The sequence below is a fragment of the Ornithinimicrobium sp. CNJ-824 genome (genome assembly GCF_001942405.1).
In the GTDB taxonomy this organism is placed as follows: domain Bacteria; phylum Actinomycetota; class Actinomycetes; order Actinomycetales; family Dermatophilaceae; genus Ornithinicoccus; species Ornithinicoccus kibberensis.
On record NZ_MKKA01000011.1, the window covers coordinates 284522 to 340911 of the forward strand.

At 74.1% G+C, this 56390-nt stretch carries 50 protein-coding genes, 1 tRNA gene and 10 pseudogenes (2 of these 61 running past the window's edge); 35 read left to right on the forward strand and 26 right to left on the reverse strand.

Going from position 1 to position 56390, the window contains the following annotated elements; genetic code table 11:
* Window positions 1-578: pseudogene (gene metG, locus BJF81_RS05715) on the reverse strand (methionine--tRNA ligase) (it extends 1238 nt beyond the left edge of the window).
* Between the two features lie 54 nt (window positions 579-632).
* Here metG and BJF81_RS05720 point away from each other — a divergent pair.
* The 3 genes from BJF81_RS05720 (at window position 633) to BJF81_RS05730 (ending at window position 2257) form a co-directional block, all read left to right on the forward strand.
* Window positions 633-1094 (forward strand): helix-turn-helix domain-containing protein, encoded by a 462-nt coding sequence (locus BJF81_RS05720; protein ID WP_075957486.1) that lies wholly within the window; start codon window positions 633-635, stop codon window positions 1092-1094.
* 10 nt (window positions 1095-1104) lie between these two features.
* The gene (locus BJF81_RS05725; RefSeq protein WP_075957487.1) at window positions 1105-1548 is read left to right on the forward strand and encodes a VOC family protein; all 444 of its coding nucleotides are present in this window, start codon (window positions 1105-1107) and stop codon (window positions 1546-1548) included.
* Window positions 1549-1648: 100 nt separating this feature from the next.
* Window positions 1649-2257, forward strand: a complete 609-nt coding sequence (locus BJF81_RS05730) for a DUF4126 domain-containing protein (RefSeq protein WP_075957488.1) — start codon at window positions 1649-1651, stop codon at window positions 2255-2257.
* On the opposite strand, the gene BJF81_RS05735 is transcribed toward BJF81_RS05730, so the two are convergent.
* Window positions 2251-2739 (reverse strand): GyrI-like domain-containing protein, encoded by a 489-nt coding sequence (locus BJF81_RS05735; protein ID WP_075957489.1) that lies wholly within the window; start codon window positions 2737-2739, stop codon window positions 2251-2253. The two genes, BJF81_RS05730 and BJF81_RS05735, sit on opposite strands and share 7 nt — an antisense overlap.
* 117 nt (window positions 2740-2856) lie before the next feature.
* Between BJF81_RS05735 and BJF81_RS05740 the strand changes: the two are divergent.
* Window positions 2857-3359, forward strand: a pseudogene (locus tag BJF81_RS05740) (DUF427 domain-containing protein).
* 24 nt (window positions 3360-3383) lie between these two features.
* Here the strand turns inward: BJF81_RS05740 and rsmI are convergent.
* The 4 genes and pseudogenes from rsmI to BJF81_RS05760 all read right to left on the reverse strand — a co-directional run bounded on the left by rsmI (window position 3384) and on the right by BJF81_RS05760 (window position 7679).
* Window positions 3384-4220: a 16S rRNA (cytidine(1402)-2'-O)-methyltransferase gene (gene rsmI / locus BJF81_RS05745; protein WP_075957490.1), complete on the reverse strand. Its 837-nt coding sequence runs from the start codon at window positions 4218-4220 to the stop codon at window positions 3384-3386.
* A gap of 39 nt (window positions 4221-4259) precedes the next feature.
* Entirely contained in the window at window positions 4260-5000 is a 741-nt protein-coding gene (locus BJF81_RS05750; RefSeq protein ID WP_075957491.1) for a succinate dehydrogenase/fumarate reductase iron-sulfur subunit, read from the reverse strand.
* Window positions 4997-6966, reverse strand: a pseudogene (locus tag BJF81_RS05755) (fumarate reductase/succinate dehydrogenase flavoprotein subunit). The gene BJF81_RS05750 and the pseudogene BJF81_RS05755 overlap by 4 nt, the downstream one beginning before the upstream one ends.
* Entirely contained in the window at window positions 6963-7679 is a 717-nt protein-coding gene (locus BJF81_RS05760) for a succinate dehydrogenase cytochrome b subunit (RefSeq protein ID WP_237770040.1), read from the reverse strand. The pseudogene BJF81_RS05755 and the gene BJF81_RS05760 overlap by 4 nt, the downstream one beginning before the upstream one ends.
* Window positions 7680-7745: 66 nt before the next feature.
* On the opposite strand from BJF81_RS05760, the gene BJF81_RS19200 reads away from it, so the two are divergent.
* Genes BJF81_RS19200 through BJF81_RS19210 form a run of 3 tightly spaced genes read left to right on the forward strand, consistent with a single transcriptional unit; the run spans window position 7746 to window position 9348 of the window.
* Window positions 7746-8063 (forward strand): hypothetical protein, encoded by a 318-nt coding sequence (locus BJF81_RS19200; protein ID WP_237770041.1) that lies wholly within the window; start codon window positions 7746-7748, stop codon window positions 8061-8063.
* The gene (locus BJF81_RS19205; RefSeq protein WP_237770042.1) at window positions 8033-8800 is read left to right on the forward strand and encodes a phospholipid carrier-dependent glycosyltransferase; all 768 of its coding nucleotides are present in this window, start codon (window positions 8033-8035) and stop codon (window positions 8798-8800) included. Before BJF81_RS19200 ends, BJF81_RS19205 begins: the two co-directional genes overlap by 31 nt.
* On the forward strand, window positions 8797-9348 hold the full coding sequence (locus BJF81_RS19210) for a hypothetical protein (protein ID WP_237770043.1): 552 nt from the start codon (window positions 8797-8799) through the stop codon (window positions 9346-9348). The genes BJF81_RS19205 and BJF81_RS19210 overlap by 4 nt, the downstream gene beginning before the upstream one ends.
* Window positions 9349-9360: 12 nt before the next feature.
* On the opposite strand, the gene BJF81_RS17310 is transcribed toward BJF81_RS19210, so the two are convergent.
* The 9 genes from BJF81_RS17310 to BJF81_RS05810 all read right to left on the reverse strand — a co-directional run bounded on the left by BJF81_RS17310 (window position 9361) and on the right by BJF81_RS05810 (window position 16481).
* Window positions 9361-9738, reverse strand: a complete 378-nt coding sequence (locus BJF81_RS17310; protein ID WP_237770044.1) for a tetratricopeptide repeat protein — start codon at window positions 9736-9738, stop codon at window positions 9361-9363.
* A gap of 8 nt (window positions 9739-9746) precedes the next feature.
* Window positions 9747-11315: a PH domain-containing protein gene (locus BJF81_RS05775; RefSeq protein WP_083664019.1), complete on the reverse strand. Its 1569-nt coding sequence runs from the start codon at window positions 11313-11315 to the stop codon at window positions 9747-9749.
* Entirely contained in the window at window positions 11312-11857 is a 546-nt protein-coding gene (locus BJF81_RS05780; RefSeq protein ID WP_143780685.1) for a PH domain-containing protein, read from the reverse strand. The genes BJF81_RS05775 and BJF81_RS05780 overlap by 4 nt, the downstream gene beginning before the upstream one ends.
* Window positions 11854-12858, reverse strand: coding sequence for an ornithine carbamoyltransferase (gene argF / locus BJF81_RS05785; protein WP_075957493.1), 1005 nt, complete (start codon window positions 12856-12858; stop codon window positions 11854-11856). The genes BJF81_RS05780 and argF overlap by 4 nt, the downstream gene beginning before the upstream one ends.
* 146 nt (window positions 12859-13004) lie before the next feature.
* A tRNA-Ala gene (locus tag BJF81_RS05790) sits at window positions 13005-13077 on the reverse strand.
* 62 nt (window positions 13078-13139) lie between these two features.
* Window positions 13140-14102 carry a hypothetical protein gene (locus BJF81_RS05795; RefSeq protein ID WP_075957494.1) on the reverse strand — a complete coding sequence of 321 codons (963 nt, stop codon included), beginning with the start codon at window positions 14100-14102 and terminating at the stop codon, window positions 13140-13142.
* 45 nt (window positions 14103-14147) lie between these two features.
* Window positions 14148-14693 carry a GNAT family N-acetyltransferase gene (locus tag BJF81_RS05800; RefSeq protein ID WP_075957495.1) on the reverse strand — a complete coding sequence of 182 codons (546 nt, stop codon included), beginning with the start codon at window positions 14691-14693 and terminating at the stop codon, window positions 14148-14150.
* Window positions 14694-14811: 118 nt separating this feature from the next.
* Window positions 14812-15291, reverse strand: coding sequence for a cyclic pyranopterin monophosphate synthase MoaC (gene moaC / locus BJF81_RS05805; protein WP_075957496.1), 480 nt, complete (start codon window positions 15289-15291; stop codon window positions 14812-14814).
* Window positions 15288-16481: a molybdopterin molybdotransferase MoeA gene (locus tag BJF81_RS05810; RefSeq protein ID WP_202817435.1), complete on the reverse strand. Its 1194-nt coding sequence runs from the start codon at window positions 16479-16481 to the stop codon at window positions 15288-15290. Before BJF81_RS05810 ends, moaC begins: the two co-directional genes overlap by 4 nt.
* Before the next feature lie 155 nt (window positions 16482-16636).
* Here BJF81_RS05810 and BJF81_RS05815 point away from each other — a divergent pair, with 155 nt between their 5' ends.
* Complete coding sequence (locus BJF81_RS05815; RefSeq protein ID WP_143780686.1) at window positions 16637-17302, forward strand: 5-formyltetrahydrofolate cyclo-ligase; 666 nt, start codon at window positions 16637-16639, stop codon at window positions 17300-17302.
* Window positions 17303-17319: 17 nt separating this feature from the next.
* Here the strand turns inward: BJF81_RS05815 and BJF81_RS21375 are convergent.
* Window positions 17320-20018 (reverse strand): annotated as a pseudogene (locus BJF81_RS21375) (penicillin acylase family protein).
* 60 nt (window positions 20019-20078) lie between these two features.
* On the opposite strand from BJF81_RS21375, the gene BJF81_RS05825 reads away from it, so the two are divergent.
* The 3 genes from BJF81_RS05825 to mscL all read left to right on the forward strand — a co-directional run bounded on the left by BJF81_RS05825 (window position 20079) and on the right by mscL (window position 21693).
* Entirely contained in the window at window positions 20079-20441 is a 363-nt protein-coding gene (locus BJF81_RS05825) for an FmdB family zinc ribbon protein (RefSeq protein WP_075957498.1), read from the forward strand.
* A gap of 222 nt (window positions 20442-20663) precedes the next feature.
* Window positions 20664-21137, forward strand: coding sequence for an SAF domain-containing protein (locus BJF81_RS05830; RefSeq protein ID WP_075957499.1), 474 nt, complete (start codon window positions 20664-20666; stop codon window positions 21135-21137).
* Between the two features lie 151 nt (window positions 21138-21288).
* The gene (mscL, locus tag BJF81_RS05835) at window positions 21289-21693 is read left to right on the forward strand and encodes a large conductance mechanosensitive channel protein MscL (protein WP_075957500.1); all 405 of its coding nucleotides are present in this window, start codon (window positions 21289-21291) and stop codon (window positions 21691-21693) included.
* An 86-nt stretch (window positions 21694-21779) separates the two neighbouring features.
* On the opposite strand, the gene BJF81_RS17315 is transcribed toward mscL, so the two are convergent.
* The 5 genes and pseudogenes from BJF81_RS17315 to BJF81_RS05855 form a co-directional block, all read right to left on the reverse strand.
* Complete coding sequence (locus BJF81_RS17315; protein ID WP_075957501.1) at window positions 21780-21977, reverse strand: hypothetical protein; 198 nt, start codon at window positions 21975-21977, stop codon at window positions 21780-21782.
* Window positions 21974-23995 (reverse strand): hypothetical protein, encoded by a 2022-nt coding sequence (locus BJF81_RS20845; protein WP_342447088.1) that lies wholly within the window; start codon window positions 23993-23995, stop codon window positions 21974-21976. The genes BJF81_RS17315 and BJF81_RS20845 overlap by 4 nt, the downstream gene beginning before the upstream one ends.
* The gene (locus BJF81_RS19235) at window positions 23962-25638 is read right to left on the reverse strand and encodes a hypothetical protein (protein WP_237770046.1); all 1677 of its coding nucleotides are present in this window, start codon (window positions 25636-25638) and stop codon (window positions 23962-23964) included. Before BJF81_RS19235 ends, BJF81_RS20845 begins: the two co-directional genes overlap by 34 nt.
* A complete protein-coding gene (locus BJF81_RS05850; protein WP_237770047.1) occupies window positions 25635-26924 on the reverse strand; it encodes an MFS transporter in 1290 nt (429 codons plus the stop codon). The genes BJF81_RS19235 and BJF81_RS05850 overlap by 4 nt, the downstream gene beginning before the upstream one ends.
* Window positions 26925-26961: 37 nt before the next feature.
* Window positions 26962-28525, reverse strand: a pseudogene (locus BJF81_RS05855) (SulP family inorganic anion transporter).
* A 140-nt stretch (window positions 28526-28665) separates the two neighbouring features.
* Between BJF81_RS05855 and BJF81_RS05860 the strand changes: the two are divergent.
* From BJF81_RS05860 to BJF81_RS19240, 4 genes are read left to right on the forward strand one after another with little or no spacing between them, the layout of a single operon-like run.
* The gene (locus tag BJF81_RS05860; RefSeq protein ID WP_075957503.1) at window positions 28666-30264 is read left to right on the forward strand and encodes a peptide chain release factor 3; all 1599 of its coding nucleotides are present in this window, start codon (window positions 28666-28668) and stop codon (window positions 30262-30264) included.
* Window positions 30261-30677, forward strand: coding sequence for a helix-turn-helix domain-containing protein (locus BJF81_RS05865; protein WP_075957504.1), 417 nt, complete (start codon window positions 30261-30263; stop codon window positions 30675-30677). The genes BJF81_RS05860 and BJF81_RS05865 overlap by 4 nt, the downstream gene beginning before the upstream one ends.
* A gap of 23 nt (window positions 30678-30700) precedes the next feature.
* On the forward strand, window positions 30701-32347 hold the full coding sequence (locus tag BJF81_RS05870; protein ID WP_075957505.1) for an alkaline phosphatase D family protein: 1647 nt from the start codon (window positions 30701-30703) through the stop codon (window positions 32345-32347).
* A complete protein-coding gene (locus tag BJF81_RS19240; RefSeq protein ID WP_237770048.1) occupies window positions 32314-32514 on the forward strand; it encodes a hypothetical protein in 201 nt (66 codons plus the stop codon). The genes BJF81_RS05870 and BJF81_RS19240 overlap by 34 nt, the downstream gene beginning before the upstream one ends.
* 9 nt (window positions 32515-32523) lie before the next feature.
* On the opposite strand, the gene BJF81_RS05880 is transcribed toward BJF81_RS19240, so the two are convergent.
* On the reverse strand, window positions 32524-35949 hold the full coding sequence (locus BJF81_RS05880; RefSeq protein WP_237770049.1) for an FAD-linked oxidase C-terminal domain-containing protein: 3426 nt from the start codon (window positions 35947-35949) through the stop codon (window positions 32524-32526).
* A gap of 90 nt (window positions 35950-36039) precedes the next feature.
* Here BJF81_RS05880 and BJF81_RS05890 point away from each other — a divergent pair, with 90 nt between their 5' ends.
* On the forward strand, window positions 36040-36582 hold the full coding sequence (locus BJF81_RS05890) for a YceI family protein (RefSeq protein ID WP_075957508.1): 543 nt from the start codon (window positions 36040-36042) through the stop codon (window positions 36580-36582).
* A 109-nt stretch (window positions 36583-36691) separates the two neighbouring features.
* On the opposite strand, the pseudogene BJF81_RS05895 reads toward BJF81_RS05890, so the two are convergent.
* A pseudogene (locus BJF81_RS05895) lies at window positions 36692-37533 on the reverse strand (aldo/keto reductase).
* A gap of 28 nt (window positions 37534-37561) precedes the next feature.
* Between BJF81_RS05895 and BJF81_RS05900 the strand changes: the two are divergent.
* From BJF81_RS05900 to BJF81_RS05950, 11 genes and pseudogenes are all read left to right on the forward strand, one after another.
* Complete coding sequence (locus tag BJF81_RS05900; protein WP_075957509.1) at window positions 37562-37966, forward strand: hypothetical protein; 405 nt, start codon at window positions 37562-37564, stop codon at window positions 37964-37966.
* Window positions 37967-38257: 291 nt separating this feature from the next.
* Window positions 38258-38965: pseudogene (locus BJF81_RS21380) on the forward strand (DUF222 domain-containing protein); the annotation flags it as partial.
* A 913-nt stretch (window positions 38966-39878) separates the two neighbouring features.
* Window positions 39879-41872, forward strand: a pseudogene (locus BJF81_RS21385) (VWA domain-containing protein).
* The gene (locus BJF81_RS05925) at window positions 41865-43019 is read left to right on the forward strand and encodes an XdhC family protein (RefSeq protein ID WP_075957511.1); all 1155 of its coding nucleotides are present in this window, start codon (window positions 41865-41867) and stop codon (window positions 43017-43019) included. Before BJF81_RS21385 ends, BJF81_RS05925 begins: the two are co-directional and overlap by 8 nt.
* Window positions 43020-43106: 87 nt before the next feature.
* A complete protein-coding gene (locus BJF81_RS05930) occupies window positions 43107-43601 on the forward strand; it encodes a (2Fe-2S)-binding protein (protein ID WP_075957512.1) in 495 nt (164 codons plus the stop codon).
* Between the two features lie 146 nt (window positions 43602-43747).
* Window positions 43748-43978 (forward strand): annotated as a pseudogene (locus BJF81_RS20860) (hypothetical protein); the annotation flags it as partial.
* Between the two features lie 251 nt (window positions 43979-44229).
* Window positions 44230-44768, forward strand: a pseudogene (locus tag BJF81_RS20865) (molybdopterin cofactor-binding domain-containing protein); the annotation flags it as partial.
* A gap of 3 nt (window positions 44769-44771) precedes the next feature.
* Window positions 44772-46121 (forward strand): xanthine dehydrogenase family protein molybdopterin-binding subunit, encoded by a 1350-nt coding sequence (locus BJF81_RS20870; RefSeq protein ID WP_342447090.1) that lies wholly within the window; start codon window positions 44772-44774, stop codon window positions 46119-46121.
* Window positions 46118-46972 (forward strand): FAD binding domain-containing protein, encoded by an 855-nt coding sequence (locus BJF81_RS05940; protein WP_075957513.1) that lies wholly within the window; start codon window positions 46118-46120, stop codon window positions 46970-46972. The genes BJF81_RS20870 and BJF81_RS05940 overlap by 4 nt, the downstream gene beginning before the upstream one ends.
* A gap of 9 nt (window positions 46973-46981) precedes the next feature.
* Window positions 46982-47434 (forward strand): SRPBCC family protein, encoded by a 453-nt coding sequence (locus tag BJF81_RS05945; RefSeq protein ID WP_075957514.1) that lies wholly within the window; start codon window positions 46982-46984, stop codon window positions 47432-47434.
* Between the two features lie 9 nt (window positions 47435-47443).
* Window positions 47444-48787: a M20/M25/M40 family metallo-hydrolase gene (locus tag BJF81_RS05950; protein ID WP_075957515.1), complete on the forward strand. Its 1344-nt coding sequence runs from the start codon at window positions 47444-47446 to the stop codon at window positions 48785-48787.
* Between the two features lie 22 nt (window positions 48788-48809).
* Here the strand turns inward: BJF81_RS05950 and BJF81_RS05955 are convergent, their stop codons facing one another.
* The gene (locus BJF81_RS05955; protein WP_237770051.1) at window positions 48810-49010 is read right to left on the reverse strand and encodes a DUF5703 family protein; all 201 of its coding nucleotides are present in this window, start codon (window positions 49008-49010) and stop codon (window positions 48810-48812) included.
* 66 nt (window positions 49011-49076) lie between these two features.
* On the opposite strand from BJF81_RS05955, the gene BJF81_RS17920 reads away from it, so the two are divergent.
* From BJF81_RS17920 to BJF81_RS05990, 7 genes are read left to right on the forward strand one after another with little or no spacing between them, the layout of a single operon-like run.
* The gene (locus BJF81_RS17920) at window positions 49077-49442 is read left to right on the forward strand and encodes a hypothetical protein (RefSeq protein ID WP_075957516.1); all 366 of its coding nucleotides are present in this window, start codon (window positions 49077-49079) and stop codon (window positions 49440-49442) included.
* Between the two features lie 3 nt (window positions 49443-49445).
* Window positions 49446-50498, forward strand: coding sequence for an LLM class F420-dependent oxidoreductase (locus BJF81_RS05965; RefSeq protein ID WP_075957517.1), 1053 nt, complete (start codon window positions 49446-49448; stop codon window positions 50496-50498).
* Between the two features lies 1 nt (window position 50499).
* Window positions 50500-51228: an MSMEG_4193 family putative phosphomutase gene (locus tag BJF81_RS05970; RefSeq protein WP_075957518.1), complete on the forward strand. Its 729-nt coding sequence runs from the start codon at window positions 50500-50502 to the stop codon at window positions 51226-51228.
* A 10-nt stretch (window positions 51229-51238) separates the two neighbouring features.
* Window positions 51239-51790, forward strand: coding sequence for a DUF3090 family protein (locus BJF81_RS05975; RefSeq protein ID WP_075957652.1), 552 nt, complete (start codon window positions 51239-51241; stop codon window positions 51788-51790).
* Between the two features lie 16 nt (window positions 51791-51806).
* Window positions 51807-52679 (forward strand): SCO1664 family protein, encoded by an 873-nt coding sequence (locus BJF81_RS05980; protein ID WP_083664021.1) that lies wholly within the window; start codon window positions 51807-51809, stop codon window positions 52677-52679.
* Between the two features lie 51 nt (window positions 52680-52730).
* Window positions 52731-54029: a cysteine--1-D-myo-inosityl 2-amino-2-deoxy-alpha-D-glucopyranoside ligase gene (mshC, locus tag BJF81_RS05985; protein ID WP_075957519.1), complete on the forward strand. Its 1299-nt coding sequence runs from the start codon at window positions 52731-52733 to the stop codon at window positions 54027-54029.
* Window positions 54026-54448 carry an ectoine synthase gene (locus tag BJF81_RS05990; RefSeq protein WP_075957520.1) on the forward strand — a complete coding sequence of 141 codons (423 nt, stop codon included), beginning with the start codon at window positions 54026-54028 and terminating at the stop codon, window positions 54446-54448. The genes mshC and BJF81_RS05990 overlap by 4 nt, the downstream gene beginning before the upstream one ends.
* 6 nt (window positions 54449-54454) lie before the next feature.
* Here the strand turns inward: BJF81_RS05990 and BJF81_RS05995 are convergent, their stop codons facing one another.
* Window positions 54455-55192: an HAD family hydrolase gene (locus BJF81_RS05995; protein ID WP_237770052.1), complete on the reverse strand. Its 738-nt coding sequence runs from the start codon at window positions 55190-55192 to the stop codon at window positions 54455-54457.
* A gap of 151 nt (window positions 55193-55343) precedes the next feature.
* Here BJF81_RS05995 and BJF81_RS06000 point away from each other — a divergent pair, with 151 nt between their 5' ends.
* Window positions 55344-56108 carry a PAC2 family protein gene (locus tag BJF81_RS06000; protein WP_187345497.1) on the forward strand — a complete coding sequence of 255 codons (765 nt, stop codon included), beginning with the start codon at window positions 55344-55346 and terminating at the stop codon, window positions 56106-56108.
* Here the strand turns inward: BJF81_RS06000 and BJF81_RS06005 are convergent.
* Window positions 56037-56390, reverse strand: the end of a protein-coding gene (locus tag BJF81_RS06005; RefSeq protein WP_075957521.1) for a RecB family exonuclease. The gene runs 522 nt beyond the window's last position; the window shows 354 of its 876 coding nt (coding positions 523-876); its start codon lies beyond the right edge, outside the window — the gene reads right to left on this strand; it ends in the stop codon at window positions 56037-56039. The genes BJF81_RS06000 and BJF81_RS06005 overlap by 72 nt on opposite strands.

A 56390-nucleotide genomic window follows, 5' to 3' on the forward strand; every position in this document is an offset into this window, starting at 1 on the left:
GGCAGGTCGAGGAAGAAGTGCTGGGTCTCGGTGAACTCCGGCGTCTCGCCGTTGATCTTGCTCCGGGGGTCCAGCAGGTCGGCCGGGTCGAGCTGGTTGCCGCAGCTGTCGCACTGGTCGCCCCGGGCCTCGGTGTACCCGCAGATGGGGCAGGTGCCCTCGATGTAGCGGTCCGGCAGGGTGCGGCCGGTCGAGGGGCTGATGGCGACCTGCTGGGTCCGCTCGACCATGTAGCCGTTGGCGTGGCAGGCCAGGAACATCTGCTGCACGACGGAGTGGTGGTTGACCGTGGTCGTGCGCGTGTAGAGGTCGTAGGAGACCCCCAGCGCGACGAGGTCCTCGGCGATGGCCCGGTGGTTGACGTCGATGAACTCCTGCGGGCTCATCCCGGCCTTGTCCGCCTGCACGAGGATCGGCGTCCCGTGCTCGTCGGAGCCGCTCACCATGAGCACGTCGTGACCGGCCATCCGCATGTAGCGGCTGAAGACGTCGGAGGGCACACCGAAGCCCGCGACGTGGCCGATGTGGCGCGGGCCGTTGGCGTAGGGCCAGGCGACGGAGGTCAGGACGTGGGTCATGGTGTCCCAGTCTAGGTGGGCCGGCCGGGCGGACCGGTGGGAGACTGCGGCATCATGACCCAGGACCGGACGGCGCGCGTCCCCGAGGACGTCCTCGTCCACCTGCGCCGGGCGCGCGACCACGTCGACCGGCACTTCCGCGAGCCGCTCGACCTGGAGACGCTGGCCGCCGTCGCCGGGCTGAGCAAGTTCCACTTCCTGCGGCTCTTCCGCCGCGCCTACGGCCGCACCCCCGGGGTCTACCTCTCCGAGCGCCGGGTCGAGCGGGCCCAGGACCTGCTGCGCGGCGCCAACCTCACGGTCACGGAGGTGTGCCACGCGGTCGGCTTCAGCAGCCTCGGCTCGTTCAGCACCCGGTTCCGGGAGATCACCGGGGAGAGCCCGAGCCAGTTCCAGCGCAGGTATGCCGCGGACGGCGCACCACGCATCCCCGGCTGCTACGTGTTCATGCGGGGCCTGACCGAGCGGCGGGACGCCGCAACCGAGGAGAAGCCGGGACCACCTGACCCCGGCTAGCGTCGGGGCCATGATCACCAACGTCTCCCTCGTCAGCGTCTGGGTCACCGACCTGGACGAGTCCCTCGCCTTCTACACCGACGTCCTGGGCTTCGAGAAGGGCGACGACGTCCAGCTCGGCCCCGACTTCCGCTGGCTGACCGTCGTGCACCCGGCGCAGCCCGAGCTGCACCTGCACCTGACCACCCCCGGCGAGCCGCTCTCCCCCGAGCTCGTCGAGGCGATGCGCCGGGCCCAGGCCCAGGGCGGCCTGCCGGGCGTGGGGCTGACCGTCGACGACTGCCGCCGGACCCACGCCGAGCTGGTCGCCAAGGGCGTGGAGTTCCTCCAGGAGCCCACCGAGCGGCCCTACGGGGTCGAGGCCCTCATGCGGGACAACTCGGGCAACTGGATGGTCCTCGTGGAACGCCGGGACTTCGACCCCTCCACGATGACCGAGGCCGACCTGGCCTGAGGGCCCGCGCCCGCGGACAGGAGGAACGACGGCATACCCCGTGGTTGTATGGGGCGAGCGCGGCCCCGCCCGGGGCGCGCCCGAGCAAGGAGGCCACCACGTGCTCGCCGCCCTCACCGGCGCCGGCCTGTCCGCAGCGGCCGGGCTGAACGCCTACATCCCGTTCCTCGTCGTCGCGCTCGTCGCGCGGTTCACCGGCGTCATCGACCTGCCCCACCAGTACGCCTGGATCGAGTCCTGGTGGGCGATCGGCATCGCGGGCGCCCTCCTGCTCTCCGAGGTGGTTCTCGACAAGATCGCCGTCGTCGACCACGTCAACGACGCGGTGGGCACGTTTGTGCGACCGGCGACCGGCGGGCTGATCTTCGCCGCGACGACCGCGGCCGAGGACTTCGAGCAGGGCTCGACCTTCATGGCCGACAACCCCTGGGTGGGGGTGCTGCTGGGCATCGTCACCGCCGGGATCGTGCACACGGGCAAGGCCGTCACCCGTCCTGCCGTCAACGTCGGGACGGGCGGGCTGGGCACCCCCGTGGTGTCCGCGGCCGAGGACGGGGCGGCCGTCACCCTGTCCCTGGTGGCGGTCTTCCTGCCCGTGCTCGTGATCTTCCTGCTGCTCCTGCTGCTGTGGGGGCTGTGGGTCCTGTGGCGCCGGGCGTCGGGGCGGCGACGGCGCACCGACGAGCTGATGGCCGACGCGGGCTACTGAGCCTGCTCGGCCAGCGGCCAGCAGATCTGCGTCCTCAGGCCGGCGGGGTCCACGTCCGGCCCGGGCTCGGTGAGGTAGACCTCCCACATCGAGGACGACGGGGTGCGGCCCTGCTCCCCGATCCAGCCCGCCAGCCGTCGGTAGGAGTCCCCCAGGCCGTCGTAGGGGCCGACGTGGGTGGCGGTGACGACCTCCCCGCCGGGCAGCTCCGAGGGGCGCACGTCCCCGTCCCCGGTGATCGCGGCACCCACGGGGATCCCGACCTCGACGTCGACGGTCTCGGTGGGCTCGCCCCGGTAGCGGGCGTACGGGGCACCGGCGGGCTCCGTCCGCTGCTCCCCCAGCGTGGCGAAGAGCAGGCTGAAGGAGTTGTCGAAGAAGGTCCGCAGCGCCTCCATCCGCACGGTCGCACGGACGGCGGCCGTGGTCACCGGGTCGAGCGTGACGATCCGGGGGTCCTCGAGGGTGTGCTCGGTGCTCATGGTCGCTCCTCGTCGTGGTCCGTCTCCGGGGTCCGACGCTACTCCTCGGCCGGTCGTGGGGGAACGGCCTGCGACGGTCGACCGTTGGGGAGGTGAGGTCGGACGGCAGGAGACGGTATGCAGCGCAGGCACCCGCGCCCCGGGAGGCCCGGTCCGGGCCAGGAGTCGGTGTGGGACTACCCCCGGCCACCACGTGTGGAGCCCAGCGAGGCGCTCGTGGTGGTCGAGCTCGGCGGGACGACGTCGCGCGGACCACCCGGTCGCTGCGGGTCCTGGAGACCAGCCACCCCCCGACCTACTACCTTCCGCGGGCCGCGTTCGTCCCCGGCGTCCTCCGCCCGACCGGGGGGAGCTCGTTCTGCGAGTGGAAGGGGGCGGCGTCCTACCTGGACCTGGTGGCGGGGGGCCGCACCGCGGTCCGCGCGGCCTGGACCTACCCGGACCCCTCGCCCGGGTTCGAGGCGCTGCGCGACCACGTGGCCCTCTACCCGGGCCTGGTGGACCGGTGCCTCGTGGACGGGGAGGTGGTGGCGCCCCAGCCCGGCGGCTTCTACGGCGGCTGGATCACCTCGGCCGTCGTCGGCCCGTTCAAGGGGGAGCCGGGGACGTGGGGCTGGTGAGGGCCGGGGAGGACCGGTCGCCCGCTACCGGGACCCGAGCGCGGTGTCGTAGAGCACCTTGGCAGACAGCCCGGTCCGCGCCGCCACCTCCCGGCACACGGTCTTGAGCCGCTCCCCGCCCTCGACCCTGGCCAGCACCTGGGCGACGGCCTCGTCCACCCCCACGGCCGTCGCCGCCGGGTCCGCGCCCGACACGACCACGGTGATCTCGCCGCGGACGCCCTCGGCCGCCCATCCCGCGAGCTCGGACAGCCCGCCCCGCCGCACCTCCTCGTACGTCTTCGTCAGCTCCCGGCACACGGCCGCGGGGCGCTCGGGCCCGAGCACCTCGGCCATCGTGGTCAACGTCGCCGCGAGCCGGTGCGGCGCCTCGAAGAAGACCATCGTGCGCGGCTCCTCGGCGAGGGCCTGCAGCGCCCGGGCCCGCTCCCCCGCCTTCCGCGGCAGGAACCCCTCGAAGCAGAACCGGTCGACGGGCAGCCCGGAGACGGCCAGCGACATGAGGACCGCCGAGGGGCCCGGCACGCAGGTGACCGGCAGGTCGGCCTCGACGCAGGCGGACACGAGCCGGTAGCCCGGGTCGGAGACCGAGGGCATGCCCGCGTCGGTCACCAGCACGACGCGGGACCCGCCGGCGACCCGGGCCACGAGCTCGGGGGTCTTGGTCGCCTCGTTGTGCTCGTGGTAGCTGACCACCTGACCGCCGACCTCGATCCCGAGCCGCTCGGCCAGCCGGCGCAGGCGCCGGGTGTCCTCCGCCGCGACGACGTCGGCCCCCGCGAGCTCCTCCAGCAGGCGGGGGCTGGCGTCCCGGGCGTCGCCGATGGGGGTGGCGGCCAGGACCAGGGCGGCGGAGCTCATACCTGGAGGGTATGCCGTGCCGCCGCCGGTCCGTGCGCGTCAGCGGCCGTAGCCGGCGTGCCGCAGGTCGGCGTTCATCTGCGAGATCACGTTGAGCGGGATGCCCTTGGGGCAGGCCCGCGTGCACTCGCCGAGGTTGGTGCAGCCGCCCAAGCCCTCGGCGTCGTGCTGCGCGGTCATCGAGACCACCCGGGCGTCCCGCTCCGGCTGGCCCTGGGGCAGCTCGCCGAGGTGGGTGATCTTGGCGCCCATGAACAACGAGGCCGAGCCGTTGGGGCAGGCGGCGACGCAGGCGCCGCAGCCGATGCACTCGGCGGCCATGAACGCCCGGTCGGCGTGCTCCTTGGGCACCGGGGTCGCGTGCGCGTCCGGGGCCGACCCGGTGTTGGCCGAGATGAAGCCGCCCGCCTGGATGATCCGGTCGAAGGCCGACCGGTCGACGACGAGGTCCTTGAGCACCGGGAAGGGGTCGGCCCGCCAGGGCTCGACGACGATCTCGTCGCCGTCCTTGAAGGAGCGCATGTGCAGCTGGCAGGTCGTGGTCCGCTCAGGTCCGTGCGCCTCGCCGTTGATGACGACGCCGCACTGGCCGCAGATGCCCTCGCGGCAGTCGGAGTCGAAGGCCACCGGCTCCTCGCCCTTGGCGATGAGCTGCTCGTTGAGCAGGTCGAGCATCTCCAGGAACGAGCTGTCCTCCGAGACCCCGTCGATGTCGTAGCGGACCATCTGGCCCTTGGCCTGCGGGCGGTCCTGCCGCCAGATCTTCAGGGCGAGCCTCACTTGTAGCTCCTCTGCTTGAGCTCGATGAATTCGTAGACGAGGTCCTCCTTGTGGAGCACGGGGGGCTGGTCGTCCCCGCCCCACTCCCAGGCCGCGACGTAGGCGTACTCGTCGTCGTGGCGCAGCGCCTCGCCGTCCTCGGTCTGCGACTCGGCCCGGAAGTGGCCGCCGCAGGACTCCCGCCGGTGGAGGGCATCGATGCACATCAGCTCGCCCAGCTCGAGGAAGTCGGCCACCCGGCCGGCCTTCTCCAGGGACTGGTTGAGCGTGTCCGCGGCGCCCAGGACCCGCACGTCGCGCCAGAACTCGGCGCGCAGCTCGCGGATCTCGTCGATGGCCTCGCGCAGACCCTCCTCGGTGCGTTCCATGCCGCACTTCTCCCACATGATCTTGCCCAGGGCCTTGTGGAAGGAGTCCACCGTGCGGCTGCCGTTGATCGACAGCAGCCGCTCCACCCGGTCGGCGACCTGCTGGTGGGCCTCGACGACGGCGGGGTGGTCCTCGCCGATCGCCTCGAACGGCCCTTGGCCAGGTAGTCGCGGATGGTGTTCGGCAGCACGAAGTAGCCGTCGGCCAGGCCCTGCATGAGGGCCGAGGCCCCCAGCCGGTTGGCCCCGTGGTCGGAGAAGTTGGCCTCGCCGGTGACGAACAGCCCGGGGATGGTCGACTGCAGGTCGTAGTCGACCCACAGGCCGCCCATCGTGTAGTGCACGGCCGGGTAGATGCGCATCGGCACCTCGTAGGGGTTCTCCCCGGTGATGCGTTCGTACATGTCGAAGAGGTTGCCGTACTTGGACCGGACCGCCTCCTCGCCGAGGCGGCCGATGGCGTCGGCGAAGTCGAGGTAGACGCCGCGGCGGACGCCGTCGACCTCGGGGCCGACGCCACGGCCCTCGTCGCACATGTTCTTGGCCTGCCGGGAGGCGATGTCGCGCGGGACCAGGTTGCCGAAGCCGGGGTAGATCCGCTCCAGGTAGTAGTCGCGGTCCTCCTCGGGGATCTCCCGGGGGTCCTTGTCGCAGTCCTCGGCCCGCTTGGGCACCCAGATCCGGCCGTCGTTGCGCAGCGACTCGCTCATCAGCGTCAGCTTGGACTGGTGCTCGCCGCTCTGCGGGATGCAGGTCGGGTGGATCTGCGTGTAGGCGGGGTTGCCGAAGTAGGCGCCCTTGCGGTGGGCCCGCCAGTTGGCGGTGACGTTGGACCCCATGGCGTTGGTGGAGAGGAAGAAGACGTTGCCGTAGCCGCCGGAGGCGAGCACGACGGCGTCGGCCAGGTGGGTCTCGATCTCCCCGGTGACCAGATCGCGGGCGATGATGCCGCGGGCCACCCCGTCGACGACGACGAGCTCGAGCATCTCGTGCCGGGCGTACATCTGCACGGTGCCGGCCGCGATCTGCCGCTCGAGGGCCTGGTAGGCGCCGATGAGCAGCTGCTGACCGGTTTGGCCGCGGGCGTAGAACGTGCGGGAGACCTGCACCCCGCCGAAGGAACGGTTGTCGAGCAGCCCGCCGTACTCGCGGGCGAACGGCACGCCCTGGGCCACGCACTGGTCGATGATGTTCGCGCTGACCTCCGCCAGGCGGTAGACGTTGGTCTCGCGGGAGCGGTAGTCGCCGCCCTTGACCGTGTCGTAGAAGAGCCGGTGGACCGAGTCGCCGTCGCCCTTGTAGTTCTTCGCGGCGTTGATCCCGCCCTGCGCGGCGATCGAGTGGGCCCGGCGCGGGCTGTCCTGGTAGCAGAAGGACTTGACGTTGTAGCCCGCCTCGCCCATGGTCGCCCCGGCCGCGGCACCGGCCAGGCCGGTGCCCACGATGATCACCGACAGCTTGCGCCGGTTGGCGGGGTTGACCAGGGCCGCCTCGAACTGGCGGGTGGTCCACTTCTGGGAGATGTCACCGGCCGGGGCCTTGGTGTCGGCGATCGGCTCACCCTCGCGGTAGAGGCCCTCGATCAGCATGTCAGTCATAGGTCAGCAGTCCTCAGTCGAGAAGCCCGAACAGGATGGCGAACGGCGGGATCATGAAGCCCACCACGATGATGGTGGTCACCAGGATGGAGGCGAACCGGATCTGCTCTGCGCGCTTGAGCGAGGAGTTCAGCCCCATCGTCATGGCCGCCCCCCCAGAAGCCGTGCAGCAGGTGCAGGCCCAGGAAGATCATCGCCGCCAGGTAGATCAGCACGCCCCACCAGTGGCTGAAGGTGTCCAGCACGCGCGCGGCCGGGGAGGCGTGCGCCTCGCCGATGGTGACGGTCTGGGTGGTGAAGTGCAGCACGTGGAAGATGATGAAGGTCAGGATGGCCAGCCCGCCCCACCTCATCGCCTTGGCGTAGAAGTTGCCGTAGCCGCGGCGGGTCATGACGTAGCGCTGGCTGCGGGCCGCGTTGGCCCGGCGCCACATCGTCGCCGCGGCCCACACGTGCAGCACGAGCGAGGCCAGCAGGGCGACCCGGATGATCCACAGCAGGCCCTTCTCGGGGAGCATCGGCTCGCCGAAGGTCCGGATGTGGTGGGCGTACTCGTCGAACGCCTCCGGCCCCACGAGGATCATGAGGTTGCCGTACATGTGGATCAGCAGGTAGGCGATGCCCACGAGGCCGGTCACGGCCATGACGGTCTTCAGCAGGATGCTGGGAGGCCCGGTCCGGGCCTCGCGCGCGGGAGCAGTTGTTGTGGCCACGGGGGCAGGCTACTACCCCCGTCCGTGGGGCCGGTCGCGGACCCGCCCTGCACCTACGATGCCGGTATGGAGTCGTTGCGGGCCAGGTTGCTCGGGCCCGCCCCTCCCCGACGGGGGAGGCAGGACCGGTGGGCCTGGGTGGGGATCCTCCTGGCGACCCTGGTCGGCGGCGTCCTGCGCTTCGTCCGGCTCGACCAGCCCGCACGCCTGGTCTTCGACGAGACCTACTACGTCAAGCAGGCGTGGTCGCTGGTCCGGTACGGCCACGAGCGCGAGGTCAGGGAGGGCCTGGAGGAGCCGGACGTGCTCTGGAACGCCGGCGACCCGGACGCTTCGGGGCGCTGCCCGACCTCGTGGTCCACCCTCCGGCCGGCAAGTGGATGATCGCCCTGGGCCAGCTGCTGACCGGCCCGGAGGACCCGGCCGGCTGGCGGCTGGCCTCGGCCGTGGTCGGCACGCTGTCCATCCTGGTCCTGGGGCGGGTGGCCTGGCACCTGTGGCACAACGCCCTGCTGTCGGTGGCCGCGGCCGCGCTGCTCGCGGTGGACGGGCACCACTTCGTCCAGTCCCGGATCGGGCTGCTCGACGTCTTCCTCATGTGGTGGGTCCTGCTCGCCTTCCTCCTGCTGCTCCTGGACCGGGAGCAGGCGCGGTCCCGGCTCGCGCGCCGATGGCCGCGGTGGGAGGCCCGGACCCGGGCCGAGCCGGTGCCCCGGTCGCCGTGGCGGCGCTGGGCCCGGTGGTGGGGACCCTCCCTCGGCATGCGCTGGTGGCGGGTCGCGGCCGGGGTCAGCCTGGGGCTGGCCGTCGGCACGAAGTGGTCCGGCCTGTTCTTCCTCGCCGTGTTCGGGCTGATGACCGTGTGGTGGGACCTCGGTGCCCGGCGCGCCGCCGGCGCACCCGGGTGGGCGACCGGGACCGTGGTGCGCGACGGCATACCGGCCTTCCTGTCGATGGTGCCGGTCGCCCTGGTCACCTACGTGGCCACCTGGGCCGGCTGGTTCGCCACCGAGGGTGGCTGGAAGCGGGGGTGGGCGGCGCAGAACCCGGTCGCCGACGGGAGCCCGGCCGCCCTCGTCCCGGACGCCTGCGGTCCCTGTGGGCCTACCACGTGGAGATGATGACCTTCCACGTCGGCCTGCAGAACGAGCACAAGTGGAGCTCCAACCCGTGGGGGTGGACGGTCCAGTGGCGCCCGACGCTCTTCTACGCCGAGTGGCCCACCCGGGGGGAGATGGGCTGCGAGGCGGCCGACTGCGTCAGCTACGTCGCGTCCCTGGGCAACGTCCTGGTCTGGTGGGGGGCGAGCGCCGGTCTGCTCGTGGTGGCCTTCCTGTGGCTGCTGGGACGGGACTGGCGGGCCGGGGCGGCCCTGTCCGGGGTCGTGGCCGGCTGGCTGCCCTGGTTCCTCTACCAGACGCGCACGATCTACAGCTTCTACGCGGTGGCGTTCGTGCCGTGGCTGGTGCTCGTGGTCGTCGCCTGCCTGGCGCTCGTCCTGGGCCCCGCGGACGCGCCGGCCCGGCGGCGCCGGTGGGGGGCGGCGGTCGTCGTCGGCTACGTCGTCCTCGCCGCGGCCTGGTTCGCCTGGTACTACCCGGTGCACGCGGCGGTCGTGCTGCCGCGCGAGCAGTGGGACTGGCGGATGTTCTTCGACTTCTGGAACTAGGCGACGGCCGCCTCAGGCCTCCAGCCCCATCGCCTCGGCCATCTTCAGGTGGGGGGCGCCCTCCTGCGCCCGGCCCGCCCGCTGCAGGGTGCGCGCGAGCAGGAGGTGGGCGTAGGCGTCGGTCGGCCACCGCTCGAGCAGGCCGCGCAGGACCTCCTCGGCGCGGCCCAGGGCGGCGGAGTGGTAGTGCGCCCGGGCCAGCAGCAGGCGGATCTCGGCGTTGCCGGGGTTGTCCTCGACCAGCGGCGTCAGCAGCTCCACGGCCCGCGAGTAGGCCTTGGCCTCGAACAGGAAGGTGGCCCGGTCGTAGCGCGCGTGGTCGTCCAGGTCCTCGTCGGCGGGCAGCTCGACGGCGTCCACGCCGCGCAGCATCCGCTCCATGTCGTCCATGGCAGGAACTACGCCAGGACGTCCTCCAGCATTCCCGGGGTGGCCCTCCGCGCGAGCCGGACGGCGACCTCCAGGGGCACGTCGGGGACGACCACCTGCTCGGAGCCGGCGGCCGTGGTCGCGGTCAGGTGGCACAGACCCCGGCGTCGCTGGAAGAAGCTCTGGTGGACGACCCACCCGATGACCCCGGCCCGTTCGAGCACCTCGCGCGTGCGCACGACCGCGCCCGTCTGGACGACGAGGTGCCGCGGGGTCAACGCGTGGCCGAGGTTGCGCCACGAGGCCTCGGCGAGCAGCGCGCTGGCGGCGCCCACGCCCAGGAGCACCGCGACCGGCAGCCAGTCCGGCCACCCGGCGAACCACCAGCGGTCGACGCCCCAGGTCGGCACCGCGGTCAGGGTGGTCAACGCCAGGGTCGCCCACTGGCCGCGCACGTGGATCCGGCGGCGCGCCCGGGGGCCGTGGCCCACGAGGGCGGTCGTCAGCGGCCCGTTCTCCTCCAGCAGGTCGTGCCCGACCCGGGTGACCACGGTCCGGGGCGCGGGGGGCAGCACCCGGGTGGTGCCGCCGCTGCCGATGCCGGTCGCGATGGCGGTCAGCTCGGCGCCGCGGACGAAGCGCAGGAGGAAGGGCTCGCCCATCCGCACCCCGCGCACCTTCTCCCGCTCGACCGTCTGGCTGTGCGTGGTGAGCAGGCCGCGCGTCACCCGCAGGTTGCCGCCCGGCTCCCGGACCACGCGCAGGTTCCACCAGGTCATCACGTAGCTCGCCGTCGAGAGCACCACCCAGCCGAGGACGACCCCCACGACGGCCGCGACGACGAGGACGGCGACCGCCTGGGCCAGCACCCACGCCCAGGCCTGCTGGGCCACGGCGACCTCGTCGACCGGGACGTCGTCGCCGAACTGGGCCAGGACGCCGGCCACGCCCGCGACCACGACGAGGCTGGAGAGGCTGAACGGGGCGTAGCGCAGCCAGCCCCAGTCGATCCGGGCGAGCTCGGCACCGTCGGCGACCGGTGCACCCTGGTCGCCGTCCGCCCACTGCTGGGACGGGTATGCCGTGCCGGCCGCCGGGCGCGCGGCCACGCCCGAGCGGGAGAGCAGGAAGGTGCGCATGGCCGCGGCCTGGTCTCGGGCCAGCCCGTCGAGCTCGATCCGGCTGCTGTCGACGCCCGTGCCGACCTTGACCGTGGCCAGGCCGAGCACGCGGTGCACCGGGGTGGACTCGATGTCCACGCTGCGCACCCGGTCGAGCGGTGCCGTGAGCACGCGGCGGCTGAGCAGCCCGGTGCGCAGCTGCAGCTGGGCCTCGGTCACCCGGTAGCGGGTGATGAACCAGGAGACCGTGCCGGCGACCAGGGCGAGGGCGCCACCCACGACGGCGAGCCAGATCCACCAGGACCCGTCCTCGCCCCGGCCGATGAAGAAGGCGATGAGCAGCGGGACGAGCATCGACCCCAGGCCGCGCACCGGGTGCACCAGCAGCATCCGGGGGCTGAGCCGCTGCCACTCCGCGCCCGCGACCGCCGGCACCACCGGGTCGCCGGTCGGCGGCGGCAGGTCCGACAGGCTCACGTCGCGTCGCCCCGCGTCTGCCCGGTGATCCGGGCCAGGTCGGCGGTCACCCGGTCGGCGACGTCGCTGTCGAGGCAGGGCAGGGTGATGGGGCCGGCCGCGGAGGCCGTCGTCACCGTGACGTTGGCCAGCCCGTACAGCCGCATGATCGCGCCCCGGTGGGTGTCGACGGTCTGCACCCGGGACAGGGGCGCGATCCGCTGGTCGCGGGAGAGCCACCCGGTCTGGGCGAAGACCTTGTCCCCGGTGACCTCCCACCTGGTCCGGCGGTAGCGGACGATCGGCTCCAGGGTCACGTCGGCCAGGTTGGCGACCATGACGAGCACGAACAGCGGACCCAGCCAGCGGCCCCAGGAGTCGGGCAGGAAGGAGTAGATCGTGAAGAGGACCACCCAGGTGAGGACCCCGCCGACGAGCCCGTTGACCACCCAGTAGCGCACCGCCCGCGGACTGACCCGGTGCGCCGGCTCGCGCAGGGCGGTCGGCCCGCCGGACCGCTCCCCCGTGCCCATGTGCTCCCTCTCCTGGCCCGCCCCGGTCACGTCAGGGTGGCGACCATGAGCGCCTTGATCGTGTGCAGCCGGTTCTCCGCCTGGTCGAACACGATGCTCGCGGAGGACTCGAAGACCTCGTCGGTGACCTCCAGGCCGCCGGCGAGCTCGGGATGACGCCCCATCAGCTCGCGGCCCACGTCGGTGTCCGTGTCGTGGAAGGCCGGCAGGCAGTGCATGAACCGGGCCCGGGGGTTGTCCGTGGCCGCCATGAGGTCGGCGTTGACCTGGTAGGGCAGCAGGCGCTCGATCCGCTCCCCCCAGGCCTCGACCGGCTCGCCCATCGACACCCACACGTCGGTGTGCACGAAGTCGACGCCACGGACCGCCTCGACCGGGTCGTCGGTGATCGTGACGCGGGCGCCGGTCTCCTCGGCGATCCCCCGGCACAGCTCCACGACGGGACCGGCCGGCTGGAGACCGTCGGGCGCACCGATGCGCACGTCCATGCCCAGCTTGGCCCCGAGGAGCAGCAGGCTGTGGCCCATGTTGTTGCGGGCGTCGCCCAGGTAGGCGAAGGCGGTCTCGTGCCGGTGCTTGTGGGTGTGCTCGGTCATCGTCAGCGCGTCGGCGAGCATCTGGGTCGGGTGCCACTCGTCGGTCAGCCCGTTGTAGACCGGGACCCCGGCGTGGTCGGCCAGCTCCTGCACCTTGGCCTGGCTGGAGCCGCGGTACTGGATGGCGTCGAACATCCGGCCCAGCACCCGGGCGGTGTCCTTGATCGACTCCTTGTGGCCGATCTGGGTGCTGCGCGGGTCCAGGTAGGTCGTGGACGCCCCCTGGTCGGCGGCCGCGACCTCGAACGCGCACCGCGTGCGGGTGGAGGTCTTCTCGAAGACCAGGGCCACCGAGCGTCCCCCGAGCAGCGGACGCTCCTGGCCCGAGGTCTTGGCCCGCTTGAGGTCGTGCGCCAGGTCGACGAGGTGCTTGATCTCGGCCGGGCTCTCCTCCACCAGCGACAGGAGGCTGCGTCCCCGCAGGTTGACCGCCATGTGCATCTCCTCGCTCGGGCCGGGTGGGGTGGCCGGCGGGCCGGGTCCGCCGGAGAGCCGAGCCTACCCCGCGCCGCCGGCGCCGGGTCGACCCCCGCACGACGAAGGGCCCGGCCCCTCGGGCGGAGGGACCGGACCCTGTCCGGTGGAGCTGAGGGGATTCGAACCCCTGGCCTTCTCATTGCGAACGAGACGCGCTACCAACTGCGCCACAGCCCCGTGTGCGGGTCCATACTCTAGCACCGCCGGAAGCGGGCACCCAACCCGCGGCCAGGGGCGGCTCAGCCCACGCGGTCGACGTGCGGCAGCTCCTCGAACTCCTCCTCCAGGGCCATGACGGTGCCGTCGGCGGGCAGCGCCGACTCCCCCGCCGTCCCCGTCCGCGAGGACTTCGCCTTGAGCGCGTAGGTGGGCGGCGGGACAGGCACGGGGTCCCAGGTGCCGGCGTCGGCACCGTCCCGCGGGGTGGCCCCGCGTCCGGTGGCGGCAGGCGCGTCGCCACGGGCCGGCGCCGGGCCGGCGTCGGCCTCGACGGCCGCCACGTCGTAGAGCTGCGGAGCCGGGCGGCGGTCGGCCGCGACGACGCTGCGCCGGGCCCCCGAACGGCGCGCCGCCGGCCGGGTCGTGACCGCCAGCGACTGCGCCGCCAGGACGTGCCCGGGGGCGCCGCGCCCGGGGGCACCGTGGTCGGGACGGCCCGGACGGTCCGGGCTCGTCGCCGGCCGCGCCGACTCCCGGGCCGGGCGACGACGGGCCGCGCGCTCCTGGGCGGCGGACCAGCGCACGACGCCGACGGTCAGGCCGAGGAAGGCGACCGCCGCCAGGGCGGACCACCGGGGCAGCGTGCCGACCATGGCCAGCCCGCTCGCGGCGACGAGGACGACGGAGGAGACCAGGAGGGCCGTCCCCCGGAGACGGTTGGCGAAGCGAGCGCGCCGCAGGCCCGGCGGCGGCGCCACGGCACGGGCGCCGTGGACCGCGGGCGCGACCCGTCCAGGGGCGTCGGTGCGCTTGACCACGACCTCGGGGCGCGCGGGGCGCAGCGGGGAGGTGTCGTAGGCGCGGGGGGCCACCTCGACGGTCTCGGGACGCGGCAGGGCCCGCCTGCGCTCCAGCACCCGCATCGCCTCGGAGAACCGGTCGACCGACCGCGCGGTGGCCAGATGGTCGCGGCGACGGACCCAGTGCTGGACCAGGTAGACAGCCCACACCGCCAGGATGACGACGAAGATCAGACTGCTCACGCTGGGCACGTGCGCCACGCTAGGGGGCCGTCCCCGGACCGCGGGTCAGGCGGGCGGAGTGTCGCGCAAGTTTCTCGTGGTGCTCGCGGGACCGTGCTCCCGGCGCAGCATGCCGACCAGGCCGCCGTCGGCGTACCCGCCCGGCCCCAGGTCCTCGGCCACGACCGCGAAGCCCCGGTGGTCGGCCCATCGACCGTCGACGTGCATGAAGCCGCGGCGCAACCCCTCCTCGGGCAGCCGCAGACGGGCCGCGACCGCCAGGCTGGCCTCGTTCTCCGGCCGGATGGCCACCTCGACGCGGTGCAGGCCCACCGGGCCCAGGGCGTGGTCGAGCAGCAGGGCGACGGCCCAGGTGGCGTACCCGTGCCCGGTCGCGCGCTCGTCGAGCCAGTAGCCCGCCAGCCCGCTGGAGCGGGCACCCCCGAGGACGTCGAAGAGCTGCACCTGGCCGACGAGGCGGCCGTCCACGTCGACGACGAAGGGCAGCAGCAGGCCGTCCCGGGCGGAGCGATCCAGCTGCGCCGCAGGCGGGAGAAGGTGGCGGGGGGGCCGGGGCGGCCCGGGACCGTCGACTCCCAGGGGGCCAGCCACCGGGCGTTGCGCGCCCGGACCTCCTCCCAGGCCCCCCGGTCGGACCTGGCGAGCGGGCGCAGGACCAGCGCCGCACCGCCGGGCAGGGCGGTGCGGAGGGAGACCGGCCACGACCAGGTCACCGTGGCCGGACCCAGTCCCCCGACCGGCCGCCGGACTTGGCGGTCACCCGGACGTCGGTGACGACGGCCGCCCGGTCCACGGCCTTGATCATGTCGACGAGCGCCAGGGCGGCCACGCTGACGCAGGTCAGCGCCTCCATCTCCACGCCCGTCCGGTCCGCGGTGCGGACCGTCGCGGTGATCTCCACGCCGTCGTCGTCCACGGCGAGGTCGACCTCCACCCCATGGACGGCCACGGGGTGGCACAGCGGCACGAGGTCGGGGGTGCGCTTGGCCGCCTGGATCCCGGCGATCCGCGCCACCCCGAGGGCGTCCCCCTTGGGCACCGTGCCCGAGCGCAGGGCCTGGACGGCGGCCGGCGCCAGACGCACCCGCCCGGCGGCGCTCGCGGTGCGTGCGGTGACCGCCTTGCCGGTGACGTCGACCATGTGCGCCGTCCCGTCGGCGCGCAGGTGGGTCAGGCCGTCGGCGGTCACGCCTCGCCCCCGTCGCCGGTGGTGCCGGCGTCGGACTCCTCCGCCGAGAGCCGGCCGTCGATCTCCCGGCGCGGCCGCAGCAGGACCAGCTCGACCTGGGAGCCGGCGGTCACCTCCTCCTCGTCCGCCCCGCTGACCGCCAGGGCGTCGGCCATCGCCAGCCCGGCCACCAGGTGCGACCCCGCCCCTCCGACCGGCTCCACCGCATACTCCCCCGTGACGTCGCGCGAGATCCGAACCCGGGTGTAGGTCCTGCGGTCCGAGGCGCTGCGCCAGCCCGTGGTGACCAGCCCCGTGGTGTTGCTGTCGCTGACCCGCCGGCCGGCCCTGCGCTCCAGCGCGGGACGGACGAAGACCTCGAAGCTGACCAGGGCGCTCACCGGGTTGCCCGGCAGCGTGAAGACGGGGACCTTGCGCTTGCCGAGGACGCCGAACCCCTGCGGCTTGCCGGGCTGCATGGCCACCTCGACGAACTCGGTCGTGCCCTCCCCGCTGAGCACCTTCTTGACGATGTCGTAGGCCCCCTTGCTCACCCCGCCGGTCGTGATGATGGCGTCCGCGTGGTCGAGGTGGTGCTTGATCTCCTTCTTCGTCGCGGACTCGTCGTCGGGCAGGGAACCCACGTGCACGGGGAAGAACCCGGCCTCGCGGACCAGCGCCTCCAGCATGGGCCCGTTGGAGTCCACGATCTGGCCCGGGCCGACGGGTTCGCCGACCGGCACCAGCTCGTCGCCGGTGGACAGGACCACGACCCGGACGGGGCCGACAACCTCCACCTGCTCCACCCCGGCCGAGACCAGGGCGGCCAGCTGCGGGGCCCCGACCCGGGTGCCGGCGGGCAGCACGACCTCGCCCGCCCGCACGTCCTCCCCCGCCCGGCGGATGTTCGCGCCCTCCTCCGGCTGGACCCGGAACTGGGCCTCCCGGACGTGCCCGTCGGTGTCCTCGACGCGGACGACCGCGTCCGCCCCGACCGGGATGGGGGCCCCCGTCATGATCCGCCAGGCCTGGCCGGGCACGTGCTCGCGCGGGAGCGGGTCGCCGGCCGCGACGTCGCCCGACACGGGCAGGAGGACCGGGTTCTCCGGCGAGGCGCCGCGCAGGTCCTCGCGACGCACGGCATACCCGTCCATGGAGGAGTTGTCGAAACGGGGCAGGTCGACCTGGCTGCGGGCGTCGGCCGTGGTCACCAGCCCGTGGGCCCGGGGGACCGGCACGTCCGGGTCTCGACGGGGTGGACCTGCTCCAGGATGTTCTCGAGGTGCTCCTCGACGCTGATCATGGGTGCGCGCCTTTCTGCTCGGGGTCTGGCGCCCAGCGTAGTCAGCCGGTCCACAATGGCCTGGTGAACATCCGGCCGGAGGTCCCGTCCCTGCCCGAGCACCGCCCCGGGGCGGACGTGGCGGAGGAGAAGGCGCGGTGGCGCTCGGCGGTGCGGGCGGCCCGGCGCGAGCTGGTCGAGGGGTGGGGCGGACCGGGACGGGACCTGGCCGCCGGACGTCTCGCCGCGGCGGGTCTGGCGGTGGTGACCGAGCACGTCGGGCGGACGGGCGGGGCCGGCGCCTGCGGGGCCGGCGCCTGCGCCGCCCGGGCCACGGTGACCGCCTTCGAGCCGATGCGCACCGAGCCGCCCGTGGACCTGCTGGTCGCGCGGCTGCGGGCTGCCGGCGTGCGCGTGCTCGTGCCGGTCACGCTGGCCCGGCCCCGGCTGGAGTGGGCCACCCTGGCCGACCCGGCGCGCACACCGTTGGGGCAGGAGGTCCTCGCCGGCGTGGACGTGGCCCTGGTGCCCGCCCTGGCGGTGGACCGCGACGGGGTGCGCCTGGGCCAGGGGGGCGGCTACTACGACACGACGCTGCCCCGGCTGCGGGAGCTGGCTCCCGGTGCCCCCGTCGTCGCGGTGCTGCACGACCACGAGCTCGTGCCCCGGATGCCGGCCGCGGCGCACGACGCCAGGGTGGACGGCGTGCTGCGGCCGGGGACCGGGGTGACCTGGCTCGACTGCCGGTGATGCGGTGACCCCGCCGGTCAGCCGGGCGGGGCCGCCGTGAGGGTCAGCGTGTGGTGGGCCCGCTCCAGCACCGCGTCGCGGCCAGAGACCATCGGGTAGGTCCCGCCCTCCAGCCAGGTCCTGCTCTGGTCGGTGTGGTTGGGGTGGAACGGGTGACCCGAGTTGCCGGTCTGGTTGACCCACCGGGAGGCGTCCAGGTCCCCGAGGTCGACGACCATCCGCATCGAGGGGGCCGAGGTGACCTCGAAGCTGCCGGTCGAGGCGTCCCAGTTCATCGCGTTGACGACGGCGCTGGACCCGGCCGCCGGGCGGGCCGGCTGGCCGAAGACCCCCCGGACCAGCGCCGGCACGTCGTCCCCGGAGAGCACCTCGTGCTCGAGCCGCACCTGGTGCAGCTGACCCCAGGTCCAGTCCTCGACGTCCTTGGAGATGTCCCGGGTCAGGTCCAGGCGGGCCTGCTCCATCGCGGTGCGGATCACCTCGTCACGCGACTCCACGACGCCGGGGGTGCGCCGGTCGTCCCACCAGCGGCTGTCCGGACGGGCGAGCAGGTCCTCCAGCAGCAGCATCGCCCGGGAGTTGCCGGTGGCCGCCAGGTCCGGCGGCAGCTCGTCGTCGAAGACAGTCTCGAGCAGGTTGGCGTAGACGGCGTAGAAGTAGGCGGCCGCGGCCGACTGCGCACCCTCCGCCGGCGCCGTCAGGTCCCAGTCCCGGAGCAGGTCCTGGGCCTCGGCGTAGAAGTCGTTGTCCAGGTCCAGCCGGAGCAGGTGGGGCACGAGCACCTCGGCGAAGGCGTTGTTGTCGTCCAGCTGGACCTGGCCCATGGCCTGGACGTCCAGGGGTTCCCCGGCCTCGATGCGGTCCGTGAGCAGCTCCAGGATCCGGGTGGAGCGGTAGCCCTTGTCCCACTCGCTGGTGAGGAAGGGGGTGGCGCCCCGGGCGACCGCCTGGTTGGCCGCGACGATCACCCCGTCCTCCGGGTTGAGCGCGTGCGGCATCTCCTCGAAGTCCACCCAGCCGGTCCAGGCGTAGGCCTCGTCCCAGCCCGGCGCGGGGTAGAACCCGGGGGGCGTCCCGTGCGTGGCCGACCTGCGGACCGGCACCAGCCCGGGCGCTGGTAGCCGATGTTGCCCTCGGTGTCCGCGTAGATCAGGTTCTGGGACGGGACCGCGAAGAGGCGGGCGGCGTCGCGGAACTCCTCCCACCCCGCGGCCCGGTTGATCGCGAAGACCGCCTCGACGGTGCGGCCCGGCTCCAGCGCGGTCCACGCCAGGGCGACCTCGTAGTCGTCGGACGTCTCCACCCCGCCCAGCGGGGCGTCGGTCCCGACGGCGGCGACCGGGTCGAGGACGTCGGAGACGATCGGTCCGTGCGAGGACTCGCGCACGGTCAGCTCGACGTCCTCGCCCCCGGCGACCTCGATCGTCTCGGTCCGCACGTCCAGCGGCACGTAGGCGTCCCCCCGGAGCACCCGGTCGCCGTCGACGTCCTCGAGGTAGAAGTCGGTGACGTCGGGGTCGAGGTTGGTGATGCCCCAGGCGATGTCCTGGTTGTGCCCGATGACCACGCCCGGCAGCCCGGCGAAGGTGAACCCGGTGACGTCGAAGGGGCACGCCTCGGAGACCTCGCGGCAGTGCAGCCCGGCCTGCAGCCAGATGCCCGGCTGGCTGGTCTCCAGGTGCGGGTCGTTGGCCAGGAGCGGCGCCCCGGAGGCGGTGTGCTCGCCGGAGACCACCCAGGAGTTGGAGCCGATGCCCTCGCCGGCCCCCAGCAGCCGGGGCACGGCGTCCAGGGTCGCCCCGGCCGCGACCAGGGCCTCCGCCGCCTCCCCGTCGGCGAGCCAGTCGTGGGTCAGCCCCCCGGTGGGCCCGGGCGGGGCGACGGCCTCGCCGAGGCGGGCCCGCTCCGCCGGGTCGACGGTCTCCCCCGGCGCCGGTGCGCGCACGGCCCCCGCGGTCCCTCCTCGGGAGTCGGCGTCGTCCGGACCCGTGCGCCGGGCCGGGGGCGACCACTCGCCGGGGCTGAGGATCGGGGGGTGGTCGGCGACGGGGTAGTCCGGGTAGAGCTCGCCCAGCTGGGGCAGCGGTACCTGGCCGACAAGCCGCCCGCGCGTCAGCTCGTCCTCGTAGTTCCCGCGGAGGTCCCAGGCCATGGCCTTGAGCCAGGCCAGGGAGTCGACCGGGTCCCACCGCCGCACCTGGTAGTCCGGCGCCGACCGGGCGAGCACGACGTACTCCAGCCCCATCCGCGACGGGGAGCCCTGCTGGTCGATGTAGGCGTTCACCCCGTTGGCGTAGGCCTGCAGGTAGCCCCGTACGTCCGGGTCCAGCAGGGCGAGCTCCTGCTCGGCCACCCGGCGCCAGCCGAGGGTGCGGATGACCTTGTCCGTCTCCAGCCCCGCCTCCCCGACGAGCTCGGAGAGCCGGCCGCTGACCACGTGCCGGCGAAGGTCCATCTGGAAGAACCGGTCCTGGGCCGCGGTGAACCCCTGGGCGGTGAACAGGTCGGCCGCGGTGTCGGCGTAGAGATGGGTGACCCCCAGCTCGTCGCGGACGACCTCGACCGGCGCCGACAGCCCGGCCACCTCCAGCTCGCCCGTCGTCTGGGGGAACGCCCTGCGGGTCAGACCGACGCCCAGCACGGCCGTGGCCACGACGACGACCACGAGGATCGCCACCAGGGGCACGGCCACGCGCTGCCACACGGGTCGGGACACGGGCTCCAGACTAGGTCACGCGTACCGGAGCAGGCGGGAGGACCCGTAGAATGGGCGCTCGTGCCGACCTATTCGTACGCGTGCAAGGACTGCGGTCACGCCTTCGACATCCAGCAGGCGTTCAGCGACGACGCCCTGACCGAGTGCCCCAGCTGCGGCGGCTCGCTGCGCAAGGTCTTCAGCGCGGTCGGGGTCGTCTTCAAGGGGTCGGGCTTCTACCGCACCGACTCCCGCTCCGGCGGAGGAAAGGGCTCGGGCAGCTCCTCGTCCGGGTCCGGCCCGGCCAAGGACACGGCCGCCGGCACGGGGACCGGGTCCGCGCCCGCCGGGTCGACCGCCTCCGCGGGGAAGCCCTCCGCCGGCAGCACCGGGTCGTCCACATCGTCCACCGGGTCGGGGTCCTCCTCCACCGGCGCGGCCTGAACCGCCCGGGACCGTTCCCTCCCGCGCCTAGTCTCGGCGCGTGCTCGATGCTTTCCCCGGTCCCGGCCGACAGCCCCCGCCCGCGCGACGCAGCGACCGTCCCCGTCGGCCGTCCGGGTCCCGGGCGCGGCGCTTCGTCTCGGCCGCCCTGGCGGCCCTGGGCGTGGGGATCGTGGCCCAGCTGGCGGCGTCCCGTCCGGTCCCCGACGCGTCCGGGTCGTCGTGGCGGTCCGGGAGGTGGCGGTCGGGACGGAGCTGACGGACGGCCTGCTCACGGTCCGTGAGGTCCCGCGGACCGCCGTGCCCGAGGCGGCCCTGGGCGGTCTGGACGAGGCCGTGGGCCGACCGGCGTCCTCCGTCCTGGCTGCGGGCGAGGTGCTGACCCGTCACGACGTGCGGGCCGCCGACCTCGTGTCCGGGCTCGAGCCCGGGACCGTCGCCGTGTGGGTCCCGGTCGCCGAGCCGGCCGTCACGGCCGCGCTCGCCGGTGGTGACCGCGTCGACCTGCGGTCGCCCGGGGACGGGTCGTTCCTGGCCCGGGACGTCCTCGTGCTCGCGGCGGGGCCGGGGGGCCCGGAGCGGGACGGCACGGGCGGCGCGTGGGTGGCCGTCGACGCCGAGCAGGCGCGCTCCCTGGCGACCCAGCGGGCGGATCCCCTGGGAGGTGCGGCGCACGTGGCCCTGCACCGTCCGTGATCCTCTCGGCACACCCCTACGGGTGGGGGGTACCTCCCCTGCGCTGCTAGGCTGCCCCACGGACCGAGGCGCGAGGGCTGCGCCCGCCCACCCCCCCAATCACCCTGGACGCCATGGCCGCTGCCCTGCGTCCGCACGGAAGGAGAAAGCCTTGCTGAAGGGCTTCAAGGAATTCATCATGCGCGGCAACGTCATCGACCTCGCCGTCGCCGTCGTCATCGGCGCCGCGTTCGCGGCCGTCGTCGATCAGGTCGTCTCGAGCCTGGTCACCCCGCTGCTCAACGCCATGGGCGGCGCCGAGGCCCAGGGGCTGGGCTTCGAGATCATCGACGGGAACCCGGCCACCTACATGGACTTCGCGGCGATCATCAACGCCATCATCGTCTTCCTGCTCACCGCGCTCGTCGTCTACTTCGTCCTCGTCGTGCCGATGAACAAGTTCAACGAGCTGCGCATGCGTGGCAAGGAGGAGCCGGAGGAGGTCTCCGAGGAGATCGCCACCCTGCGCGAGATCCGCGACCTGCTCGCCGCCCGCCGCAGCGACGGGACGCTCTGACCCAGAGCCACCCGCAGGGGATGTCCCCCACGCCCCCGGACGCCTCCGGCCCTCGGCCGGGGGCGTCCGTGCGTCCGGCGGGCCGGTCAGTCCCAGTGCGGAGGACGCTGGTCCACGATCCAGGCGTCCCGTCCGCCGTCCTGCGGGGCGGTGGCGCCGTCCGCCGTGCCCGCCGACGACGGCAGGTCGTCCGCCGGATCCGTCCCCGCGGCGGTCGCCGGCGCATCGACCCGGCGGTGCCGGCGGGGGCGCGGACGGTCGGCGGGCGGACGGGGGCCGGTCACGAGCCGTCCGGTCCCTCGCCGGCCGCGGCCCCGTCGCGGGGCGTCCGCCGACCGGCCGCGCGGAGGGCCTCCAGGACCCGGGCGACCTCGCGGGCGGGGTCGGTGAAGACGTCGGTCCCCCGCACCCGGAGCGGGACCCACCCCATCCGCGTGAGCTGCTCGTGCCGCAGCCGCACGTCGTCCCGGCCCGGCTCCGTGCGGGCCGCCTGCGGCGAGACGTCACCGTCGACGGCCACGACCATGCGTGCCGCTGCGCCGTCCCGGTCGTCCTCGGCCACGGCCAGGTCGAGGGCGTGCGGCCCGTGGCCCATGCCCTCGACCACGGTGAGGCCCTCGTCGCGCAGCCGCCGGGTCAGCTCCGCCAGGACCGCCGACCGGTACCCCCGGTGCGGCTGGTCGGTGGCGCCGACCGCCTGACGCACGACGTCGGTCCCCGGTCCGGCGGGCCACCGGTCCACCGGGACCGGCGTGACGACCGCGACCCCGTGCCGCGCCGCGGCCAGCACCGCACCCGCCCGCCGGGCGTCGTGGGCGGCCTGCGGGCCGGTCACCCACAGCACGTGGTCCCGCACCTCGCCGGCCACCCGGTGGACGGGCCGGACCAGGCACGGTTCCGGCCGGTCGTCGAGGTCGCCCAGGACCCCGGCCAGCACCGGGTCGGGCGGCGCACCGGCCTCCGAGGCCGACCGGGCCAGCGCGGCGCGCAGCGCGATGCCCACGTCCTCGGCGGTGGCGTCGTCCTCGGTGACCACGAGCAGGCTGCCGTCGGGGTCCCGCCGGGCCTGCCCCACGGCCAGGTCGACGGCCTGGGCGACCTGGGCGCCGACGTTGCCCTCGGCGACCACGGACCGGGCGGCGGGAGCACGCCATACCCCCGGGAAGCTGTGCACGGGCACCGGCATGAGCGGGGCCAGCGGGGCGACCAGACCCTGGTGGAGGGCGCGGTACTGGGTCTGCAGGTGCCGGACGGGAAGCACCGCCGAGGCCTCCTCGAGCAGCGAACGGGCCGGCTCCTCCCGTCCGGCCTCCCCCTCGGCACGGGGGTCGGCGACCACGGAGAAGGGGACGGGCCCGGGCCCTCCGCCGTCCCCGACGACGAGCACCTGCCGGCCCCGGGACAGCGCGGGCACCGACCGGGCGGTCGTCGTGCGCCCGGCCCGCTCGACGACGACGAGGTCGAAGGTGGTGTCGGGAGGCAGCACGGCCGGCACGGCGAGCGGCGAGGCGAGCACCACCGGCTGGGCCGCGCGGACCACGTCGGGGGCCCGGCTGATGAGGTCGCGCAGGTCGATGGCTCCCACCGCGGCCTCGTCGACGGCCCGTTCCCAGGCGGCCAGCTGGGAGGCGTGGGCCTCGCGGGCCCTGCCCAGGCGGCGCAGGACGGCCACCCGTGCCCGTGCGGCGTTGCGCCGCAGGTGGGCCCGGTCGGCCCGGCGGAAGGCCCGCTCGGCGTCCCGGACGGCCGCGGCCGGCAGCTGCTGGGGGACGGCGTCGGAGCGCAGGTGCAGCAGGACCGAGGAGCGGTGGACGTAGCGCACCTCGGCGGACACCCGCTCCGGCGGCACTCCCCGGCGGGCCAGGTCGTCGACCAGCTCGCCGAGACCCTGCTCCCGGACCGGCTGCAGGAGCGGGTGGGCCACCGCCGCCACCGGGGCCCGGTCGGCCCGGGCGTCCAGCCCGACGAGCCGTTCGAGCACCGTGTCGAGGTGGACCGTGGTCAGGTCCTGACCCACGGAGGTGGACGCGAATACCTGCGCCAGCCAGGCCAGGTCCTCCCCGACCGGGGCGTGGGCGGCCAGGGCCTCCTCCCAGCCCTCAGGGGCCGCGGGGCGGGCGGCACGGCCGGCCACCTCCTCCCACTCGGCCCGCTCGTCGCGGGCCCGCCGGACCCGCTGCGGCAGGTCGCTCGGGGGCGTACCGGGGCGCAGCAGGGAGCGCACCTGGCGGCGCAGGCGGGCGCGGGTCACGGCACCGGGCCGCCCGGTCACCTCGTCGCGGGCCGCGGTGGCGGCCACCATGTCGTCGAGGGGGGCGTCGTAGATCTGCGGCGAGAAGACGTCGAGCGTCTCGCTCGCGCGGGCCACGAGCGTGAGCCGGTGGGCCCACTGCTCGAGGGTGACCGGCACCGGCATCCCGGCCGACCGGCAGACCCGCTCGGCCTGCTCGCGGGCGGTCCCGAAGCGCCCGACACCATGCGGGCCACGATCTCCTGGGCCCGGGCGGCCTCGTCGGCCGTGGACAGCCGGGCGCCGTACCAGGGGTCGTCGCCACGTCCTCGCGTCCAGGCGCCCGCCGCGGCGGCCTCCACGAGCGCGTCGGACACCGCGGACAGCTCGTCCTCGCCCAGGGCCTGCAGCTCCCCGGCGGAGAGCCGGACCCGGGAGCCGGGCGGGGTCTCCAGGGCGGCCAGCGCCGCCAGGTCGTCCTCGACGCCGGCCAGGGACAGTCCCCACGGCTCATGGCGGTGGTGCAGCACGTCGTGCTCGCGTCGCAGCACCACCAGCGCGTCGGCCCGGGCCGGCAGCGGGTCGGGGCCGGGCTCGGCAGGGACCTCCCGGGGCAGGTGCTCCAGGGCGTGGCGCACCGAGGCCAGCCCGGCGCGCATCGACGCGGGGTCCTCGGCCAGGTGCAGGCACAGGTCCCCGAGGCCGACGTGCGCCAGTCGACGCTGCAACGACTCCAGGGCGGCGCGCTCCTCGGAGCAGACGAGCACGCTGCGCCCCTCGGAGAGGGCCGCGACGACGATGTTGGCCACGGTCTGCGTGGCGCCGGTGCCGGCCGGGGTGTCGAGCACCAGGTCGGCGCCCCGGGAGGCCTCGTCGACGACGAGCCGCTGGGCCCGGTCCGCGTCTAGCGCGGACAGCTCCTGCGCCGGGTCGTCGGCCCGCGACGGGTCCGGCCCGTCACCGGGGAAGGAGACGTCGACCCCCGCCAGGGCCGCGGCCACGTCGTGGCCCGCCAGGGAGTGCGGGTCCCCGGTGAAGCTGGTGACCAGCGGCAGCTTGGCCCACGGGAAGGTGCCGAGCACCATCTGCGGCCCGATCGCGAAGCCGGTCAGCTCCACGCAGAGCTGCTCGAGGGCCTGGTAGGTCATCCGGGGGTCGAACCCGTGGTGCTGGGCCGACAGCCCGGCCAGGCCCACCGGGTCCAGGTCGAGGTGCATCTCGCTGCGCAGGTAGTGCTCCAGCACCGGGTTGAAGACGACGTCCTCGTGCAGCTCCAGGACGTGGTCGGAGTGGGCCGCGTCCACCGGCCGGATGCGGCAGCTGCGCAGCAGCACCGGGGCCCGGGGAGGCACGGGCACGCGCTGCAGGCTCCACGTCGCCAGCCCGATCGCCAGGAACCCGGTCTCCATCCCGTGCTCGCGGCGCAGCTCGGACGTCTTGTCCCGGATGGCCCCGATCCGACGAGAGGCGTCGAGGAAGGCGACGTGCTCGCGGACCAGCTCGGACAGCAGCGTCGGTCGGCCGGAGAGCAGCTTGGCCACCCCGCCCGGGTGGGCCAGGTTGAGGTCGAACGTGCCGGTCAGCGACGTGCGGTGCCACAGCAGGGTGTTCGGCCCGCCGAGCTCGGCAACCTCCCGCCGCCACCGTCCGCGGGCGCGCTGGACGGCCTCCACCCGGGCAGGGTCGAGGGCGGATGATGGATGGGCCGGGGTCACGCTCCCAGGCTAACGACTCGACGACGCGCCACCGTGAAGGCGCCCAGGGCGAGTGCGGCCGCCCCGGCCGCGGCGTTGAGCACCCCGTACCCCCACAGGTCCATGACCACGCCGGCCAGGGCACCGCCGAACGCGGCGGACAGTCCCATGACGAGGTCGGCCGCCCCCTGCACCGCGGCCCGCTCGGCCACGGGGACGGCCCCGGCGATCGTGCCCGACCCCGCGACCATCGTGCACGACCAGCCCAGCCCGAGCAGGACGAGCCCGGCGGTGAGCCCGGCGGACCAGCCGACGGCGGACAGGCCGGCCAGCACCGTGGAGGTCAGCAGGATCGCCACCCCCAGCAGGACCACCCGGTCCGCGCCGAACCGGTCGGTGAGCTGCCCGGCGACCGGCGCGAGGCCGTACATGCCGAGGATGTGCAGCGAGATGACCAGGCCGATGATCTCGATCTGGGCGTCCCCGTGCCGCATGTGCAGGGGGGTCATCACCATGACGGCGACCATGACGACGTGGCCGACGGTGAGCGCGACGGTCCCCCAGAGCGCCGCCGGGGTCGCGGCGATCAGGCGCAGCCCGGTGCCCACCTTCCCCCGCCGTGCCGAGACCGGCATGGCCTGCTCCTGGGCGGGGGCGGCACGCGCGGCGAGCTCGCGGGAGAGCCGGAGCGGGTCGGGCCGCAGGAGCAGCTGGAGCAGCAGCGCGGCGAGGGCGAACCCGGCCATCGACAGCACCCAGGCACCGGCCAGCGGCGGCAGGCCCAGCTGGCCGGCGATCCACCGGCCGGGACCGATGAGGTTGGGCCCCAGCACCGACCCGATCGTCGTGGCCCACACGACCCAGCTGAGCTGGCGCCCGCGGCGCTCCGGCGTGGCCAGGTCCGTGGCGGCATACCGGGCCTGGTTGTTGGCGGTGGTCGACGCCCCGAAGAGGGTGGTGCCGAGCAGGAGCAGCCAGAAGGCGCCGGTGGCGGTGGCCGTGATGGCCAGGAAGGCCCCCAGCGTGCCGAGCAGGTAGGCCATGACCAGGCCGGGGCGGCGCCCGTGCCGGGCCATGACGGCGGCCACCGGGATCGTGAAGAGCGCCCCGCCCAGGACCTGGGTCGTCGTCGCCAGGCCGGAGAGCGCGTCGCTGCCGCTGACCTCCGCGGCCACGATCGCGGCGACCGCGATGCCGCTGGCGACCCCGATGCCGCCGAGGGTCTGGCTGCCCATGAGGGTCAGCACGGTGCGCGACTGGACGTGCTGGCTCTGCGGGTCGGCCAGGGGGGTGGTCGTGGGCGTCACCGGGGCAGTCTCGCAGAGCGGGGCGAGCGTTCCCGCACTAGTGGCCCTCCCCCAGCTGGCCCGTCAGCTGTCCGTGCCGGGCGGCGGAGGACCAGTTGAGACCGACGATCTCGACCTCCTTGCCGAGGCGTTCGTACTTGGTCTGGACCGCGTCGAGGGCGGCGACGGTGGAGGCGTCCCAGATGTGGCTCTCGGACAGGTCGATGACCACCCTCTGCGGGTCGCGGCGTAGTCGAACTGATAGACGAGGTCGTTGCTGGTCGCGAAGAAGAGCTCGCCGGAGACCTTGTAGGTGCGCACGTCGGGCTCGCCGTCGCCGTCGACGTCGGTCTCGACGACCTGGTCGACGGAGGCGAAGTGGGCCACCCGGCGGGCGAAGAGGATGATCGCGGCGTTGACGCCGACGATGACGCCGTACGCGAGGTTGTGCGTCACGACGGTGACGACGACCGTCAGGAGCATGACGAGGTTCTCGCTGACCGGCATCCGTCGCAGCGTGCCCGGGTGGACGCTGTGCCAGTCGAAGGTGGCGACCGAGACCATGATCATGACGGCCACGAGCGCGGCCATGGGGATCATGCCGACGGCCGGCCCGGCACCGACCACGAGGGCGAGCAGGAAGACACCGGCGAGGAAGGTCGAGATCCGGGTGCGGGCACCGGAGACCTTGACGTTGATCATCGTCTGGCCGATCATCGCGCAGCCGCCCATGCCGCCGAAGAACCCGGAGGCGAGGTTGGCGACGCCGAGGCCCCAGCTCTCGCGGGTCTGTCGGAGTGGGTGTCGGTGACGCCGTCGACGAGCTTGGCGGTCATCAGCGACTCGAGCAGGCCGACGAGCGCCATCGCGAGGGCGTAGGGGCCGATGATCTGCAGGGTCTCCAGGGTCAGCGGCACGTCGGGGACGAACAGCTCGGGCAGGGAGGTGGGCAGCTCGCCCTGGTCGGAGACGTCCGGCAGCTGCCACCCGGCCGCCCACGCGAGGGTCGTGATGACCACGATCGCCACGAGCGGTGCGGGGACGGCGGTGGTCAGGCGCGGCAGGCCGACCATGATGAGGAGGCCCAGCGCGACCATCGGGTAGACGAGCCACGGGACGTCGACGAGGTAGGGGACCTGCGCCATGAAGATGAGGATGGCCAGGGCGTTGACGAAGCCGACCATGACCATGCGCGGGATGAAGCGCATGAGCCTGGCGACCCCGAGGACCGCGAGCACGATCTGCAGCACACCCGCGAGCAGCACGGTCGCGATGAAGTAGTCCAGGCCGTACTCGCGGGCGACCGGGGCGATGACCAGGGCGACCGCCCCGGTCGCGGCCGTGATCATGGCCGGGCGGCCACCGACGAACGCGATGGTGACGGCCATGACGAAGCTGGAGAACAGCCCGACCCGCGGGTCGACGCCCGCGATGATCGAGAACGAGATCGCCTCGGGGATGAGGGCGAGCGCGACGACGAGGCCGGCGAGCACCTCGGTGCGCAACCGCCGGGGGTTGCGCAGGGCGGCGCGGGTGGACGTCTCGCGCTCCCCGGCCTCGGGGACCACGTGCGGATGCGGTTCCCCCGGGAGGGTGGTCGTGCTGGAGGTGGGCTCGGCCATGGGGCTCCTCGGGGACCGCGTGGACACAGGAAAGCGACGGCGGCCCGCCGTCGCTGCATCGGACAACTCTACCGCAACGTTAGAGTGGTGCGGATGCCCACCACCGACCTGGCCGCCGCCGTGCGGCCGCAGGAGGACGCATGACCCTCGACGCAGACGTCGCCGCACAGACGGCGCGGCGGCGCACGTTCGCGGTGATCTCCCACCCGGACGCCGGCAAGTCGACCCTCACCGAGGCCCTCGCCCTGCACGCGCACGCCATCGCCGAGGCCGGGGCGGTGCACGGCAAGGGCTCCCGCCGCGGGGTCGTCTCCGACTGGCTGGACATGGAGCAGGCACGCGGCATCTCGATCACCTCGGCCGCGCTGCAGTTCACCGTGGACGACGTCGTCCTCAACCTCCTGGACACCCCCGGGCACGCCGACTTCTCCGAGGACACCTACCGGGTGCTGGCCGCGGTCGACTGCGCCGTGATGCTGCTGGACGCCGCCAAGGGTCTGGAGCCGCAGACCCTCAAGCTGTTCGAGGCCTGCCGCGTGCGCGGCACCCCGGTGATCACGGTGATCAACAAGTGGGACCGCCCGGGGCAGGAGCCGCTGGCCCTCCTCGACGAGATCGAGGAGCGGCTGGGCATCGTCCCGACCCCGGTCAACTGGCCGGTGGGCATCGCCGGCGACTTCCGCGGGGTGATCGACCCCACGACGGGCGGGATGACCCAGTTCACCCGCACCCCCGGCGGCGCCACGCTGGCCGGACGGGAGTCGATCGACGCGGACGAGGCCGCGCGCCGGCACGGTCCGGACTGGACGCAGGCGGTCGAGGAGTTCGAGCTGCTCACCTCCTCGGGCCAGTCGCACGACCAGGACACCTTCCTGGCGGCCCGGACGACCCCGGTCCTGTTCGCCGCGGCGGTGCTCAACTTCGGCGTCGCCGAGCTCCTGGACGCGGTCACCACGATGGCTCCGCCGCCCGGGCCGTGGACCGACGTCGAGGGGCGGCCGCGACCGGTGGACGGGCCGTTCTCCGGGTTCGTCTTCAAGGTGCAGACCGGGATGGACCGGGCCCACCGCGACCGGCTGGCGTTCATGCGTGTCTGCTCGGGCAGGTTCGAACGGGGCTCGGTGCTGACCCACGCCGCCAGCGGCCGCCCGTTCCAGACCAAGTACGCCCAGTCCGTCTTCGGCCGCGAGCGCGAGACCATCGACGAGGCCTACCCCGGCGACGTCGTGGGTCTGGTCAACGCCCAGTCCCTCAACGTCGGCGACACCCTCTACGCCGAGGACAAGGTCATCTTCCCGCCGCTCCCCCGGTTCGCCCCCGAGCACTTCGCCGTGGTCCGGCCCCGGGACACCGGCCGGTCCAAGCAGTTCCGCCGGGGCATCCAGATGCTGGACCAGGAGGGTGTCGTCCAGGTCCTCGTCTCCGACCGCCGCGGCGCCCAGTCCCCGGTCCTGGCCGCCGTCGGCCCGATGCAGTTCGAGGTGGCCACCCACCGGCTCGAGCACGAGTTCAACGCGCAGTCGGTCCTGGAACCGCTCGGGTATGCGGAGGCGCGCCGGACGACGCGCGCGGCGGTCCCCACGATCGACGCCAAGCACGGCGCCGAGGTGCTGGAGCGCACCGACGGCACCCTCGTGGCGCTCTTCTCCGACCGCTGGCGCATGGGGACCATCGCGGCGGACCTGCCCGAGGGCAGCCTCCTGCCGCTGTTCGGCACCGAGGACGGGGTCGCCCCGTGACCACCGACGGGGCGGACGGGCTCGTGCACATCGGCGAGGTCGCCGAGCGCACCGGCCTGTCCCACCGCACGATCCGTTACTACGAGGAGATGGGCCTGGTCAGCCCCGCGGGCCGCACCGAGGGCGGATTCCGGCTCTACGACGAGGCCGGCATCGCCCGCCTGCTGCTCATCACCCCGATGAAGCCGCTGGGCTTCTCCATCGAGCAGATCGGCGAGCTGCTCGGGGCGCTGGACACCACCGCGGACCCGGAGGCGGACCCGGCCGACCGGGAGCGGGCACGGACGGTCCTGGACGAGGCTCACGCCGGGGTGGGCCAGCGCATCCGCGACCTCAGGGAGGCCACCGCACGGGCGGAGTCGTTCGCCGACCGGCTCGGCCGCGAGGTGTCCCGGTCGGTCCCCGGACGCTGACCCGGCCGGGCACACTGGGACACATGGCTGGCCCGCTGCGCCTCGGTCCCGTGCTGCGCCACGTCGACGACCGTTCCGCGGCGGTCTGGGTCGAGACCGACCGGGCGGCCACGGTCACCGTCCGGCTCGAGGACCACCCCACCGGGCGCACCGAGTGGCATCGGCCCACGTTCGCCGTCCACGACCACCACTACGCCCTCGTCGAGGTGACGGACCTGACCCCGGGGTGGCGCACGGCATACCAGGTGCTCGTGGACGAGGAGGTCTGCTGGCCCGAGCCGGGCACGCCGTTCCCGCCGAGCACGCTGTCCACCACGACGGGCGACGGTGCCGTGCGGATGGCCTTCGGGTCCTGCCGCACCAGCGTTCCCCACGACGCGCTGCACCACCTCACCCACGGGGTGGACGCGTTGCGCACCTTCGCCCTGGAGGTCGCCGACGGCGGGACCGGCCCCATGGGGCGACGGCCCGACCTGCTGCTCCTGCTCGGCGACCAGGTCTACGCCGACTCGACCAGCGCGGCCATGCGCGAGTTCATCGCCTCGCGCAGGGACCTGGACGAGGAGCCCGGCCCCGAGCTGGCCGACTTCGAGGAGTACGCCCACCTGTACGGCCTGGCCTGGGGGGAGCCGGCGCTGCGCTGGCTGCTGTCGTGGCTCCCCTCGCTGATGATCTTCGACGACCACGACGTCCGGGACGACTGGAACACCTCGGCGGAGTGGCGCGAGCAGATGGAGGCGACCTCGTGGTGGCACGGGCGCATCGTGGCCGCCCTCGGCTCCTACTGGGTCTACCAGCACCTGGGCAACCTCTCGCCGGGGTCCCGGGCTCGCGACCCGCTCTGGCAGGAGCTCCTCCGGCGGGAGCGGGACGCCGACGGTCGGGAGGTCGACCTCACCGCGGCCGTCGACGCCTTCGCCGGCGAGGTCGACGCCGACCCGACGACCTATCGCTGGAGCTACACCCACCCGCTCGGCGGGTCGCACCTGGTGGTGCTCGACTCCCGCGCCGCCCGCGACCTGACCCCGGGGAGCCGGTCCATGCTCGACGGGCCCGAGATGGCCTGGGCGGACGAGCAGCTCACCGGCGGTCACGACCACCTCGTCGTGGCGACGTCCCTGCCCTTCCTGCTGCCGCGCGGCCTGCACCACCTGGAGTCGTGGAACGAGGCCCTGGTCGACGGTCGCTGGGGGCGGTGGTCCGCGGTCGTCGGCGAGCGGCTGCGGCAGGGCCTGGACCTGGAGCACTGGGGCGCGTTCAGCGAGTCCTTCGACCGGGTCGCCGCCATGGTGGACGAGGTCGCCGACGGGCGGCGCGGGCAGGCACCATCCTCGGTCGTCTTCCTCTCCGGCGACGTGCACCACTCCTACGTGACCGAGGTCGAGCGCACGACGGGCTCCCGCATCCTGCAGCTGGTCTGCTCCCCCATCCGCAACCCCCTGCCCCGGGCGATGCGGGCCCTGGTCTCCGGGATGTCGCACGTGGCCCGTCCGCTGGGCCGGCTGCTGGCCGCCTCTGCCAAGTGCCCGACCCGCGGTGGTCGTGGCACGGGGTGGCCGGTCCCTGGTTCGACAACAACCTGGCCCTGCTCGAGATCGACGACGGGCACCTGCGTGCGGCCTGGGTGGCCGGCCGCGTGCTGGGCGGGCAGGACGACCGCCCGCGGCTGACCACCGTCGCCGACCTCGAGCTGGACGTGCCGCCGGCAGGCTCGCAGCACCGTCCGGCCGTGGCACGCGTGCACCCGGGGGTCGTCGGGGGCACCCGGGGGCGGGTGCTGCGCTGGCTGGAGCGACGGGCCGACCGGCGGGGCCGGGACGCGGATCCCGCCGGCTGACCCCGGCGCTCAGCCCGTCGCCGCGGCGAGCACCTCGAGCACGTGCTGGTAGGGCCGGCCCGTCGCCCGGCTCATCCCGATCTCGCAGGTCCGGTTGTCCGAGACGTAGGCCGCGTAGGGCCTGCGGTCCACCTCCGCCGCCTCGGGGGCGGTCGCGGACGCGGTCAGCTCCGGATGCAGCATCCCCCGGTCGCCGGCGAAGCCGCAGCAGCCCCAGGCCAGGGGGACGGTGACGTCGTCGCTGACGTGCCGGGCCACGGCGACCAGGGCGTCCGTCGACCCCAGGTGCACGCCCGAGCAGGTCGGGTGCACCACGACCGGACCCACGGGGGCGGTCACCGGCAGCCGGTCCAGCAGGTGCTCGGCGACCCAGCGGGTGGCGTCGACGACGTGCATCGGACGGTCGGGGTCCCGGCCGATCATCTGCACCAGGCCCTCCGCGCACGAGGACGCCTCGCACACCACGGGCAGCCGTCCGTGGTCGGTCGCCTCCCACAGGGCGGGCAGCACCCGGCGCATCATCGCGGCGTACCCCGACGTGCGCCCCTTGGACTTCCAGGGCGTGCCGCAGCACAGACCGCCGAGCCCGGGCGGGTCGACCAGCACGGCACCGGCGCGGTCGGCGAGCAGCCGCAGAGAGCGCTCCGCACCCGCTCCCGGGTCGCCACCGTCACCGGCCGCCCCGAACATGGTCCCGACGCAGGGGGCGAAGTGGACCGCGGTCGTGGCGGTTCTCCTCCCGTCGGCCCCCACGGCACGTGCGGCGGTCTCGGCGCCGCTCCCCCGGCGTGGCCCGCCGCCGGGCAGCCGCCGGTCGTAGCGCGGCACCTGCTCGTGCGGCAGCACCCGGCGGGCCACGTCGGTCGCCGCCTCGGCCAGCTGCGGCACCCGCTCGGCCACCGTCAGGGCGGCGGACGCCGCCAGGGTGCCGGCACCCCATACCTGCGCCGCCCCCCGCCACGCGACCTCCCCGACCGGGCCGGAGGACTCGGCCCGCAGCCGCCGGGTCAGGTCCCCGGTGTTGATCTGCACCGGGCAGACCGTCAGGCACATCCCGTCGACGGCACAGGTCTGCGTGCCGTCGTACTCGTACTGCTCCGCCAGCTCCGCCGCCAGCGCCTCGTCGCCCCGCAGCTGCGCGGCGCGCATCTCGCGACGCGCGACGATCCGCTGCCGCGGGGTCGTGGTGAGGTCCCGGGAGGGGCATACCGGCTCGCAGAACCCGCACTCCACGCACCGGTCGACCTCCTCCTCGACCTCGGGGGCGGTCTTGAGGTGGAGCAGGTATGACGTGGGGTCGTCGGAGAGGACCGACCCCGGGTTGAGCAGGCCGCGGGGGTCGATGAGCCGCTTGGTCTCCCACATCACGGCGTAGAGCTCGTCGCCGTACTGCCGGCGTACGAACGGCGCCATGATCCGCCCGGTGCCGTGCTCGGCCTTCAGCGACCCGCCCTCGGACAGGACCAGGTCGACCATGTCCTCGGTGAAGGCCTCGTAGCGCTCCAGCGAGGCCGGGTCCTCGAACCGCTCGTTGAGCAGGAAGTGCACGTTGCCGTCGCGCGCGTGGCCGAAGATCACCGACTCGGGGTAGTCGTGCCGGTCGAAGAGGCCGGTCAGCGCCATGATGGTGTCGCCGAGCCGGTCGACGGTGACCACGACGTCCTCGAGCAGGGCGTTCGTGCCGCTGGGCCGGGCCCCGGCGACCGCGCTGTAGAGCCCCTTGCGCACCCGCCACAGCCCGGCGCGCTCGGCCGTCTCCCGGGTGAGCCGGTAGGGGGTGCTGACCGGCAGGTCGGCGAGCAGCCGGCCCGCGCGGTCGACCGCGTCGGCGAGCTCCTCGGGGTCGTCGGCCTGCCACTCCACGAGGAGGGCGGCGTGGTCGACGACGTCCAGGTCGCGGATCAGCTGCGGGCAGGCGGGGTCGAGCGCGGAGACGCGCAGGGACGCCGCGTCGAGCAGCTCGGCGGTCGCGGTGCCCGCCTCGACCAGCCGGGGGACGGTGCCGGTGGCGGTGACGACGTCGTCGAAGACGAGCAGCCCGGTCGCCACCTGGGACCGGACCGGCACGGTGCGGAAGGTGGCCGAGGAGACGAACCCCAGCGTGCCCTCGCTGCCGATCATGAGCCGGGCCAGGATCTGCACGGGGTCGTCGTGGTCCAGGTAGGCGTTGACGCCGTAGCCCATGGTGTTCTTCATCGCGAACAGCCGCCGGACCGTGGCCACGGACTCCGGGTTGCCGCGCACCCGGTCGCGCAGGCGCAGCAGCCCGGTATGCAGCTCGGGCTCCGCCGCGCGCAGGGAGGCGTCGGCGTCGGAGGCACCGGTGTCCACGACCGTGCCCGACGGCAGCACCAGGACCAGCGACTCCAGGGTGGCGTAGGTGTTGGCCTCGGTGCCGCACTGCATGCCGGAGGAGTTGTTGGCCACCACCCCGCCGACGGTGCAGGCAGCCTCGCTGGCGGGGTCCGGGCCCAGGCGTCGGCGGTAGGGCGCCAGATGGGCGTTGACCATGCCGACGGTGGTGCCCGGGCGCACGCGCACCCGATGCCCGTCGTCGAGCACCTCGACGCCGCGGAAGTGCCGGCGCACGTCGACCAGGACGGTGTCGGTGACCGCCTGCCCCGACAGGCTCGTGCCCGCGGCCCGGAACGTCAGCGGCGTGCCGGCACGGTGGCAGGCGGCCATCACCGCGGCGACCTGGGCCTGGTCGGAGGGGCGCACGACCAGGTCGGGCACCAGCAGGTAGTGGGAGGCGTCGTGGGCCAGCGCATGGCGGTCGATCGCCCTGTCCGAGACCCGGTCCGGTCCCAGGACCCGGGTCAGTTCGTTGCGCAGGGTCTCCATGACGCCTCCTCGACCGGGCCGGCGGCCTGGGTCGATCATGGCAGCCGCGACCGCCAGCGGGAAGGAGGGGCCCGCGCACGGGACGAGGTCAGGCCTGGAGCTGCTCCTGGGCGGGACGTTCGGCACCCGGCTGCTCCTCGGCCCGGGCCAGCACCTTGACGAGGAGGGCGTCGAGGGTGTCGAGGTCGCCGTCGTCCATCGCGTCGAGGAAGATCGAGCGGACGGTGCGGACGTGCCCGGGCGCGGCCGCCTCGAGGGCCGCCCGGCCGGCGGGGTGAGCCGCACGAAGGAGCCGCGCCCGTCCTCCGGGCAGTCCTCCTTGGCCACGAGACCGCGGTTGGACATCCGCCGCAGGTGGTGCGACAGCCGGCTGCGCTCCCAGTGCATCTGCTCGGCGAGGACGGAGATGCGCAGGCGCTCCCCCGGCGCCTCCGACAGCCAGACCAGCGTCTCGAAGTCCTGCATGGACAGGCCGCTGTCCCGCGACAGGGCGCGACCGAGCGCCGCCGGCAGCTCGGTCTGCACGCGCAGCCACCGGCGCCACAGCTGCTGCTCGCGGTCGTCCAACCAGGGAGTCTCGGCCTTCGTCATGACTCCACCCTACCAGTTGCTTGACGCGTCATCCATGATCGGGTAGTGTCGGTGACACATCAACAACAACCCTCTGCGAAAGGACCTCCCATGTCGGTCACCGAGCTCAACGGCACCTACACCATCGACCCGTCCCACTCCCGTCTCGGCTTCTCCACCCGCCACGCGATGGTCACCAAGGTCCGGGGCGCCTTCAACGAGGTCACCGGCCAGGCGACCACCGGCCCCAACCTGGAGGACGCCTCCGTGGAGGTCACCATCCAGACCGGCTCCGTGGACACCCGCAGCGCCGACCGGGACGGCCACCTGAAGTCGGCGGACTTCTTCGACGTCGAGCAGTACCCCGAGATGACCTTCCGCTCGACCGAGGTCACCGCCCCCGACGCCGAGACCCTGCGCGTCACCGGCGACCTGACCATCAAGGACGTGACCCGCCCGGTCACCGTCGACTTCGAGTACGCCGGTGCTGCCCAGGACCCGTTCGGCAACGACCGGGTCGGCTTCGAGGGGTCCACCGTCGTCAACCGCAAGGACTTCGGCCTCACCTGGAACGCCGCGCTCGAGACCGGTGGGGTCCTCGTCTCCGAGAAGGCCACCCTCGAGTTCGAGATCTCGCTCATCAAGGCGGCCTGACTCCACCCCCTCTCCCCGGGGATGTCCCCTGCCCCGGGTGAGCCGCACCCCCGCACCGGTCCGCCGGCGCGGGGGGTGTCGTGCGTCAGGAGCGCGACGGCATACCCCCTCAGGAGCGGAACTGCGTGAAGTCCGCGGTCCTCGGGTCGGCGAACATCCGCTCGTCGGTGTCGAGCGCGTCCAGCCGGCCGAGCTGGTCCTCGGTCAGCTCGAACCCGAGGACGTCGATGTTCTTTTCGATGCGTTCCGGGGTGCTCGACTTGGGGATGACCACCCGCCCCCGCTGCAGGTGCCAGCGCAGCACGAGCTGGGCCGGGGTGACCCCGAGCTTGGCCGCGAGCTCGACGACGGGCGCGAGCTGCAGGTCCTCGCCCCGCCCGATCGGGGCGTAGGCCTCAACCACCAGCCCGGCCTCCCTGCTGGCCGCCTGCGCCTCGGGCTGCTGGAAGGAGGGGTGGATCTCGATCTGGTTGACCGCCGGGACGACCTGGGCGGTGCGCAGGAGGTCCGCGAGGTGCTCCGGCAGGAAGTTGGACACGCCGATCGCACGCACGGCACCCTCGTCGTAGAGCTTCTCGAAGGCTCGCCACGTCTCCGGGGCGAGCCCCTTGGAGGGCACCGGCCAGTGGATGAGGTAGAGGTCCACGACCTCCACGCCGAGGGCCGCGCGGCTGTCCTCGAAGGCACGGAGGGCGTTGTCGTAGCCCTGGTCGCCGTTGCGCAGCTTGGTGGTCACGAAGACCTCCTCGCGCGGCAGACCGCTCGCCCGCAGGGCCGCGCCCACCCCGGCCTCGTTGTAGTAGCCCGCAGCTGTGTCGACGTGCCGGTAGCCGACCTCCAGGGCCTTCTCCACGACCGCTGGGTGTCGGCCTCGTCCACCGTGAAGGTGCCCAGACCCACCTGCGGGATGTGGACGCCGTTGTTGAGCTCGATGCTGGGTTGGGTGGTCATGGGCCCACCCTAGGGACAGACTCTGACCATGCCGTCCGACCCCCGGGAGGACCCGTCCGACCCGCTCGGCCCGTCAGGGCCGGGGCCGGGCGACGACGTCTGGACCCGTCGCGAGCGTGCGGCCGTCGCCCGCGTGCGGGTGCTGCTGCCCGGCCTGGTCGAACGTCGGGTGCCCGTGCGGCTGGTCGAACGGGGCCCGGTCCGGGGGGTGGGGCGATTGCGCATGGGTGACGGCACGACGTTCCTCGTCGCCTCCCTCGACCCCATGGCGCTCGGTCGCGTCGTGCGGACGATGACGGCGGGGCGCTCCGTCGTGGTCGTCCGGTGGGCGAGACGGACGACGGCCTCGTGCTCGACCTGGACGAGGCGCCGGCCGGTCGCCCTTCCACCTGGAGCCGCTCCGGGATTCGCAGGAGCGGTCCGGTGCGGGTGAGGGTGGTCGGTCCGGACCAGCCGGACTGACGTCCTCGCGGGGCAGTCCCGCAGGTCAGCGGCATCTCGAGGGTATGTCGGTGGGGTCTCCTAGTCTGATCTGTACGAGGTGGAGCCGGGGAAGGGGTTCTGCCGTTGGACCACCGGAGGGGGTGGGGGACGTGGACGCAGGACCGGAGGGGACCGGCACCGGGACGGGGGAGCCGGGGCTGGCCGAGGAGGTGCGGTCCCTGACCCGGGCGTGGCGGGGGCGCGGGTGTCGGGGATCGACGATGCGGGGCTGCTGGGGCTGGTGGAGGGGCTGGAGCTGCTGGTCCGGGCGGCCGGCGCGGCCAGTGCCCGGGCGCAGGTCGCCTTCGGGGCCTCCCAGGTCGCCGCACAGGCCCGGGAGGGGGTCCCGGCCTCCCGGCGGGGCCGGGCGGTGGCCGACGACCTGGCCACCGCGCGGCGTACCTCGCCCTACTGGGCCGGGCGGGAGCTGACCGCCGCGAGGGCCCTGGTCACCGAGATGCCGGCCACGTTCGCCGCGCTGGCGGACGGGACGATCAGCCCGGCCCAGGCCCGCCTGGTCACCGAGGCCACCACCTGCCTGGACCCCGGCGACCGGGCGCAGGTCGACCAGCGGCTGGCCGGGTCGCTGGAGGGGGCTTCTACCCGGCAGATCGTGGCCGCGGCCCGGGCGTTGGCCTACGAGGTCGACCCGGCCGGGTTCGTGGGCCGTGCCCGTGCGGCGGCGGCCGAGCGGGGCGTGTCGGTGCGCCCGGCCCCGGACGTGATGGGCCTGCTCAGCGCCCGGCTGCCCGCGCCGCAGGCGATCGCGACCCACCAGGTGCTGCGCGCCCATGCCGAGGGCGCCCGCGCCGCCGGTGACCCGCGCACCCTGAACCAGCTGATGGCCGACGAGCTGGTCGCCCGGGTCACCGGCCGCAGCGTCGTGGACGGCATCGACGTCGAGGTCGGCCTGGTCCTCACCGACGCGACCCTGCTCGCCGGCGACCCGGCCGCGGCCGACCTGACCGGGTACGGGCCCCTGCCCGCCGACCTGGCCCGCGACCTGCTCACCCCCACCGACCCCCAGGACGACCCCCACGTCGACGACGAGGCCGGCGCCGGGCGGCAGGACACCCGCGGGCAGGACCCGCACGTCCGCGGGCGGCAGCAGGGCCCCGTGCCGTGCCCGGCCGGAGGCCGGTGCACCGACGCAGCCTGCACCGCCGTCCACGGCGGCACACCCCCCGGACCACCCCTCCCGACCCCGCCGGCCGGTACGGCCAGCTCGACCCCGCCCACCGGCACCGCCGGCCCCGGGGAACGGGCCGTCCCGGACCCGGGCCTGGCCCGGGCGGCCCAGGTCTGGCTGCGCCGGCTCTACACCGACCCGGTCACCGGCACCCTGACCGTGCGCGACCCCCGCCGGCGGGCCTTCACCGGCAACCTGCGCGCCACCCTCATCGCCCGCGGCCGCTACTGCGCCACCCCCTGGTGCGGAGCCCCGATCCGCCACCTGGACCACATCACCCGCTACCGCGACGGCGGCACCACCACCACCGACACGCCCGCGGCCTGTGCGCCCGCTGCAACCTGGCCCGCGAGCACCCCCGCCACGCCGACCCACCACCACAGTCCTACCAGGACCCACCACCGCTCCTGGACACCTTCCACGGCCGACCACCCACCACCGCACCACCACCCCGCACCCACCCCACCGACGACAGCGACGACGGCCAGGCCGACGACCAGGACGACCCCCTCCCACGCAGCGCCTGACCGGTCACCGGCAGGCACCCACCGGGGACCTCGCGCACCTGAGGTCCTGAAGACCCGGCGCGCGCGGTCGGGCCACGACGACCCCACCCGGGTGGACGCTGCCGCGTCGCGTCGGTCATGCTCGCCTCATGCAGCAGTCCGACGTCATGGCCGATCCGCAGGTGCTCGCCGAGGGGTTGGCCACGACCGGGTACCTCAGCGACGAGGGCCTGGCGACGATCACCTGGCTGGCGCACACCCTCCAACGGCCGCTGCTCCTGGAGGGGGAGCCCGGGACCGGCAAGACCGCCCTGGCCGAGGCGTTGGCCCAGCTGCGGGGGATCCCCCTCGTGCGGCTGCAGTGCTACGAGGGGATCGAGGCCAGCCAGGCGCTCTACGACTGGGACTTCCCCCGTCAGATCCTGCACCTGAGGGTGGTCGAGGCGGCGGCGATGGCCGACCCCGACCGGAAGGTCGGCGACGTGGCGGAGCTGGAGCACGAGCTCTTCGACGAGCGGTTCCTCCAGGCACGGCCGGTCCTGCGTGCCCTGCAGGAGGCGCCGTGCGTGCTCCTCGTCGACGAGATCGACCGGGCGGACGACGAGTTCGAGGCCTTCCTCCTGGAGGTGCTCTCGTCGTGGTCGGTGTCCATCCCCGAGCTGGGGACCATCCGGGCGACGGAGCCACCGCTGGTGGTGCTCACCTCCAACCGCACGCGTGAGCTGCACGACGCGCTGAAACGCCGCTGCCTCTACCACTGGATCGAGCACCCCGGCATGGACCGGGAGCTGGCCATCGTGCGCACCCGGCTGCCGAGGTGGACCAGCGCCTCGCGGCCGAGGTGGTCGGGATCGTGCAGCGGCTGCGGGCCGAGGCCGACCTCGTCAAGCCGCCGGGCGTGGCCGAGACCCTCGACTGGCGCGCGCGCTGCACGCCCTGGGCGCCAGCACGCTCGACCCGCAGGTGGCTGCCGCGACGCTGGGCGCGGCGGTCAAGTACCGCGAGGACGCCGACCGGATCCGCGCCTCGCTGGACCGGATGCTGGCCGGATGACCGACACCGGGTGGGACATGGGCCAGGTGCTGCTCGGTTTCGCCCGGGCGTGCCGTGGAGCGGGCCTGCCCGTGACCGCCGACCGTGAGCGCACCTTTCTCCAGGCCTGCGCCGCCGTCGGCCTCGGCCGGCGGGAGGCCGTCTACTGGGCCGGCCGCGGGACGCTCACGGCCTCCAACGCGGACGTGGAGCCCTACGACCGCGTCTTCAACGCCTGGTTCGCCGGCCGCCCCCTGCGGTCGATCAGCCGGCAGGAGACGCCGTCCGTCACGACGGTGCAGGCTCCGCTGGACGAGTCCGGGCCTGGAGGCGTGGACGGGCAGGAGCAGCCCGTCCTGCGGGTGGCTGCCTCCCCCGAGGAGGTCCTACGGCACCGCGACGTCGCCGGGCTCTCGCCGACCGACCGGGCCGCCCTGCGCCGACGGTTCGCCCGGCTCCGGCCACGGTCGCCCCAGCGGCGGGGACGACGGCATACCCCCCACCACCACGGAGGGGTCGACGGCCGGGCGACGGTCCGCGCCCAGCTGCGCAACCTGGGCGAGCCGGTGCGGGTCCGGCACCGGCGGCGTCGACCACGCCCCCGGCCGGTCGTGGTGCTGGTGGACGTCTCCGGGTCGATGGCCCCCTACGCGGACAGCCTGCTGCGGCTGGCCCACGTCATGGTGCAGGCGGCCCCCCGCACCACCGAGGTCTTCACCCTCGGCACCCGGCTGACCCACGTCACCCGGGCGCTGCGCGAGCGGGACCCGGACCGTGCGCTGCTGGCGGCGGGGGAGACGGTGCCCGACTGGTCCGGGGGCACCCGCCTGGGCGAGACCCTCGACGCGTTCGTCCGCCGGTGGGGCCGGCGGGGCACGGCCCGGGGCGCGTCGTGGTCATCGTCAGCGACGGCTGGGAGCGGCAGGATCCGGCCCGGCTCGGGGAGGCGGTGCGCCAGCTGCAGGCGCTGGCCCACCGGGTCGTCTGGGTCAACCCCCATCGCGGCAAGGAGGGCTACGCCCCGGTCCAGTCGGGGATCCGTGCGGTGCTGCCGCACGTCGACGACTTCGTCTCCGGTCATACGCTGGCGACGTTCGAGGAGCTGCTGGAGGTGGTCGCCCGTGCGTGAGGTCCTGGACAGGCTGCTGGGATGGTGGCAGGAGGGTCACCAGGTGGCGCTTGCCACCGTCGTCGGCACGTGGAAGTCGGCCCCGCGCCAACCGGGTGCCGCGATGCTCGTCGGTGTCGACGGTGAGGCCGTCGGGTCCGTCTCGGGCGGGTGCGTCGAGGGCGCGGTCTACGAGCTGGGCCAGCAGGTCATCGCCTCCGGCACCCCCGTCCTGCAGCGGTACGGCGTGTCCGACGACGAGGCGATGGGCGTCGGCCTGACGTGCGGCGGCATCCTCGACGTCTTCGTCGAGCGGGTCGGCCGGGAGGACTTCCCCGAGCTGGCCGAGGTGGCCGCGGACATCGAGGCCGGGGTCCCGGTGGCCGTGGCCACGGTGGTGGAGCACCCGGACCCCGACCTGCTCGGCCGGCACCTGGTCGTCCGGCCGGAGGGGGCCGAGTCCTCCGGCACCCTGGGCTCGGAGCGGGCCGATGCGGCCGTGCTCGACGACGCCCGCGGCATGCTGGCCCAGGGGCGCACCGCCACCCTCGGCTACGGCCCGGACGGGCAGCGACGGGGGGAGGGTATGCGGATCTTCGTCAGCTCCTACGCGCCCCGGCCGCGGATGCTCGTCTTCGGGGCGATCGACTTCGCGGCCGCGGTGGCCCGGATGGGGACCTTCCTGGGCTACCGGGTGACGGTCTGCGACGCCCGGCCGGTGTTCGCCACGGCCAGCCGCTTCCCCGACGCCGACGAGGTCGTCGTCTCCTGGCCGCACCGCTACGTCGAGGAGCAGATGCGCCTGGACGCGCTGGACGGCCGGACCGTCGCCTGCGTCCTCACCCACGACCCGAAGTTCGACGTGCCGCTGCTCGAGCGGCTGCTCGGCGACGGGGCGCCGCCGCTGGCCTACGTCGGGGCGATGGGGTCGCGCCGCACCCACGAGGACCGGCTGGCCCGCCTGCGTGAGGTGGGCCTGACCGAGGAGCAGCTGTCAATCCTCCGCAGCCCGATCGGCCTGGACCTGGGTGCCCGCACGCCGGAGGAGACCGCGGTCTCCATCGCGGCGGAGATCGTCGCGCTGCGCTGGGGCGGCCAGGGGGAGCCGCTGAGCAGGACGGAGGGCGCGATCCACCGGCACGAGCCGGAGGACCTGCACGCCGGGTGACGAACTTCGGACCACCCCTTGCGGCCTGACCCCCGTCACGGCAGGATCACCCGGGACAACGAAGTCCGGTTCCCACCTGGAGGACGCATGACCCAGATCTCCGTGACGGTCGACGGCATGAAGTACACCGACGACGTCGAGCCCCGAACGCTCCTGGTCCACTACCTGCGAGAACAGCTCGGCAAGACCGGCACGGTCGTCGGCTGCGACACGAGCAGCTGCGGCGCCTGCACCGTGCACCTCGACGGCCGCAGCGTGAAGTCCTGCAACGTGCTCGCCGTCCAGGCCGACGGACGGACCGTGACCACGATCGAGGGTCTGGCCGACGGCGAGCAGCTCAGCCCCGTGCAGGAGGCGTTCCGCGACTGCCACGCCCTGCAGTGCGGCTTCTGCACCCCCGGGATGATCATGCAGGCGACCGATCTCCTCGCCGAGAACCCGAACCCCGACGAGGAGCACGTCCGCCAGCACATGGAGGGCAACCTGTGCCGCTGCACCGGCTACCACAACATCGTCAAGGCCGTGCTGCAGGCCGCCGGCTCCGGATCCGCCACCGCGACCCAGGGGAGTGAGCAGGCATGACCGTCACCGACGACCGCACCGCCGAGCAGGACGCCCCCCAGGGGGAGGTCGGCCGGGACCGCCGCCGCAAGGAGGACCAGCGCCTCATCACCGGCCGGACCAGGTGGACCGACAACATGCAGCTGCAGGGGATGCTCCACCTGTCCATGGTGCGCAGCCCCTACGCCCACGCCCGGATCACCGGCATCGCCGCCGGCGCCGCCGAGTCCTCGCCCAACGTCGTCGCCGTGATCACCGGCGAGGACGTCAAGGAGATCCAGGGCTCCCTGCCCACCGCTTGGCCGATCACCCCCGACCAGAAGGCGCCGCCGCACCCGGCGATCGCCGTCGACCGCGTCGCCTTCGCGGGTGAGATCGTGGCGGTCGTCGTGGCCCGCACCGCGGCCGCCGCCCGGGACGCCGCCGAGCTCGTCGACGTGGACTACGAGGAGCTGCCCGCCGCCCTCGACCTGCGGCAGTCCGCCGGCGACGACGTCCTGGCCCACCCCGACCTGGGCACCAACCGGTCGGCCACCTGGACCTTCGACTCGGCCGAGGCCGGGACCGGTGAGGACGTGGAGGCCGCCATCCGCGACGCGAGGTGCTCATCGAGCGGGAGTACCGCCAGCAGCGCCTCATCCCGGCGTTCATGGAACCCCGCTCGGTCGTCGTCGACCCCACCGGCGAGCAGTTCGTCATGTGGTCCGCCACCCAGGTGCCGCACATCCTGCGCCTCATGCTCGCCCTCACCCTCGGCGTGCCGGAGTCCAAGGTCCGGGTCATCGCGCCCGACGTCGGCGGCGGGTTCGGCGGCAAGCTGCAGGTCACGCCCGAGGAGATCATCACCTTCCTCGCGGCCCGCCGCACCGGCCGCCCGTGCAAGTGGACCGAGACCCGCAGCGAGTCGCTGCTGTCCGGCCACCACGCCGCGACCAGTGGCAGAAGCTCACCCTCGCGGCCCGCAGGGACGGCACGGTCACCGGCCTCAAGGTCGAGCTGCTCGCCGACATGGGCGCCTACCTGGGCCTGGTCACGCCCGGCGTGCCCATCCTCGGCGCGTTCATGTACAACGCCATCTACAAGTTCCCCGCCTACCACTTCACCTGCACCAACGTCTTCACCAACAAGACGTGGACCGACGCCTACCGGGGTGCCGGCCGCCCCGAGGCGACCTTCGCGATCGAGCGGCTCATGGACGAGCTGGCCGCCGAGCTGGGACGCGACCCGCTCGAGGTGCGCGAGCAGAACTGGATCACCCACGAGGAGTTCCCGTTCACCTCCGTCTGCGGGCTGGAGTACGACTCCGGCAACTACGAGGCCGCCACCGCCCGGGCCAAGGAGCTCTTCGGGTATGACGAGCTGCGGGCCGAGCAGGCCCGTCGCCGGGAGAGCGGCGACCGGGTCCAGCTGGGCATCGGCGTGTCCACCTTCACCGAGATGTGCGGCCTGGCACCCTCCCGGGTCCTGGGCTCCCTCGACTACGGCGCCGGGGGCTGGGAGAGCGCCTCGGTGCGGATGCTGCCCAGCGGCAAGGTCGAGGTCGTCACCGGAGCCTCGGCCCACGGCCAGGGGCACGAGACCGCCTGGAGCCAGATCGTGGCCGACCAGCTCGGCGTGCCGTTCGAGGACGTCGAGGTCCTGCACGGGGACACCCAGGTCAGCCCCCGCGGGCTGGACACCTACGGGTCGCGCTCGCTGGTCGTCGGCGGCCAGGCCGTCGTCCAGGCGGCCCAGCGGGTGGTCGAGAAGGCCAAGCCCCTCGCGGCGCACCTGCTGGAGGCCAACGTCGACGACCTGGAGTTCTCCTCCGGCAGGTTCCGGGTCCGCGGGGCCGGCGACGACCAGGAGGGCATCGGCCTGACCGACCTCGCCCTCAAGGTGTTCACCGCCCACGACCTGCCCGACGGCATGGAGCCCACCCTCGACGCCGACGCCACCTTCGACCCGGAGAACTTCTCCTTCCCGCACGGCACCCACCTGTGCGCCATGGAGGTCGACACCGAGACCGGGCAGAGCCGGATGCGTTCCTACGTCTCGGTCGACGACGTCGGCAACGTGGTCAACCCGCTCATCGTCGACGGGCAGATCCACGGCGGCCTCGTCCAGGGCATCGCCCAGGCGCTGTGGGAGGAGGCCGTCTACGACGACCAGGGCACGCTGGTGTCCGGCTCGTTCGTCGACTACACCCTGCCCACCTCGGCCGACACGATCAGCTTCGTCACCGACCGGACCGTCTCCCCGGCCACGACCAACGACCTCGGCGCCAAGGGGGTGGGCGAGGCGGGAGCCATCGCCTCCACCCCGGCCGTCGTCAACGCCGTCGTCGACGCCGTCCGGCCGATGGGCATCCACGACATCCAGATGCCCTGCACCCCCGAACGGGTCTGGCGGGCGATCGAGGACAGCCGGCAGGGCGGGAGCACGCCCACCGAGGACAGCGCCCAGCCGCACTTCACGCAGGACGCACCCAACCAGGACGACCCCGGGCCGGACGGACCTGCCGGCGGCACCGCATACCCCCAGGAAGGTGGTCGGGCATGATCCCCGCACCGTTCGACTACGCCGCCCCCGCCACCGTCGAGGAGGCCCTGGCCCTGCTCGCCGAGCACGGCGACGAGGCCAAGGTGCTGGCCGGAGGGCAGTCCCTGCTGCCCGTCCTGCGGATGCGGCTGAACGCCCCCGGGATGGTCGTGGACATCTCCCGGATCGAGGGGCTCAAGGGCATCACCGACGAGCGTGACAGCATCAGGATCGGCGCCGGCGCGACCTACCAGGACGTGCTCGACTCCGACCTCGTCACCGAGCACCTCGGCCTCCTCCGCTCGGCCGTCAAGGAGATCGCCGACCCCCAGATCCGCCACCGCGGCACGGTCTGCGGCGCCCTGGTGCACGCCGACCCGGCCGGCGACGTCGGCGCCCCCGTGCTGGCCCTCGAGGGACGGATGGTCGTCCAGGGCCCGGACGGGGAGCGGGAGGTGCCCGCGTCGGAGTTCTTCGTGGACCTGTTCGAGACAGCCGTGGGGGAGGGCGAGCTGCTCACCGCGGTCGTCCTGCCCAAGCACACCGGCTGGGGCAGCCACTACGAGAAGTTCGTCCGGGTCTCCCACCAGTGGGCCATCATCGGGGTCGCCGCGACCGTCCGGGCCGAGGGCGGGACCATCGCCGAGGCGCGGGTCGGCCTGACCAACATGGGCGCCACCCCGCTGCGGGCCAGCGAGGTCGAGCAGGCCCTCGTGGGGCTGCCGGCGACCGAGGAGGCGGTGGCCCAGGTCTGCGCCCGGGCGGGGGAGGGCACCGACCCGCCCTCGGACCTCAACGGGCAGGCCGACTACCGGCGGCACCTCGCCGGGGTGCTGACCCGGCGGGCGGTCCTGACGGCGGCGGGGGCCTGACCCGTGGCGATGGAGCTGGAGCACTCGTTCACCGTCCCGGCACCGCCGGAGCGCACCTGGGCCCTGATGACCGACCTGCAGACCGTGGGTGGTTGCTTCCCCGGAGCCACGGTGACGGAGGCCGACGAGGAGACCTTCGCGGGCAACGTCAAGGTCAAGCTGGGGCCGATCGCCGTCACCTACCAGGGCACCGGCCGGTTCCTCGAGCGCGACGACGAGGCCCATCGAGCGGTCGTCGAGGGCACCGGGAAGGGCATGCGCGGCCTGGGCAACGCCTCGGCCACCGTGACGATGCAGCTGGCCCCGGACGGCGGGGGCACCCGGGTCGACGTAGGCACCGAGCTGCACATCACCGGCAAGCCCGCGCAGTTCGGCCGCGGGGTGATGCAGTCGGTGTCGGACAAGCTGCTGGGCCAGTTCGTGGCCTGCGTGGAGTCCAAGCTGGGTGACGACGCTGGTTAGGGTGGCGGTATGACGAGCACCCCGGAGACCTTTTCGTCCACCGCCGTCGAGGACGAGGCGGTGCGGATCTGCCGAGAGCTGATCCGGATCGACACGAGCAACTACGGCGACGGCAGCGGTCCTGGGGAACGGGCGGCGGCGGAGTATGTCGTGGGCCTGCTCGAGGAGGTCGGGCTCGAGCCGCAGCTGGTCGAGTCCGACCCCGGCCGGGCCAGCGTGGTGGTGCGCACCGAGGGCCGCGACAGCAGCCGCGGCGGCCTGGTCCTGCACGGGCACCTGGACGTCGTGCCGGCCGAGGCCAAGGACTGGTCGGTCGACCCGTTCGAGGCGGTCGAGCAGGACGGGATGATCTGGGGCCGTGGGGCCGTGGACATGAAGGACATGGACGCGATGCTGCTGGCCACCCTGCGCCAGCTGGCCCGCACGGGGGAGAAGCCGCCGCGCGACATCGTCTGGGCCTTCTTCGCCGACGAGGAGCACGGTGGGGAGAAGGGCGCGGGGCATGTCGTGCAGCAGCACCCCGAGTGGTTCGAGGGCTGCACGGAGGCCATCAGCGAGGTCGGCGGCTTCTCGGTGACGCTGCCGGACGCCGCGACCGGCGCCCCGACCCGGGCCTACCTGCTCCAGACCGCGGAGAAGGGGATCGCCTGGTTGCGCCTGCACGCCCACGGCAGGGCCGGGCACGGGTCGGTGCCCAGCGACGAGAACGCCATCGTCCGGCTGGCCGAGGCCATCGCCCGGATCGACGCCCACCCCTGGCCCCGCACCTTCATCGCCTCGGTGCGCGAGCTCTTCGACGGGGTGGCCGACATCGTCGGGGGCACCTGGTCGGAGGAGAGCGTCGAGGACGTGCTCCAGCGACTCGGCGGCGCCCGCCGGTTCGTCGAGGGCACGCTGCGGGACACCGCCAACTTCTCGATGCTCTCCTCCGGCTACAAGCACAACGTCATCCCGCAGACGGCCTCCGCCTCGCTCGACTGCCGGTTCCTCCCCGGTCACGAGGAGGAGCTGATGGCGACCATCGCCGAGCTGGCCGGCGAGCACGTCGAGATCGAGGTCGTGGTCAAGGACGTGGCCCTGGAGTCCCCCTCCTCGGGGGAGCTCGTGGAGTCGATGAAGCGGGCGCTGCTCAAGGAGGACCCCGGCGCCCACGTGCTGCCCTACTGCCTCTCCGGCGGCACCGACAACAAGCACCTGTCGCGGCTGGGCATCACCGGCTACGGGTTCGCGCCGCTGCGGCTGCCCGAGGAGCTCGACTTCGTCGGCATGTTCCACGGGGTGGACGAGCGGGTGCCCACCGACTCCATCCGCTTCGGGACGCGCGTGCTGGGCCAGCTGGTCGCCGACTGCTGAGAGCCCCGGGGGCCGCCGGCCCTCAGGCGGTGCGCCGCACCCGGATGATCCTGCGACGCAGGACGACCTTGCGCACCCCGCCCCAGAACACCCGCACCCGCACCAGCTCCCAGTGCCCGTACTCGGCGTGCTCGGCCAGCGTCTGCCGGACCGCCGAGCGGGAGCTGTCCCGGTAGAACGTCAGCTCACGGAACTCGTACTCGACCATGGTGAGCGACAGCATAGGCACGGCGGACCGCGTCCGCGCCGCACCCTGCCGTGCCTGCGGGTTTCGCGCTACGGTCGTCCCATGACCCTCGACCCGCGCGCCGCCCTCTCGTCCTTCGTCGCCGCCCTCGAGACCCACCTGGAGACCGCCGCGGTGAGCCGGGGGGAGGACGACCCCACGGTCGTCGAGGCCTACGAACGGGTGGCCGAGGCGTTCGCCGCCTACGACGACGCGCTGATGGACGCCTACGGGGAGGTCACCCCGCTGGAGGTCTACGACGAGGAGCTCGTCGACGACGAGGACGACGACGAGGACGACGACGACGACGACGCCAACGACGACGACGATGACGTCGACCTCGACGACGACGACGAGGAGGACGACGGCGAGCCCTACCTGGGCCTGGACGACGAGGAGTACGACGTCGACCCCACGCCGCGGGGCTGAGCGGTGCGGCTGGGCCTGAGCTGCGGATTCTGGGGGCAGGGCCGCGACGAGGAGAACCTCGCCCTCGTCGAGCGGGCCGACGAGCTGGGGGTCGACGTCTTCTGGGCGGCGGAGGCCTACGGCCCTGACGTCGTCAGCGTCCTGGCCTGGGTCGGGGCCCGGACCCGGCGGATCGGGCTGGGCGCGGGGGTGATGCAGATCCCGGCCCGCACCCCGGCCGCGACGGCGATGACCGCCGCGAGCCTGGACAGCCTCTCCGGTGGACGGTTCCGGCTCGGGCTGGGCGTCAGCGGCCCCCAGGTCTCCGAGGGCTGGCACGGCGTGCGTTTCGACGCCCCGCTGGCGCGGACCAGGGAGTATGCCGACATCGTGCGGCTCGCGCTGTCGCGCCGCCCCGTCAGCTCCCAGGGTCGGCACTTCGAGCTGCCGCTGCCGGACGGACCCGGCAAGCCGCTGCGGCTGGCGCACACGCACCGGCGGGAGATCCCGCTCTACCTGGCCGCGGTGGGCCCCCGCAACATGGAGCTGGCCGGGGAGATCGCCGACGGCTGGCTGGGGGTGTTCGTCTCGCCCGACCACTTCGTCGAGCAGCGCGCCTCCCTCGAGGCCGGGTTCTCCCGACGGCCGGGCGGCGGCCCACCGGAAAGCTTCGACACGAGCGCGACCGTGGCCCTGGCCACCGGGGACGACCTCGAGGAGTGCGTGCGCACCGTCAGCCCCTACCCGGCGCTCTACGTCGGCGGCATGGGCAGCCGCCGGCAGAACTTCTACCACCAGCTGGCCTGCCGGATGGGCTACGAGAAGGAGGCCGACCGGGTGCAGGAGCTCTACCTCGACCGTCGCTGGGGCGAGGCGGCCGCGGCGCTGCCCCCGCAGTTCGTCGACGACACCTCCCTCCTCGGCGACGTGGACCGGATCACCGAGCGCATGCGGCGCTACGCCGACGCCGGCATCACCACGCTCACCGTGGCCCCCTGGGGCAAGGACGCCACGGCCCGCCGCGAGGCCCTGGAGGTCGCCGTCGAGGCCCACGCACGGCTCGGACGGGCGGGCTGAGGTGGCGGTCTGCCTGCTCGTCCGCCACGGCCGGACGGAGGCCAACGCCTCCGGCGTGCTCGCCGGCTGGACCCCCGGCCTGGCGCTGGACGCGACCGGACGGGAGCAGGCCGCCGCCGTGGCCGCCCGGTTGCGCACCACCGGGGTGGTCGCCGTCGTCGCCAGCCCGCTGCACCGGTGCCAGGAGACCGCCGAGGTGCTCGTGGACGGCATACCCGCGGATGCCCGCCCCCCGGTCCACACCGACGAGCGGCTCGCGGAGGCCAGGTACGGCGCCTGGACGGGGCGCCGGCTCGAGGACCTCGCCCGGGAGGACCTGTGGCGGCAGGTGCAGGACCGGCCGTCCACGGTGACCTTCCCCCCGCACCCGGAGCACGAGCACGAGTCGATGGCCGCGATGCAGGAGCGGGCGGTCGCCGCGGTCCAGGAGTGGGACGCGCGGCTCGAGGCCGAGCACGGGGCGGGCGCGGTCTGGGTGGCGGTCAGCCACGGCGACGTCATCAAGGCGGTGCTGGCGCACGCCCTGGCCACGCCGCTGGACGAGTTCCAGCGGATCGTCGTCGACCCGGCCTCGGTGAGCATCGTCCACCGCACGCCCCGCCGCCCGTTCGTGCTGCGCACCAACGACGCCGGGACCGGTCCGGTCGACCTGTCGGCGCTCCGGGCGGCCCTGGAGTCGCAGGGGGCCTCCGGCGACGCCGCGGTCGGTGGGGGAGCGGGGGCGACGTAGGGTTGTGACCATGCCCGAACACGTCTACGACCCGCCCGAGCGGTTCGTCGCCGGCAGCGTCGGCCCCCCGGGGCAGCGGACGTTCTTCCTCCAGGCCGGGGACGGGGACCGGCGGACCACGGTGTCCCTGGAGAAGGAGCAGGTCCGCCTCCTGGGCGTCTCCCTGGGCGAGCTGCTGGACGAGGTGTCCCCCGAGGAGGGGTCGGAGGACGCGGCGGCCCCGTTCGTCGACAACGCCCCGCTGGACGGGCCCTTCGACGACGACTTCCGCGTGCAGCGTCTGTCGGTCGCCTGGGACGCCGGCCGGGAGCGCGTCGTGCTGGAGGCGTTCGACCGCCCCGAGGCCGAGGACCTCCTCGAGCTGGACCCCACGGAGGACTACCCGTGGACCGGTCGGGTCCCCCAGTCGCTGACCGTCGTCCTGGGTCCCGCCCGGGCCAGGGCGTTCGCGCTGCGCTGCACCGCGTCCCTGGAGGGCGGCCGACCGTCGTGCCCGTTCTGCGGGCAGCCGCTGGACCCCGGCGGGCACGTCTGCCCGCGGGCCAACGGCTACAAGCGCTGAAGGCCGGACCGTCCGGATGACCGCCCAGGTCGGGCCCGGCGGACGGGGCGGCGACGAGCCGGTCCCCGCCCCGCCGGACGACGAGGACGCGCAGGTCCTGGACCTGCTCTCGCGCAGCAGGATCGAGCTCGTCGGCCGCCTCGTCGAGGCCTCCAACCTCACCCTGCTGGTCGACCTGTGCGACGACGACGGCCGCCCCACGGGTCATCAGGCCGTCTACAAGCCGGACCGGGGGGCCCGTCCCCTCGCCGACTTCCCCCCCGGCACGCTCGCACGGCGGGAGGTGGCGGCATACCTGGTCTCCCGCGCCGGCGGGTGGGACGTCGTGCCGCCCACCCTGCTGCGCGACGGGCCCCTCGGCCCCGGCTCGGTCCAGGCGTGGGTCGAGCAGGACGCCGGGCGGCGGGCCGACCCCAGCGCAGGGCTCGTCGAGGTGCTGCCCGCCGACGTCGACGACCCCGCGTGGATGCCCGTCGTCCAGGGGGAGGACCAGACGGGCCGGCCGGTCGTCGTGGCGCACGCCGACCGGGCCGACCTGCGCGCGGTCGCCGTGCTCGACGTGGTCCTCAACAACGCCGACCGCAAGGCCGCCCACCTCACCGTGGACGTGCACGGCCGCCTCCGGGGCTTCGACCACGGCCTGACGCTGCACGCCGACGACAAGCTGCGCACCGTGCTGTGGGGATGGGCCGGCCAGGCGCTCGACGGGACCGACCGGGCCCACCTCGAGCGGCTGGTCGCGGCCCTGGACGAAGGCACCGGTGTGGAGCGGCTCCTCGCCGAGGACGAGGTGGGGGCCCTGCGGGCACGGGTCGTCGCACTGCTGGCGGCCGGGCACCTGCCCGCGCCGCCGGTCACCCGCTACCCGCTGCCCTGGCCGCTGTGGTGAGACGGGCGCCGTGGTGAGGGCCCGTCCCGCCGACGACTAGGCTGGCCCGTCGTGAACACCTGGACCGCCGACCCCGTGCCGACCGTCCCGACCGCCGAGCGCGGCGGACCCCTCGTCGTCCACGACACCGCCACCCACGGGCCGGTGACGCCGGAACCGGTGGACGGACGTGCGCGGATGTACGTCTGCGGGATCACCCCCTACGACGCCACCCACATGGGACACGCCGCCACCTACGTCACCTTCGACCTGGTGAACCGGGTCTGGCGGGACGCCGGCCTGGAGGTCCTCTACGTCCAGAACGTCACCGACGTCGACGAGCCCCTCCTGGAGCGGGCCGACCGCGACGGGGTGCACTGGGAGGACCTGGCCGCCCGCGAGATCGACCTCTTCCGCCAGGACATGGAGGCGCTGCGCGTGCTGCCGCCCGACCACTACGTGGGGGCCGTCGAGGGCATCCCCGACGACGTCACCGCGGTCACCAAGCTGCTCGACGACGGTGTCGCCTACCACGTGCCGGTGCCGGACGAGGAGCAGACCGTGCCGGGGGCGGAGCGCTCCGACGTCTACCTGGACCTGTCCACCCAGCCCACCTTCGGCGCGGTGTCCGGCTGGACCCGCGAGCAGATGATGGCCGTGTTCGCCGACCGCGGCGGGGACCCCGACCGGCAGGGCAAGCGCGACCCCTTCGACCCGTTGCTGTGGCGCGCCGGCCGGGTGGGCGAGCCCCACTGGGACGGTGGTCCTCTCGGGCAGGGACGCCCCGGCTGGCACATCGAGTGCTCCACCATCGCCCAGCGCTACCTCGGCCCCGGCTTCGACGTGCAGGGCGGCGGCGACGACCTGGTCTTCCCCCACCACGAGATGAGCGCCGTCGAGGGCACCGCGCTGCAGGACGGCGCCCCGTTCGCCCAGGCCTACGTGCACCAGGCGATGGTCGGGCTGGACGGCGAGAAGATGAGCAAGTCCAAGGGCAACCTGGTCCTCGTGTCCCGCCAGCGGGCCGCGGGGGTCGACCCCATGGCCCTGCGCCTGGTCCTGCTCGGCCAGCACCACCGGCGGTCCTGGGAGTGGACCGACGAGCTCCTGCACCGGGCCGAGGAACGGCTCTCCCGGTGGCGGGCGGCCGCCTCCGTCGCCCGCGCGGCGGACGCGGAGCCCGACGCGCAGGACCTCGACGTCGTGCGCGAGGTCCGCCGCCACCTGGCGGACGACCTGGACAGCCCGGCGGCCCTGCTGGCGGTCGACCGCTGGGCCGCCGCCGTCCTCGAGCGCGGCACCGGCTCCCTGCTGGTGCCCACCGCCGTCGACGCCCTGCTGGGCGTCCTGCTGACCGAGGAGGCCGCATGATCGTCCGCACCACGGCCGGGATCACCGGCACCGACCGGGACGTGACCAACGAGGCCGGGACCTGGCGGTCCAAGCGGATCGTCCTGGCCGAGGACCGGGCCGGCTTCTCGTTCCACGAGACGACCATCCCGGCAGGTACGCGCAACGTCTTCCACTACGCCCACCACGTGGAGGCGGTCTGGCTCGTGGAGGGCAGGGGGGTCCTGCGCGACCTCGACCACGGCGTCGAGCACGAGCTCGGACCGGGCAGCATGTACCTGCTCGACGGCCACGAGCGGCACGAGCTGGTCTGCGAGGAGCAGATGCGGATGCTCTGCGTCTTCTCCCCGCCCGTCACCGGGCGCGAGGTGCACGACGAGGAGGGGGTCTACCCGCTCCTGCGGCTGCAGGACGACGGGTCGGTCGTCCGCGAGCGCTGACCCCGGTCAGGTCCCGGCGGCCAGCAGCGGCAGCAGGTCCTCGGCCGTCACGTCGACGAGGCTGCCGAGCCGCACCGCCCCGGCCAGGCGGGGGACCTCCACGACGTTGGGGACCACGAGCGTCGGGACGCCGGCCGCGGTCGCCGAGGTCGCGCCGGTGGGGGAGTCCTCGAGCGCCACGCAGTCCTGCGGCTCCACGGCCAGCCGACGCGCCGCCTCGAGGTAGGGGTCGGGGTGCGGCTTGCCCCGCTCGACCTGGTCGCCGGTGACCACGGCGGCGAACGTGCCGGCCGGCAGGTGCTCGAGCAGGACGTCCGCCAGCGCCGTCCAGGACATGGTCACCAGGGCGCACGGGACGTCCTGGCGGCGCAGGTCGGCCAGCAGCTCCGGGGCGCCGGGCCGCCAGGGCAGGCCGGTCCGCATCCGCGCCGCGACCCCGGAGACGAGCGCGTCGACGACCTGCTCGCGGGTCCCGGTCACCGGCGTGCGCTCCAGCAGGACCTGGGCCGAGACCATGAGGTCGTTGCCCACCAGGCCCAGGGCCTCCTCGTGGCTCCAGGTGCCCCCGGCCGCCTCGACCAGCGCCGTCTCCTCCGCCATCCAGTAGGGCTCGGTGTCCACGAGCGTGCCGTCCATGTCCCACAGGACCGCGGCCGGCAGCGCCGGCTGCCCGGCCGGGTCCGACGACGGGACGGGCCCGGTCGCGGGGGTCGTCGGGGTCGCGGGGAGGGGAGAGCTCGGCACACCCCCACGGTAGCGGCCGTGGACGTAAGGTGGGCCAGGAGCCGAGGAGGAGCATGTCGATGATCGAGCTGCGCGAGACGGGCGACCTCGTCGACCCCGTCGTCATCGCGGCCTCGAGGGGTGGAACGACGCCGGCGAGAGCGCCTCCGGCGTGATCGAGCACCTCGTCGAGGTGTGGGGGGCCGAGCTGGTCGCCGCCGTCGACCCCGAGGACTACTACGACTTCCAGGTCAACCGCCCCCAGGTGCTCGGGACGGACGAGGGGCGGGTCGTCCGGTGGCCCACGACGCGGGTCTTCCTCGCCAAGGACACCCCGTCCGGACGCGACGTCATCCTCGTCCACGGGATCGAGCCGTCCATCCGGTGGCGGCACTTCACCGCCGACATCCTCGGCCTGGCCCTGCACGAGGGCGCCCAGCTGCTGGTCCTGCTCGGGGCGATGCTGGCCGACGTGCCGCACACCCGGCCGATCCCGGTGGGCCTGTCCTCGGAGGACCGCGACCTGCGGTCCGCGCACGAGGACATCGAACCGAGCACCTACGAGGGGCCGACCGGCATCGTGGGCGTGCTCGCGGACGAGGCGCGGCAGGCCGACCTGCCGACCGTGTCCTGCTGGGCCGCGGTCCCGCACTACGCCGGCGGCCCGCCGTCGCCCAAGGCGTCCCTGGCCCTGCTGGGCCAGCTCGAGGAGCTGCTCGACTGCGTCATCGACGACTCCGGGCTGGCCGACGCGGCGCGCGCGTGGGAACGGGGGGTCGACGAGCTCGCGGCGACCGACGACGAGGTGCGCGACTACGTCCGCCAGCTCGAGGAGTCGCAGGACGCCGCCGACCTGCCGGAGGCGTCAGGGGACGCGATCGCCCGGGAGTTCGAGCGCTACCTGCGCCGGCGCGACGACGGCGGGCCCCTCGGCTGACGGCACCGGCGGCGGGGTGCCGCCCCACGCCGGGCAGAGCGCCCGGTGGGCGCACCACGAGCAGGCCCGGGACGGCCGTGGGCGCCAGTCGCCCGTCCGGCCGGCCAGGTCGATCGCGGCCCACAGCGCCCGGACCTTCCGCTCGGTGGCCAGCACCTCGCGCTCGGTCGGGTCGGTCCACAGCAGCACCCCGTCGCCCAGGTAGACCAGCTGCAGCCGGGACGGGAGCACCCCGGTGGAGCGCCACAGGGCCAGCGCGTAGAACCGCAGCTGGAACAGGGC

Bases quoted from the DNA above. Each gene is read 5' to 3' on its own strand.
- BJF81_RS05900 (WP_075957509.1), top strand. From the start codon at position 37,562: ATGCCGTCCGACCCCCGGGAGGACCCGTCCGACCCGCTCGGCCCGTCA.
- BJF81_RS05945 (WP_075957514.1), top strand. From the start codon at position 46,982: ATGGAGCTGGAGCACTCGTTCACCGTCCCGGCACCGCCGGAGCGCACC.
- BJF81_RS20870 (WP_342447090.1), top strand. From the start codon at position 44,772: ATGGACGAGCTGGCCGCCGAGCTGGGACGCGACCCGCTCGAGGTGCGC.
- BJF81_RS05975 (WP_075957652.1), top strand. From the start codon at position 51,239: ATGCCCGAACACGTCTACGACCCGCCCGAGCGGTTCGTCGCCGGCAGC.
- BJF81_RS20845 (WP_342447088.1), bottom strand. From the start codon at position 23,995: ATGGTGGCCGCCACCGCGGCCCGCGACGAGGTGACCGGGCGGCCCGGT.
- BJF81_RS05990 (WP_075957520.1), top strand. From the start codon at position 54,026: ATGATCGTCCGCACCACGGCCGGGATCACCGGCACCGACCGGGACGTG.
- BJF81_RS17920 (WP_075957516.1), top strand. From the start codon at position 49,077: ATGACCCTCGACCCGCGCGCCGCCCTCTCGTCCTTCGTCGCCGCCCTC.
- BJF81_RS05870 (WP_075957505.1), top strand. From the start codon at position 30,701: ATGGCTGGCCCGCTGCGCCTCGGTCCCGTGCTGCGCCACGTCGACGAC.
- BJF81_RS05880 (WP_237770049.1), bottom strand. From the start codon at position 35,949: ATGACGAAGGCCGAGACTCCCTGGTTGGACGACCGCGAGCAGCAGCTG.
- BJF81_RS05955 (WP_237770051.1), bottom strand. From the start codon at position 49,010: ATGCTGTCGCTCACCATGGTCGAGTACGAGTTCCGTGAGCTGACGTTC.
- BJF81_RS05860 (WP_075957503.1), top strand. From the start codon at position 28,666: ATGACCCTCGACGCAGACGTCGCCGCACAGACGGCGCGGCGGCGCACG.
- argF (WP_075957493.1), bottom strand. From the start codon at position 12,858: ATGGCGGTCAACCTGCGGGGACGCAGCCTCCTGTCGCTGGTGGAGGAG.
- BJF81_RS05950 (WP_075957515.1), top strand. From the start codon at position 47,444: ATGACGAGCACCCCGGAGACCTTTTCGTCCACCGCCGTCGAGGACGAG.
- BJF81_RS05980 (WP_083664021.1), top strand. From the start codon at position 51,807: ATGACCGCCCAGGTCGGGCCCGGCGGACGGGGCGGCGACGAGCCGGTC.
- BJF81_RS17310 (WP_237770044.1), bottom strand. From the start codon at position 9,738: ATGGACGACATGGAGCGGATGCTGCGCGGCGTGGACGCCGTCGAGCTG.
- rsmI (WP_075957490.1), bottom strand. From the start codon at position 4,220: ATGAGCTCCGCCGCCCTGGTCCTGGCCGCCACCCCCATCGGCGACGCC.
- BJF81_RS05930 (WP_075957512.1), top strand. From the start codon at position 43,107: ATGACCCAGATCTCCGTGACGGTCGACGGCATGAAGTACACCGACGAC.
- BJF81_RS19200 (WP_237770041.1), top strand. From the start codon at position 7,746: ATGGAGTCGTTGCGGGCCAGGTTGCTCGGGCCCGCCCCTCCCCGACGG.
- BJF81_RS05890 (WP_075957508.1), top strand. From the start codon at position 36,040: ATGTCGGTCACCGAGCTCAACGGCACCTACACCATCGACCCGTCCCAC.
- BJF81_RS05720 (WP_075957486.1), top strand. From the start codon at position 633: ATGACCCAGGACCGGACGGCGCGCGTCCCCGAGGACGTCCTCGTCCAC.
- BJF81_RS05725 (WP_075957487.1), top strand. From the start codon at position 1,105: ATGATCACCAACGTCTCCCTCGTCAGCGTCTGGGTCACCGACCTGGAC.
- BJF81_RS19210 (WP_237770043.1), top strand. From the start codon at position 8,797: ATGATGACCTTCCACGTCGGCCTGCAGAACGAGCACAAGTGGAGCTCC.
- BJF81_RS05735 (WP_075957489.1), bottom strand. From the start codon at position 2,739: ATGAGCACCGAGCACACCCTCGAGGACCCCCGGATCGTCACGCTCGAC.
- BJF81_RS05940 (WP_075957513.1), top strand. From the start codon at position 46,118: ATGATCCCCGCACCGTTCGACTACGCCGCCCCCGCCACCGTCGAGGAG.